42 protein-coding genes and 2 pseudogenes are annotated in these 57,671 nt (G+C 57.6%); 21 read left to right on the forward strand and 23 right to left on the reverse strand.

The window, feature by feature from the left end:
• From Q0816_RS21035 to Q0816_RS21050, 4 genes are all read left to right on the forward strand, one after another.
• Positions 1–510 (forward strand): hypothetical protein (locus Q0816_RS21035; protein ID WP_298854312.1); only part of this gene is annotated, 510 nt, incomplete at its 5' end.
• A 417-nt stretch (positions 511–927) separates the two neighbouring features.
• On the forward strand, positions 928–1,773 hold the full coding sequence (locus tag Q0816_RS21040; protein ID WP_298854314.1) for a class I SAM-dependent methyltransferase: 846 nt from the start codon (positions 928–930) through the stop codon (positions 1,771–1,773).
• Positions 1,774–1,821: 48 nt separating this feature from the next.
• On the forward strand, positions 1,822–3,648 hold the full coding sequence (locus tag Q0816_RS21045) for a glucosyltransferase domain-containing protein (RefSeq protein ID WP_298854315.1): 1,827 nt from the start codon (positions 1,822–1,824) through the stop codon (positions 3,646–3,648).
• Positions 3,649–3,851: 203 nt separating this feature from the next.
• Positions 3,852–4,850 (forward strand): glycosyltransferase family 2 protein, encoded by a 999-nt coding sequence (locus Q0816_RS21050; protein WP_298854316.1) that lies wholly within the window; start codon positions 3,852–3,854, stop codon positions 4,848–4,850.
• A gap of 31 nt (positions 4,851–4,881) precedes the next feature.
• Here the strand turns inward: Q0816_RS21050 and Q0816_RS21055 are convergent, their stop codons facing one another.
• The 3 genes and pseudogenes from Q0816_RS21055 to Q0816_RS21065 form a co-directional block, all read right to left on the reverse strand.
• Positions 4,882–6,345 carry a glycosyltransferase family 39 protein gene (locus Q0816_RS21055; protein ID WP_298854317.1) on the reverse strand — a complete coding sequence of 488 codons (1,464 nt, stop codon included), beginning with the start codon at positions 6,343–6,345 and terminating at the stop codon, positions 4,882–4,884.
• Positions 6,346–6,543: 198 nt separating this feature from the next.
• Entirely contained in the window at positions 6,544–7,743 is a 1,200-nt protein-coding gene (locus Q0816_RS21060; protein ID WP_298854319.1) for a glycosyltransferase family 4 protein, read from the reverse strand.
• 778 nt (positions 7,744–8,521) lie between these two features.
• Positions 8,522–9,175 (reverse strand): annotated as a pseudogene (locus Q0816_RS21065) (mannose-1-phosphate guanylyltransferase); the annotation flags it as partial.
• A 450-nt stretch (positions 9,176–9,625) separates the two neighbouring features.
• Between Q0816_RS21065 and Q0816_RS21070 the strand changes: the two are divergent.
• Together Q0816_RS21070 and Q0816_RS21075 are read left to right on the forward strand one after the other, a co-directional pair.
• Positions 9,626–11,155, forward strand: coding sequence for a glycosyltransferase family 39 protein (locus Q0816_RS21070; protein ID WP_298854321.1), 1,530 nt, complete (start codon positions 9,626–9,628; stop codon positions 11,153–11,155).
• Between the two features lie 1,117 nt (positions 11,156–12,272).
• On the forward strand, positions 12,273–13,418 hold the full coding sequence (locus Q0816_RS21075) for an acyltransferase (protein WP_298854322.1): 1,146 nt from the start codon (positions 12,273–12,275) through the stop codon (positions 13,416–13,418).
• A 358-nt stretch (positions 13,419–13,776) separates the two neighbouring features.
• Here Q0816_RS21075 and Q0816_RS21080 read toward each other — a convergent pair.
• Positions 13,777–13,878 (reverse strand): annotated as a pseudogene (locus Q0816_RS21080) (IS110 family transposase); the annotation flags it as partial.
• 222 nt (positions 13,879–14,100) lie between these two features.
• Here Q0816_RS21080 and Q0816_RS21085 point away from each other — a divergent pair.
• Entirely contained in the window at positions 14,101–15,153 is a 1,053-nt protein-coding gene (locus Q0816_RS21085; protein WP_298854324.1) for a tyrosine-type recombinase/integrase, read from the forward strand.
• Between the two features lie 469 nt (positions 15,154–15,622).
• On the forward strand, positions 15,623–15,826 hold the full coding sequence (locus tag Q0816_RS21090) for a hypothetical protein (RefSeq protein WP_298854326.1): 204 nt from the start codon (positions 15,623–15,625) through the stop codon (positions 15,824–15,826).
• A 4-nt stretch (positions 15,827–15,830) separates the two neighbouring features.
• On the opposite strand, the gene Q0816_RS21095 is transcribed toward Q0816_RS21090, so the two are convergent.
• Positions 15,831–16,838, reverse strand: a complete 1,008-nt coding sequence (locus Q0816_RS21095) for a replication initiator protein A (protein ID WP_298854328.1) — start codon at positions 16,836–16,838, stop codon at positions 15,831–15,833.
• Between the two features lie 400 nt (positions 16,839–17,238).
• Between Q0816_RS21095 and Q0816_RS21100 the strand changes: the two genes are divergently transcribed.
• From Q0816_RS21100 to Q0816_RS21110, 3 genes are all read left to right on the forward strand, one after another.
• On the forward strand, positions 17,239–18,651 hold the full coding sequence (locus tag Q0816_RS21100; RefSeq protein ID WP_298854330.1) for an AAA family ATPase: 1,413 nt from the start codon (positions 17,239–17,241) through the stop codon (positions 18,649–18,651).
• Between the two features lie 77 nt (positions 18,652–18,728).
• The gene (locus Q0816_RS21105; RefSeq protein WP_298854332.1) at positions 18,729–19,745 is read left to right on the forward strand and encodes a ParB N-terminal domain-containing protein; all 1,017 of its coding nucleotides are present in this window, start codon (positions 18,729–18,731) and stop codon (positions 19,743–19,745) included.
• A gap of 730 nt (positions 19,746–20,475) precedes the next feature.
• Positions 20,476–21,939, forward strand: a complete 1,464-nt coding sequence (locus Q0816_RS21110; protein ID WP_298854335.1) for a hypothetical protein — start codon at positions 20,476–20,478, stop codon at positions 21,937–21,939.
• Between the two features lie 104 nt (positions 21,940–22,043).
• Here the strand turns inward: Q0816_RS21110 and Q0816_RS21115 are convergent, their stop codons facing one another.
• Both Q0816_RS21115 and Q0816_RS21120 read right to left on the reverse strand, forming a co-directional pair.
• Entirely contained in the window at positions 22,044–23,414 is a 1,371-nt protein-coding gene (locus tag Q0816_RS21115; RefSeq protein WP_298854337.1) for a nucleotide sugar dehydrogenase, read from the reverse strand.
• 168 nt (positions 23,415–23,582) lie between these two features.
• Positions 23,583–24,668 carry an NAD(P)-dependent oxidoreductase gene (locus tag Q0816_RS21120; protein WP_298854339.1) on the reverse strand — a complete coding sequence of 362 codons (1,086 nt, stop codon included), beginning with the start codon at positions 24,666–24,668 and terminating at the stop codon, positions 23,583–23,585.
• A 171-nt stretch (positions 24,669–24,839) separates the two neighbouring features.
• Here Q0816_RS21120 and Q0816_RS21125 point away from each other — a divergent pair, with 171 nt between their 5' ends.
• The 3 genes from Q0816_RS21125 to Q0816_RS21135 are packed head-to-tail and all read left to right on the forward strand — an operon-like array spanning position 24,840 to position 28,142.
• A complete protein-coding gene (locus Q0816_RS21125) occupies positions 24,840–25,811 on the forward strand; it encodes an NAD(P)-dependent oxidoreductase (protein ID WP_298854341.1) in 972 nt (323 codons plus the stop codon).
• Positions 25,812–25,824: 13 nt separating this feature from the next.
• Positions 25,825–26,604 (forward strand): methyltransferase domain-containing protein, encoded by a 780-nt coding sequence (locus Q0816_RS21130; protein WP_298854342.1) that lies wholly within the window; start codon positions 25,825–25,827, stop codon positions 26,602–26,604.
• A complete protein-coding gene (locus Q0816_RS21135; RefSeq protein WP_298854345.1) occupies positions 26,601–28,142 on the forward strand; it encodes a GMC oxidoreductase in 1,542 nt (513 codons plus the stop codon). Before Q0816_RS21130 ends, Q0816_RS21135 begins: the two co-directional genes overlap by 4 nt.
• 3 nt (positions 28,143–28,145) lie before the next feature.
• Here Q0816_RS21135 and Q0816_RS21140 read toward each other — a convergent pair whose 3' ends face one another.
• Genes Q0816_RS21140 through Q0816_RS21155 form a run of 4 tightly spaced genes read right to left on the reverse strand, consistent with a single transcriptional unit; the run spans position 28,146 to position 32,234 of the window.
• Positions 28,146–28,895 carry a polysaccharide deacetylase family protein gene (locus tag Q0816_RS21140; protein ID WP_298854347.1) on the reverse strand — a complete coding sequence of 250 codons (750 nt, stop codon included), beginning with the start codon at positions 28,893–28,895 and terminating at the stop codon, positions 28,146–28,148.
• Positions 28,896–28,898: 3 nt separating this feature from the next.
• Positions 28,899–30,338: an FAD-dependent oxidoreductase gene (locus tag Q0816_RS21145; protein ID WP_298854349.1), complete on the reverse strand. Its 1,440-nt coding sequence runs from the start codon at positions 30,336–30,338 to the stop codon at positions 28,899–28,901.
• Positions 30,335–31,297, reverse strand: a complete 963-nt coding sequence (locus tag Q0816_RS21150) for a lysylphosphatidylglycerol synthase transmembrane domain-containing protein (RefSeq protein WP_298854351.1) — start codon at positions 31,295–31,297, stop codon at positions 30,335–30,337. Before Q0816_RS21150 ends, Q0816_RS21145 begins: the two co-directional genes overlap by 4 nt.
• A gap of 10 nt (positions 31,298–31,307) precedes the next feature.
• Entirely contained in the window at positions 31,308–32,234 is a 927-nt protein-coding gene (locus Q0816_RS21155; protein WP_171120566.1) for a glycosyltransferase family 2 protein, read from the reverse strand.
• 307 nt (positions 32,235–32,541) lie between these two features.
• On the opposite strand from Q0816_RS21155, the gene Q0816_RS21160 reads away from it, so the two are divergent.
• On the forward strand, positions 32,542–33,978 hold the full coding sequence (locus tag Q0816_RS21160; RefSeq protein ID WP_298854357.1) for a lipopolysaccharide biosynthesis protein: 1,437 nt from the start codon (positions 32,542–32,544) through the stop codon (positions 33,976–33,978).
• A complete protein-coding gene (locus Q0816_RS21165; protein WP_298854359.1) occupies positions 33,979–35,247 on the forward strand; it encodes a glycosyltransferase in 1,269 nt (422 codons plus the stop codon).
• A gap of 7 nt (positions 35,248–35,254) precedes the next feature.
• Here the strand turns inward: Q0816_RS21165 and Q0816_RS21170 are convergent, their stop codons facing one another.
• Entirely contained in the window at positions 35,255–36,439 is a 1,185-nt protein-coding gene (locus Q0816_RS21170) for a glycosyltransferase family 4 protein (RefSeq protein WP_298854361.1), read from the reverse strand.
• Positions 36,433–37,938 carry a PepSY domain-containing protein gene (locus tag Q0816_RS21175; protein ID WP_298854363.1) on the reverse strand — a complete coding sequence of 502 codons (1,506 nt, stop codon included), beginning with the start codon at positions 37,936–37,938 and terminating at the stop codon, positions 36,433–36,435. The genes Q0816_RS21170 and Q0816_RS21175 overlap by 7 nt, the downstream gene beginning before the upstream one ends.
• Positions 37,939–38,159: 221 nt before the next feature.
• On the opposite strand from Q0816_RS21175, the gene Q0816_RS21180 reads away from it, so the two are divergent.
• Both Q0816_RS21180 and Q0816_RS21185 read left to right on the forward strand, forming a co-directional pair.
• Positions 38,160–39,167, forward strand: a complete 1,008-nt coding sequence (locus Q0816_RS21180; protein WP_298854365.1) for a glycosyltransferase family 2 protein — start codon at positions 38,160–38,162, stop codon at positions 39,165–39,167.
• The gene (locus Q0816_RS21185) at positions 39,164–41,206 is read left to right on the forward strand and encodes a hypothetical protein (RefSeq protein WP_298854367.1); all 2,043 of its coding nucleotides are present in this window, start codon (positions 39,164–39,166) and stop codon (positions 41,204–41,206) included. Before Q0816_RS21180 ends, Q0816_RS21185 begins: the two co-directional genes overlap by 4 nt.
• Positions 41,207–41,215: 9 nt before the next feature.
• Here the strand turns inward: Q0816_RS21185 and Q0816_RS21190 are convergent, their stop codons facing one another.
• The 6 genes from Q0816_RS21190 to rfbF all read right to left on the reverse strand — a co-directional run bounded on the left by Q0816_RS21190 (position 41,216) and on the right by rfbF (position 47,714).
• Positions 41,216–43,252: a B12-binding domain-containing radical SAM protein gene (locus Q0816_RS21190; protein WP_298854369.1), complete on the reverse strand. Its 2,037-nt coding sequence runs from the start codon at positions 43,250–43,252 to the stop codon at positions 41,216–41,218.
• Between the two features lie 116 nt (positions 43,253–43,368).
• A complete protein-coding gene (locus Q0816_RS21195; RefSeq protein ID WP_298854371.1) occupies positions 43,369–43,770 on the reverse strand; it encodes a GtrA family protein in 402 nt (133 codons plus the stop codon).
• The gene (locus Q0816_RS21200; protein WP_298854373.1) at positions 43,767–44,645 is read right to left on the reverse strand and encodes an NAD(P)-dependent oxidoreductase; all 879 of its coding nucleotides are present in this window, start codon (positions 44,643–44,645) and stop codon (positions 43,767–43,769) included. Before Q0816_RS21200 ends, Q0816_RS21195 begins: the two co-directional genes overlap by 4 nt.
• A complete protein-coding gene (locus tag Q0816_RS21205; RefSeq protein WP_298854375.1) occupies positions 44,645–45,877 on the reverse strand; it encodes a class I SAM-dependent methyltransferase in 1,233 nt (410 codons plus the stop codon). Before Q0816_RS21205 ends, Q0816_RS21200 begins: the two co-directional genes overlap by 1 nt.
• Complete coding sequence (locus tag Q0816_RS21210; protein ID WP_298854377.1) at positions 45,874–46,959, reverse strand: NAD(P)-dependent oxidoreductase; 1,086 nt, start codon at positions 46,957–46,959, stop codon at positions 45,874–45,876. The genes Q0816_RS21205 and Q0816_RS21210 overlap by 4 nt, the downstream gene beginning before the upstream one ends.
• The gene (gene rfbF, locus Q0816_RS21215; RefSeq protein WP_298854380.1) at positions 46,941–47,714 is read right to left on the reverse strand and encodes a glucose-1-phosphate cytidylyltransferase; all 774 of its coding nucleotides are present in this window, start codon (positions 47,712–47,714) and stop codon (positions 46,941–46,943) included. Before rfbF ends, Q0816_RS21210 begins: the two co-directional genes overlap by 19 nt.
• Before the next feature lie 673 nt (positions 47,715–48,387).
• Between rfbF and Q0816_RS21220 the strand changes: the two genes are divergently transcribed.
• Entirely contained in the window at positions 48,388–49,872 is a 1,485-nt protein-coding gene (locus Q0816_RS21220; RefSeq protein ID WP_298854382.1) for an NAD(P)/FAD-dependent oxidoreductase, read from the forward strand.
• Between the two features lie 13 nt (positions 49,873–49,885).
• Here the strand turns inward: Q0816_RS21220 and asnB are convergent, their stop codons facing one another.
• Positions 49,886–51,832, reverse strand: coding sequence for an asparagine synthase (glutamine-hydrolyzing) (gene asnB / locus Q0816_RS21225; protein WP_298854384.1), 1,947 nt, complete (start codon positions 51,830–51,832; stop codon positions 49,886–49,888).
• Between the two features lie 157 nt (positions 51,833–51,989).
• Between asnB and Q0816_RS21230 the strand changes: the two genes are divergently transcribed.
• Both Q0816_RS21230 and Q0816_RS21235 read left to right on the forward strand, forming a co-directional pair.
• The gene (locus Q0816_RS21230; protein WP_298854386.1) at positions 51,990–52,655 is read left to right on the forward strand and encodes a response regulator transcription factor; all 666 of its coding nucleotides are present in this window, start codon (positions 51,990–51,992) and stop codon (positions 52,653–52,655) included.
• Positions 52,645–54,030, forward strand: a complete 1,386-nt coding sequence (locus Q0816_RS21235; RefSeq protein ID WP_298854388.1) for a sensor histidine kinase — start codon at positions 52,645–52,647, stop codon at positions 54,028–54,030. The genes Q0816_RS21230 and Q0816_RS21235 overlap by 11 nt, the downstream gene beginning before the upstream one ends.
• A gap of 38 nt (positions 54,031–54,068) precedes the next feature.
• Here the strand turns inward: Q0816_RS21235 and Q0816_RS21240 are convergent, their stop codons facing one another.
• The 3 genes from Q0816_RS21240 to Q0816_RS21250 form a co-directional block, all read right to left on the reverse strand.
• Positions 54,069–55,091: a glycosyltransferase gene (locus Q0816_RS21240; protein WP_298854390.1), complete on the reverse strand. Its 1,023-nt coding sequence runs from the start codon at positions 55,089–55,091 to the stop codon at positions 54,069–54,071.
• Positions 55,091–56,584: a hypothetical protein gene (locus Q0816_RS21245; RefSeq protein ID WP_298854392.1), complete on the reverse strand. Its 1,494-nt coding sequence runs from the start codon at positions 56,582–56,584 to the stop codon at positions 55,091–55,093. The genes Q0816_RS21240 and Q0816_RS21245 overlap by 1 nt, the downstream gene beginning before the upstream one ends.
• 184 nt (positions 56,585–56,768) lie before the next feature.
• The gene (locus Q0816_RS21250; RefSeq protein ID WP_298854394.1) at positions 56,769–57,479 is read right to left on the reverse strand and encodes a methyltransferase domain-containing protein; all 711 of its coding nucleotides are present in this window, start codon (positions 57,477–57,479) and stop codon (positions 56,769–56,771) included.
• Positions 57,480–57,671 lie beyond the last annotated feature (192 nt).

Here is a 57,671-nt window from a genome sequence, read left to right on the forward strand (position 1 = left end):
GCCGGGGATGACCAGCCCACAGCCGGGGACGACCAGCCCACAGCCGGGGATGACCAGCCCACAGCCGGGGACGACCAACCCACAGCCGGGGATGACCAGCCCACAACAGAGGCCGAAGTCGAAACCCCCATCCACATTCCCGAACCTCAGGGCGTGTTGATGATCGACATAACCAATCAGGGCAGCCAGAGCGGCATCACACAGTCGCCTGTTTCAGAGGTCGAGGACGCAGGCACTGATCGGTTTGTATGGAACAAACCGGATTCCGGCCTGAATATATTCAAAAAAGGAAATCCGGCTGCAAAAATCGATAACGATGACGGTGGGTTCGACAGCAGTTTCATTCAGGTCTTTCTGAACCGTGCAGATACCTCAAATGAGACCGGAACGTTTTTCGATTCTGTAGGCCGCGGTTTCTTTGCCGACGGCACTGACTCTCTGACAATCGGAGGTGATGCGGAATTCTTCGACTCTTGGGCGACGAATCTATACGCGGATTTGTTTGCTTAATGGCGACAACCGCCTCCAGCTAGAGAAACTGTCAATCAAAACGCGGGAGGGCCTCAGATTTGGGGCCCGCCCCTGCCTTTTCCGGGCCGGCGCACTTCGGAACATGCAAAACTGTGCTCATACGCCCTTTATGAAGCACCTCTGTTGACTTAAAGCTGATTACCAGCAGCCCCAATTCATTGCGACACATGCGAAAAGGGTTTTGACCGCACCTAGGAGTTTTACGCCCCCATATTGCAACACGCCTTCAAGACAGGGCTGTCCGAATGGGTCTGTTCCACGATGAATTTGCGCAGTTTGGCATTTCAAAGTGAGAAAGTATTTGTCTCGACACATGATCCTGCATCGGCATCATATATGACAGACGGGCCATGACCTTGCTTACGAGTGAACTTTATTCAATTACAGGACCACGAAATGAAACCTGAGAAAATGCCGGAGACCGCAGCAAGCTATCAAGCTTACCTGAACAGCCCGTACAAAAGCAGCAAGCATTCGACCTATTTCGATGTGTATGACAAGCTTTTCTCACCTTACATCGGCAAGCAAATTACCTTCGTCGAAATCGGGGTTCTGAGTGGCGGCTCTTTGTTCATGTGGCGCGAGTTCTTCGGGCCGCAAGCCCGCATCATCGGTGTTGAACTGAACCCCGACGCAAAGCGTTGGGAGCAGGATGGCTTTGAAATTTTCATCGGCAGCCAGAGCGATCCGGCCTTTCTGGAGAAAATTGCAAAAGAGGTCGGTGAAATCGACATCCTCCTGGACGATGGCGGCCATACCTATGAACAACAGATCATCACAACTGAATGCCTGCTGCCGCATATCCGCGATGGGGGTATGCTGGTCGTGGAGGACACGCATACATCCTACATGGAGGGGTTCGGGCTTCGGAACCGATCCTTCGTCAAATATGCCATGAACATGGTTGATCGTATCAACCACCGTTTCTGGAAACTGGCACCAAATGCTGCGGAAAAACGAACCTGGGGGATCAGTTTTTTTGAATCCTTTGTCGTGTTTGAAGTTAACCGCAAAGCGACCTCGGTTGTGTCTGCGCCGACCGAGAACGATGGTGAAGATTTGCATGCCAAGGATTTCAGGCATGCTGACAATCAGGTCTATGAAAACCTGCTGAACACGTCCAAGAAGCTGTCCGCACTCAAAACGATTCCAGGCATGCGCGCGGTAGCGAGACTGGTTCGGGCGGCGGTGTCCCTACCGTCCGACATGAAGCGCGCCCGCAAGTTGAAAGAGTATTTCTGAGCGGGTGATCGGCACTCATGCGCCACGTATCTGCAGAAAACACATAACATGAGCATTGCACTACCAGTCAAATTCCGCTGGCCATACGCGATTTCCGCCAGCCTTCTCGTTTACGCATTCACAACCGCACCGGGCCTGATCAGGGATGGCAGAAACCCGGATGACTGGCGTCAGGTCCATGGCGCACCCGAAGGTGGGATGCCTCTTAACTGGACGACCGAGGAAGGTCGCTGGGCGATGGAGGTTCTCTATGTTCATGTCTTTCAGGAACGCTTCCTGCCTGTATTGCAGACTGGTCTGGCGGCAGGCGTCTTCCTTCTGCTGTCATGGATTCTGGCCCGGCAATCCAGTGATCGTGACACCCGGCCCTTCGCAACCTTTCTGATCTTCACGCTTGGCGTTCATCACGTCTACATGATCAACGCCCTTACTTTTTCGAGCCACGTTTTTGCTTTCCCGCTGGCGCTGCTGCTTTCCGTTGCCGGTTTCAAATGTTTTGAACGGGGTATTTTGCAAGGCTTTGGCGCTCGGGTGATCTGGCTTTTGATCGGCGCGCAATGCATCGCGCTTTGTGCAGCGCTCTATCAGCCTTTTGTCCCTTTTGGCGCCGTGATCCTGTTTCTCTCGATGATCCGAACCCATCGGTACAAAACCCGAGATGTGGGCATATTCATCCTGCTATCGGCAATCGGATCATGCCTTGGCCTTCTGGTCTATTTTGCGCAGGCTCATCTGGCTGCCCAGCTGCATGACCATGTCCCCACGACCAACCGTATCGCGATGCCCTCTCTCCACGAGTTGCAAGGCAAGCTTGAGACGGCTCTTCAATTGCTTGGCCAAATCTGGCGGGGGTCGCTACAAAGAATACCCTGGGCCATCAAGACCCTGAACACCGCCTATATCGGAATTGGGTTTTTGCTGGGCGTTGCGTTGAGCATTTCTGTCCTTATACGGAACCCGCATAATTGGGTGAATGCCCTGCGTATCCTGATGGGCATAACCGGTATTCTCTTGCTGCCCTTGCTGATCTGGTTTTCCTTTGACGGGCAGTGGATACCGTCACGGGCCGTCGCCTATGTCGGCTTACTGGCGGCGGTTTTCTATCTGGCTGTTGATGCAGAAATACGAGCGCGGGGTTTCAGGTCACCCGTCATTCTGGGCCTGCCCCTGATCGTTGCGCTCACATACGCGTCCATGGCGCCTTTCATCTGGGGCGATCAGTCCGAAATGGGAGACCGTGATGAGGCGCTTGCTGAAAAAATCATGGCGCGGCTCGCGGAGCTGGAAGGGTATGACGGTGCGCCATTCCGCATCGTCGGCCATATAGACTATCCCGATCTGGCCTGGGGGGACATGATCGGCTGGACCGTATTTCACGCCGGAAACTCTCGTCCGGGCATCTTCAAGGACATGTATGACCTGGACTGGTATGCTGACGGCGGGCTGTATGAAGGGCCTAAAGCCTGCGAGGCCTTCCCGGCCGAGACTTCCGTCTATCTGCATCATGGTGCCGCCTATGTCTGCCTGTCGCAAAGCCCCGGCTTTTCCGGAAACCTCATGTGCGCCGACAGTGACAGGCCCGAAATCGGCCGTATCTGCGTCACGCCAAAAGCAGTTCTGCGGTTCTCGGAAATCTGTGCGTCTTCCCTTCGAGGGGACAGAATTGACGTTATAAGTACCGCGATGCCAACTGCTCGTAGCGTAATCCAAGGCCACGGCCACACCATACATGGCGGGTGTTTCTATACCGCAGGTTGGAACGGAGAGGTGCCAGATGTGATCGAAGTATCAATGGTGAGCGGCGATGGTACAGTCACTTGGTCCGAAAAGCTGACACTCGACGCGATATGGAATCCATCCGGCAACACAGAATAAGGCACGCGCCTGGCTGATCGCGTGGCCCCGCACAGAAAACGCTATCATCACCGCTGCACGGCATGAGACATTGAGTGACTATGAAAAGACACTGAAAATCGAAAAATTACGCACACACGCAGAACTTTTTGAGCCAAAGGCAAAACCATGGTCACTTATCCCCGGACGCACGGGAAAGGCTACGCGTTATGGTAAATTTAAACATGAGCACCCCCACATTTCTGTCTCGGGGAAAAGCCCCGGACGAAAGCGTCCCGACGCTCAGCATCATTGTACCGATGTTCAATGAAGAAGATGTTCTGCCGGCTCTGCTCGAACGCTTGGGGCAGTTCCTCGATCGGCTTGGGGAAAGCTACGAGATCATCTGCGTGAACGACGGCAGTACAGACGCGACCGCCAGGATTCTGGCCGCCGCGCATGAACACGACAATCGCATCAAGGTGCTGAACTTTTCACGTAATTTCGGCAAGGAAATCGCATTGACGGCGGGGCTAGATGCAGCTGCGGGTGAAGCCGTTGTTCCGATAGACGCGGATTTGCAGGATCCGCCCGAACTGATCGAAAAATTCCTTGAAAAGTGGCGCGAAGGGTTCGACGTCGTCTATGCCGTCCGGCGTCACCGCGACAGCGATACCGCGATGAAACGCTGGACAGCGCTGAAGTTCTATCAGGTCATCAACCGGCTCTCAGGCGTGCCGATACCCGCCAATACCGGCGATTTTCGCCTCATGGACCGGCGCGTGGTCCAAGCTGTCGTTCAGCTGCGCGAGCACAACCGCTTTATGAAGGGCCTTTTTGCCTGGGTCGGGTTTCGGCACACCAAAGTAGCGTATGACCGCCCCGAGCGTGCAGCGGGGCAGACCAAGTTCAACTACTGGCGCCTTTGGAACTTTGCGCTGGACGGTATTACCGGGTTCAGCACCGTACCGCTCAGGATTGCAGGTTATGTCGGTATGCTGACTGCGTTGGCGGCGATCATCTATGGTGCTTTCCTGATCTCACGCACCCTTATTTACGGGGTGGATGTACCCGGCTACGCCTCATTGATGGTTGCAGTGCTGCTGATCGGCGGCCTGCAGCTTGTTGTGCTGGGCGTTATCGGGGAATATCTGGGGCGGCTTTATGCAGAGGCTCAGAAACGCCCGCTTTATATTGTCGAAAGCAGCCTGGGGCTTGAGCCCCGGGACGGTCATTCACGCTGATCTCTCGACCGTCCTGCGAAATCGCTGCGTCTCATCTGCGCCGATAGACAAGCACCTGCCCGTCCCCCAGTGTTCCGGCGAACGCATGTATGCGTTCCAATTGCCCCTCTGCATCACGTTTCAGATCCGGAATGGCGCGGAACATCCGGTCTGGGAACAGAACAACGAGCGCCACAGGGCCAGGCTGGGCCATCGCTTCGGAATAGTCCTGCGCATCCCCGATGGTTCCCCAGTCGGCGTTGAAGTGACCTTCGAAAAGCGGGCCGCCCGGATTGATCGCATATATCCGTTCTGACGGGCTGCGGATGTCTTCCACAAGCGCAAAAGCCCCGGCCAGATCCTGTTTCGGAGCAGAATAGTTTCGCTGCACCAGGAGCACGGACACCACGATCATCGCCAGAATACCCAACGCAAAGAGTGGCCGTCCGAACCGGGGCCGGCGAACCCACCGTGCCACCACATCCGCACCATACCGACACCCAACAACGGCCAGAATAATGATGAGGCCGATATCGACGAAAAAGAACCTCGGCCAGATCCGCATTTCAAGCGACAGGAGAAGGATCAGCGTCACGGCGATATGCATGGCGATGGACGGGAAAAACAACGGCTGCGTCGCATGCGCCCCCACAGCGCCGAATACGATGACGACCAGCCCACCGATGGCGACAAACAACATCAGCGGACCAGTATTTCCAACCGCAGTCCGCAAGCCTTCGACAATTGTCCAAAGCGGGTTCTGATATTCCTGCATAGGGTCTACGGCGGATGTCGCCGAAACCTCGCTTACGGTGCCCGCTATGCTTGGCAAGATCGGCAGATATGCGAGCAGGATCAAAACCAGCGCAACCGCAACGCCCATCAGCGGGTGCAATACCCATTCACGGGTCAAGGTGCCCCGCCCGAACCCGGTCGCCAGGGAAAGCAACCAGATAAACCCCAGAGCGACAAAGAAAAATGCACCGGTAAGATGCGTGAAGACAGCGGCAGCGGCCGTAACGCCGAAGGCAACCCAGGTCCCGGTTGCCGGCTGGCGCATCCCTCGCAGAAAGAAAATGAAGCCAAGCGTGCTCCAGAACGCAAGCTCGGTATATCCGCGCGCGTTTTGAGAGAACCAGACCTGATGATAGGACAAAGCCACGAGCAAGGCTGAAACATGTGCAATCGTGCTGTCTGCGACCTCTTTTGCCAGCCACCAGATTGCCCCGACAAGACCGACACCAAACAGGACCGCCGGAAACCGGTATGCCCAGGCCTGATCCCCGAATATCTGGGAAACCAGCTTTGCCTTCATGCTGAAGAAATAATGATGGTTCATCGAATATTCGCGCATCATCTCCCCCCATGGAAGGTTGACATGCGTATCGACGGTCCGAATCTCGTCATACCACAGGGGCGCGTTCAACCCGGCGCTTCTGAGGATTGCCGCAAAAAGAAGGATGAACAGGAGTATTGCCAGATCATTGCGTCCAAGCACGGGGGAAGGCTGTTTCATGAGCTTCTCCAGTCAGCTCGGCTCAGGTCAGGTACCCAGAAAAACCGACAGCATGGGCGCGGCAAATGCCAATCCTTCTTTCGCATCCCACCGTATCCGGGACGGATACCGACACAAAGTTCCGATGCGGGCGGTTTCATCTCAAAAACACCCCAAAACAGTCACTAATGCACAAAATAATTCTCTATTGTTTCTCATTTACGCACTCTGCCAAGCCGCTTTATCCAGCATTTGACGGTAAATCTGTTCGATCCGTTCATGCACCCGGGTTGGGTCAAAGCGGTCCTCACGTGCCAGTGCACGAGCGTTGGACCCCAGTTCCCGGCGCAGTTCCTCGTTCCCCGCAAGCTCCAGCACAGCAGCAGTCAGCCCTTCGGCATCGCCAACCGGGCAAAGCCGCCCAACCTGTTCAGACACAAGTTCACTCACACCGCCGCAATCGGTCGCTATCACCGGCAAGCCGGCATGAAAGGCCTCTACGATTGAAATCGGCAGCGCCTCCCAACGGGACGTGAGCAGCATGCAATCGGCAGCGGCCATATGCAGGGGGACGGTATCGATCGGCCCCAGAACCCGGATATTTTCACTCACCCCCGCCGAAGCAATCCAACCCGAAATCACATCTTCCAAAGGACCATGACCTGCCAGCGCGAGCACGATATCGCGGCGCTCCTTCACCAGCCGGGCCAGCACATCGATCATCAGGTCGATACCCTTTTGCGGATCCAGCCGGGCCGGGCTGAAAATCAACACACCTTTCTCGTCGCGCAAAAGTTCCTGTCTCAGCGCCAGAACTGCAGCGGGATCCTGATCCGGGGGCGGTGGCACACCAAGCCCAAGCTGGGCTGTGCGCGCCCGCGGCAGGCCACGATCGATCAATGCATCAAGGGTTTTATGGCTGGGGCAAGCAGTGACATGAGCCGCGAACTGAGCACTGCGCGCCACCCCGCCATACCGTTCGGGCGTTGAACCATGAAAGGTGAAAAGGCGGCGGGTCGGCTGACCGGCAAGCGCCAGCCGGGCGACAAGCGCAGGGGCGGTTTCGTGAGAGTGAACAAGGTCGAAACGGCCGCGGGCTACGATCTTTCGCAGTTTTTGCGCACAGCCCACGGCGGCTCCTAGCCGTCTCATCATACTGAGACCCTCGTCTTCCGATACACGTTTCAGGTCCAACGCATGAAACCCGACATCGCGCCCTTCCTGGCCCCATGGACCAGGCGGTCCACCCAGTTCGACATGATGCCCTCGATCCCGCAGATGATCTGTCAGGTCAAGAATATGGCGCTGAATTCCACCTCGTTCGAACGCTGGCCCCAATTGCAGAACGCGTAACGGCCGGGTGGAATGTCCGGTTGCAATATCCGGATCCTGCTCTGATCGCCCTGAAACATAGGCCATAGACGAAACCCCTTACCCCCCTTGTCCGGGGCGCATGTGGACGTCACACAAACCCACCACCCGGAAAGGTCTTACCAAATCGATTACAGCCTCAGCACCGTTGATCCGACATTGTACGGGGCCAAGACATTTGAAACACGGTCATCATATGGCAGGTGCGTAGCCCGTCAAAGGTATCCTTGACAATAGATACGTCGATAGAGGGGAGGAATGCACCAATAACCATGCTCACTCCGACTGAAGTGACCCACCACTCCGGTTGAGAACCTGACAGGGGTAGACTTGGCCAATTTCGACGAGAGCAGCTTTGAACTCCTCGATCGTCGAAGGAGAAATACGGCAGCGCCCGGATTTCCCACCTTTCAGAGGGTTTAGGTGCTGTGAGGTAAGCCAGACCACTTCAAGTGCCCTGCCTTGCGAGACGAGCCACTCAATGAGCTCGTCTTCGCTGGGCTGAGAACAGCAGCAAGATCAATCAGGAGCCTGCGTGGATTGGCATGAGCAGAAGGTCAGTATGTGGAGACCCGGCTTTTGGATTCACTCTGCCGCAAATCGTCCCGGGCCGGAGGCATCAAGATCGATGATCTGCACGTCGTCGCGTAACGCGAGCGCGTAATGCAGCGTTTTGTAGCCACCTGAACGCTCAAGACCATAGGCCAAAACTCTAGTACAACCGGACAACGCATTCTGGTCTGACTCTGTGCACAGCTCAGCACGTGACCTTCATGCCCCTGCGTGTCGACCCAGATCAGATCTGGCCCGTTTTCGGGCGGCAGACCATCAGCGCTGGCGCGTGGGTTTCAAAGGCGGCGATGATATCGCTGGCCCGGAAAAGGAAGATACCGCCATTCCACAGATGTTTGCCATCGGCCACCATCGCCGTGGCAGTATGCACATCGGGTTTCTCTACAAAGCTGTCGAGCTTGACGGGTGTGATGCCTTCAGGCGCTGTGGCCAGCTTGAGATACCCATAGCCGGTCTCAGGTCGATTCGGTGTAATTCCAAAGGTCACCAATTGCCCGGCCTGGGCCGCTGGCATGCCCGCATCCACAGCGGCGCGGAATGCGTTTGCATCTGGCACAACATGATCGGACGGTGCGACCAGCAGCAAGGCCTCAGGGTCGGACGCAGCCACATGCAAGGCTGCAGCCAGAACCGCGGGCGCGGTATTGCGCCCTTCGGGCTCAATCAGAATCGCACCTGGATCAATGCCCGCTGCCTGCAACTGTTCGGTCACGATAAACCGGAAATCAAACCCGGTTACCACCACGGGCGCGGCATAACTCTCGCCGGACAGACACCTGGCCGAAGCCTGAAACAGGGTCTCTTCCCCGGCAATGGCGGCAAACTGCTTTGGATAGGATTTCCGAGACAGCGGCCAAAGACGAGTGCCGGAACCGCCGCAGAGAAGAACAGGAGTGATGGACACGATCAAACAACCTTTGTCAGTTAATTGAGGTTTCTACTCTCAACTTAACACCGGTTTTTCGAGACGCTTCTTTTGTTACGGGATCGGTTTTCGGCTGTTTGCAGAAATCGCAGGATAAGTGTGTCCGGTAAGTCGCTAGCTCTGGTCGTTCAAAAAGTTTGCGACACATCCTTAGAAACTCATTGTTCGAATATTCTGTGGGGCCGCACTCCGCTGCGGTCGCCCCTGACCGAAACTGCCGATCAAAAGATCACATGTTTCGACGCACTCCTCCCCTGGCGTTGCGCTGATATAGCAGCGTGACAACACCCGCTACGGATCAAAAGGCCGGGTTCAGCGGACGGGAAACATTGTTCCGCAATGTTATTTGATTGACGTGTCGTAAGAATAATTCAAGCTACAGACATAAGTATGTATTTTCGAAAGTATGTTTCTGGTTAAAAGGTGTGATTGGTGAAAGCAAAATCAGAGTGCCGCTTTTGGATACTGTTTAGTGGCTTGGTGGTGATCGCGGCATTGCTCCGTGTTTATTTGGCGCTCAATTCTGGCTACCTCTGGGATGAAGAACGAGACTGGTTGGTAACAGCCTCGCAGATATCCTTTGACAGTGAAGATCCTTATCTTCCTATACGTGCCCGTGTTCACGGGGCCATTACAGCTTACCTCGCATATTTCGGATCTGAAATTTTCGGGGAAACCCACTTTGGTTATCGGTTTTTCAGCATTGTATCGGGCGTCGCCTTCGTTGCCTTCATCGGTTTGTTTGCAAAATATCTTTTTGGCAATCTTGCTGCGCTCTTCTCAACTCTTTTCGTAGCTCTGAATGAGTTCCACATTGTAGTGTCCGCAACGGCCATTCAGATGAGTCACTATCTTCTGCTACAATGTGCAGCCATCTACTTTCTCGTGCGAGCCATCCTGGAAAACAGGCCAAAATTCTTTTACCTCGTGGCAGCGTTCAGCGCCTTAGGTTTCCTGTTATACGAACTGGGTGCACTGATGCTGCCCTTTGCGCTGGGTGCTGTCGCCCTCTCGGGGGCATGGGGCATGTTAAGACCTAAGTATCTGGCGGGGCCCATCTTGTTAGGGCTTGTTATTGCCTCACCCGATATTGCAGCCAATCTCTCTGAGCGGGACGCCGACCAACTCGGCTGGGGACACTTCGCGCAAGGCCTGGGTGGACTGGACTTCACCGCTGCGTTTCTATCGTTCTTCGGACGTGAACCTTTCGACTTTCTGTTTCAGGCAGTTCTGGGCCGTAATTTCCATCTTGAAGGTCGGGAATATGCGGCAATGAACGGCGCATTCGGGCTGGCGGTATTCCTTTCAATACTGGCAGCGCTGCGGGTGGGAACCTCAACAGTCGAAGACAGAAAAATACCTGTTCTTTTCGTCTGTATTATCTTGGTCCTGCTGGTCGGGTTCAGTTTTGTCGGCCCCCGCGAGGGGAATTTCTACAGGTTTTTTGGATGGATGGCCGTCGCGCTCATACCATCTGCGCTGCTGGTGGGTTACGCGTCCGAAAAGCGGCTTTTGGGCCCTGCAGTTGCAGTATGCATGACCATTGCCACGGTCATGAGCCTGTCAAGTCTCGTATTCAGAAATTACGGGATGCAGTCCTATAGGCTCGTGATCACTCCAAGGGCCGCCTACCCGGACCCGTCTGGGTGCCGCTTGTTCAGAGCCAACTTCGATTTTTGCGACATCTGCGACAAGTGGATCGAAGTAACGGATATTCGAGTTACAACTCGCGCAGTCCAAAGCGACAGCAATACCTCACCCTATTGCACATCTTCAGATCCGGGCCTGTTTCTAAAGGTCCCGCACTCTGACGCGGCTGCGGCCAGGGATGACACCGGGGGATATAACGTTGAGATCATAGTTCAGACTGACAAAGGGCGCGAAATTTCACTGACTAGGGCCATCCCTGTTTCAACAAGTGACGCACCCAAAGTTCCGACCCCATTTTGGGTGCATGAATGATGGCGAACCGGTATTCTGATCCGGGTCTGTGGAAGATAGGAGCGGTTCCCGTTTTCTTTCTTTTGATCGGCTTTTGGTCAAAATCAAAAAGATCGGAGCTATTCTAAATCGGCCCGTCACCCTGATTGAATCCAGAAAACTCTGCTTGTCGCTGATCCAAAGACGGGTATCGCCTCAAGTTGGGCGAACTCTAAACAAAACTGGAGGAGATTTCAGACTTAGATCACCCAAGTCAGATTTGTGCTTTCACAATGCCGCAACAAGCCTGCCGTTACGAAGTTCCTTGCATAGGTGCTGGATGTCAAAGCCTTCGCATCATCCTTGGTAACATCGACGGGCCTCGAACAGAGTCGCAGCAACCTCCGGATGCTCCAACGCATCTACTCACGAGCGAAAGGAAAAGGTGGTGTTTCGACGGTGCGGCTCATTGACGGGCTTACAACATCCCATAGTAAATCGAATTTGTAACACAACCACCTTATCCTGTCACACTCTCCAAGAGGAAACCGGGGGTGATTTTAGAAATCTGTATTTTCTCAAATTACTCCCGGAACAGTTTTTCTCTTGGAGGTAATTTCCACGCCGGGAAAAAAAGAGAGGTGGCCCGACAAATCTGAACAGGTGAGTTAGTTGGATTTTCCGCCCCCTTTTCCAGCCAGCAGGCGTCGGTGCCGGTGGACCGGCGCAGGGCAATCATGCACCGCATGGGCTGCCCGACCAGCGCCCGTCACAAACCGGCACGTTCAAGTTCATAATGGCAATTTCTGCACGCTTCCCGCAGAGGCGTGGCTCCGATGATACCGTGGTCAGGACAGTCGCTGACTTCAATCAAGCACGCCAATGAGATGGGCACATCTGATTTACATCGAACCAGCATCATGTTGGCAGCCACCGCGCTGACCTCGAACCGAAGCATGCACCGGAAGGATCTCAACCGTAGGCCGTGACAGAAAGCAGGCGGACACGAACGAGGTGAAGCTACACCACCTTGGCGGATCAGTTATTCTGCGCAAACCAGCTTGGCTGAGACGGCCCCGTTACCGAAGTCCTGAGCTTAGGCCGCCAGCTTCGCAAACTGCTTGACGAAAGTTACCACGCTCTAATAGGTTGTCTAAAGTTGCAGTCTCAGGATTTGCCATTGCTTCATTCGATTCAGGCGCTTCGGGCGATTGCCGCCTCTATCGTTACCCTTTTCCACTGCGTATTTTGGCTGCATCAGAGCTTCGGCGTCTCTTTCCCAAACACAACATATATCGCCGGCCTGGGAGCATCCGGCGTCCATATCTTTTTTGTCATCAGTGGCTTTATTATGATGTGGACGAACCAAGACAACAGCGGAAACTGGAGGAAATTTCTCCGGAAACGTTTTTCTCGTATCTACCCATCCTATTGGTTGGTTGCCCTTATCGGCATCCTTCTGGCTATCCTGACCGGCCGAATGCTTCCTGACCAACTCACAATTTGGATCGGGTTTGTTCTACTCTTACCCAAAGGTGCAAGCGCTATAATCGATGTCGGTTGGACTCTGGCTTACGAAGTCTATTTTTACATCATTTTTGCTGTACTGATCGCGCTTCGTGTCTCGTTGCAGCAACGAGTAATCTGGCTGGGTGCCATTTTTCTTGTCAGCACAACAATTGGTGTTTTCTGGAAACCGCCTAGCGGTATCGCATTTGGATTACCAAAACTAATAACCAGTGGTCTACTATTGGAGTTCGCAGCTGGGGCAGTTATTGGCCTGTTTGCTATTCGCTCTTCCCCCGTCCCTGCCTGGCAAGGCGCTGTCATGGTTTTGGCTGCAATACTTGGATTTGCAGTAAGTGTCGCAGTTGACTACCACGCCTACCCTGCAATCGTTCTTTGGGGTGCGCCAAGTATTCTTCTGGTTGCCGGATTAGTCATGCTTGAACGCAGCGGATGGGGGTTAAAGCTGTTTCGAAAATTAAGTCCCCTAGGCGATTCATCATACGCACTTTATCTTATTCATGCGATTTTGATTCCAGTTCTAGTTCATTTTTTGCCTACATACAGCAGCCTCAACTATTTAATTTTTCTAGCTTTTGTAGCATTACTGTATTTAGTCAATATTGCCGTTGCACATCTTTATTACTTAAAAATTGAAACGCTTCTAATCCGAAACACAAACAACATTTTAAACCGTGCGGTAGAGCAGCATCAAAAGCGCTCTAAATTTACTAGAAGAAACCGTGCAAAAAGAGAAACGCGGCGAGATCCACAAAAGGTTTGGCCACAGAAGAAGTGAATAACGAAGGGCTCTCGATCGGCACTGTCGATTTAACAAGACAATGTCGCAAGCCTGCACCAAAATCAGATCTCACGCAGCTCTGCCATCACATATTCGAATTAGACAGGAGTAGAGTGTGATGATCGGTTATATTTTTTCAGTATTGTCACTGACCTGCTCCCCGATGTTCCCTCACTCATAAGGAGAGTTGGTTCTACCGCAAACTGTGTTCCTCCTGTCAGGTCGAGTGCAATTCTGATAGCGAGCGCCCCAATAAGACAGGTGTCACTGTGCCCTCAATTTCTGGACACAGATACATTCTAGTTCATTTGCCCCGATCTTGTGCCCTCAATGGTTGGCTATCCACAAGTCACCAACCAGCTAAGGCATTGATCGGCTGTGTGCGTTGGCGAACCAGAAGCTCCCGAGCTCGAAAAACCATTGCTGCGCCTTGGGATTCCTCACTTTTAACAGGAACAACCGCCCGATCTTGAGCGTGAAACAGTGGGGTCTGAGCCTAAGAGAGCTCTGGTCGAGATCGTCTTTAAGGTAATGATTTCAATCTGAATTTCGAACAATACTCATTTCTCTGGTGTTGTGCATTCTATATTGCCAATTTTGATTTTTCGTTTCTATTTCTGATAAGTATCTCTTATCATGTTTATTGAATTCACCGCAAAACGCGCGCAGAATAGCAGCCATGAAGCCACCAGCCGCATATCTCCCCGCCTCCCCTGCCCTGTCCCAGGCAGACCAGGACGCCCTGACCGACCTCTATGTGCGTGGCACGCCCGCCAATACGCTGAGGGCTTATGAGCGCGACCTGCTCTACGTAACAGCGTGGAAAGAGGCGCGCTTTGGATCGGCGTTGGACTGGCCCGAGAGTGAAGCCAGGGCGCTCACCTTCATTCTCGATCACGCCCGCGATCTTGGCGACGCGCCAGAGGAAGACATCGCCCGTCAAACGGCAGAAGCGCTGATCGCACAAGGGCTGCGCAAATCGCTGGCCTGCCCTGCCCCGTCAACACTGGACCGGCGCATCGCGTCGTGGCTGGCCTTTCACCGGATGAAGAACCTTTCCAGCCCCTTCGGCGCGCCTCAGGTGAAACAGGCCCGCGCCAAGGCGCGCCGGGCGGCCGCCCGGCCCCCTGCCCCGAAATCCGCCCATCCGATCACCCGCGGCGTGCTGGAACAGTTGCTGGCCACCTGTCAGGGCACCCGCCGGGATTGCCGCGACCGGGCCATTCTGATGCTGGGCTGGGCCAGCGGCGGGCGGCGCCGGTCCGAGATCACCGGGCTGATGCGCGAGGATGTGTCATGCAAGGAGTTCGACAAATCAGGCGTGGTCTGGCTGTCCCTGCTGGAGACCAAGACCACAGCCAGGGGCGAGACGCCGCGGCTGGTGCTGAAGGGCCGCGCCGCGCAGGCGCTGGTGCATTGGATCGAGGTTGGGCAGATCACAGATGGTCCCCTGTTCCGCCCTGTCTCCAAGGCGGATCGGGTGCTGAAACGCCGCCTGTCGCCGGATGCGATCTATCAGATCGTGAAACATCGCCTCAGGCTGGCCGGATTGCCCGAAGATTTTGCCTCACCGCACGGGTTGCGGTCGGGCTTTCTGACCCAAGCCGCACTGGACGGTGCCCCGATCCAGGCCGCCATGCGCCTGTCGCTGCACCGCTCCATGGCCCAGGCGCAGAAATATTATGACGATGTCGATATAACAGAAAATCCCGCAACCGATCTGTTGGGATAGGTTTAAGACCCTTTCTCCCGGCATGGGTCGAAGCGATGCCTGCTTATCTCTCTCTTCAGCACCTTGATTGCGTGTCTTGAGCGTTTGTCTTCTTGCATATGAGGCAAGCAGAAGAACTGATTTCCCCTGCTAAAATGACTGTGGCCAATACCGGCCGCCTCTTGTGATCAAAGTAAGATAAGCGGACCTTTGCACGTTTTGGCGAACCTCCATTGCCATGCAGGACTGCCAGACATAAGTTACAAAGCAGAAATGCAAGACATGTTCATGTCTCAATAATAAAAACGCAGTGTCGCACGAGTAGTGGAGCAATGCTCCTTCCGGTAAAAATAACCAAATTTTAACCCTCGGTGGTTCAAAGTTTTGCCATGATTTCGTTGCGGAATCATTTTGGGCATCTGCTCAATGGCATGACGGCGCTCACCTAGGTCTGGCCAGACCAAGACCATAGCCGGAGGACTTGGAGAACATGATGGGAATTATCGGAATAGCCATTCTTGTTGGCCTGTGCGCCGCTGGGGTTGCTTTGTTCTCCGGTGCATCCATCCTTATGGCTCTGGGCAGCTATATCCTCTTCGGGTGGGTGTTCATCATTGCTGCTCTCATCATCATCGGCACTGTCAAAACCGTGAAGACACGCGTGCAGAAACAAAACCCCGCCTATTCCAGCTAAGCGCCTAATCCCGCCCGGCGACCCTTTTGGCCACATAGCCAAGAAATGCCCGTTGTGGATTTCTGATTTGTGGACGGCCCGATGCGGCCCAATAGGCCAGCCAGTCCGCTTCCAGCGCATAGACATCCCGACCCGGCGCCATCGCCCTGGCTTCTTCCAGTGCCCCTGATGGCAGGATCGGTTTATCCGGCCCTTCGACCAGCTGACCGCGGCGGGTAAAGCGGATCAGATCTCCGGGCTCTTCTGCCATCTCATAATCGGGAAGGTGATCGGCAGCGATCATGTCACGGATCATCTTGCGGAACACCCGCCGGGGTGAGGCCGAGCCGGATTTCTTCAACAGCACCTCGACCGAGATCCGCCATTCGGGCTGACGGCCACAATGTTTGCGCGCCAGCTCATAGATGCGCCGCTCCAGCGGTTTGCGCAGACGGAAGTAATCGCGGCTGAGGGTCAGCACGGATTTCGCCAGCACCGCGCGAAACAGCCAGTCCGACAATTTCACACTGACGCTGACCATCCGGCCCGCCCGGGTGTGACGCACGATTTCCCAACTTTCGATCAGGCCAAACCCGGTGGTGGTTTCCTTCTCGCCGGTGACAATGTTGGTGGTGATCCGGGTACCAGCCAGCCGTTCGAACGCTTCACGCAGACGCTTGTAGCCATCGCCGCTGGTTTCGCGGTTGGTGGCCACCATCAGATCATGCGCCGTCAGATGCAGCACGCGGCTGACCGTCCGGCCCGCATTGATCGCCGCCATCAACTGGCTGATGCAAAAGATCAGGATGTCCTTGTCGTGAATCGTCGCCAGCCCCCGCACCGAAGGCGTCACCGTGATCTCGACCCCATTATGTTCGTAATTGAGGATCCGACGATCTGGTCGGGTCGAGAGCGAAAACATCGGATGCTCCATCGAACCCATATCTGTCTTGGGCAGCGCATCGAAGATATCGCATACAAAAAAATCGCCCGTTGGGTGCCGGTCGGGCAACAACGCCCCTGACCCGCTCATACTGCCCCGCCCATATGTCCTGCCCGAATCTTTGTTCGTGGTTTTATTGACGCTCACCGTAGAGTTATCCACAGGACGCGTAAAGCCGCCGGAACGTGGGACCAGAGTCACTGCAACGTGGGATCAGAGTCACCTTATCGTGGGATTAGATTCATTCTGAACTTCGAAGAACGCAAAAATCTCTTTTTTTTCTTATAGTTATAAAGGAGTACGATCTGCCGTAACTATAAGATAACAATATTCTAACTGAATATTTTTTTGCTACACGCTCAAAACCAGCGTTTCGAATGGCTTCTACCCCTTAATTTTGCTTAGAGAATTCGGTTTTGTGCTCATAATGCTTTCACATGCCTTCTTTTGTGGTATATTGTTCAAAACATAGCACATGGGCAGTATTTCAATGCGAGCAACACCGTCCGAAGGCCTTCCCCCATATTTCAATATCGATCCGGATCTAGCCTATGCCGAGTTGGGCGATCCAACTGGAACACATGATTTTTCGCAGATCGCGGACGCCTGTGCACGGGGTCGTAGCGACCTGGCGAACCGGGGACTGGAAGAAAACGGCCAGAAAAAGCTGCGCCTGTTTTCAACCTGGGAAATCACCAAATATCTGATCCCCGTCGCGCCAGCCCATTTTCGCCGGGTCCTGAAAGGCAATCCGGATTTACCGCAGGGGCAGTCCGAAACCGAAGGCGGCGCCAAGTGGTTTACGCTGGATGAGGTTCTGCGGCTGCGCGCGCATTTTGCCTCGGAAGGTTCCAAGGCCAAAGAATATCGCCCCTACCGGCCCAAAGGGTTGCCCGCCAAGATCGTCTCGGTGGCCAATTTCAAGGGCGGCGTTGGCAAGACCTCGACCTGCGCTCATCTGGCCATGTCGGCAGCTTTGGATGGTTACAAGGTGCTGGTCATTGATCTGGACAGCCAGGGCTCGATGACCTCGATCTTTGGCGGCAAGGTAGGCGATGAATGGCAGACGGTGTTTCCACTGCTGGCACGTCATTACGCCACCCATCTGCGCCGCGACAATCAGGGACGTCTTGACCGGGGTGAAGCCCCGCATCCGATCGACGACACCCTGTCCGAGGCGCTGAAGGTCCGTAGCAGCGATCTGATTCAAACCACACACTGGCCGAATATCGACTTGATTGGCGCACAGCTGAACCTCTACTGGGCCGAGTTCCAGATCCCCGTCTGGCGGATGCAGGGCCGCAGCTGGAAGCTGTGGGATGCGCTGACCGATACGCTGGATGAGGATGGGGTGCTGGACGAGTATGACATCATCTTCATCGATACCCCCCCTGCCCTGGGCTATCTGACGATCAACGGGCTGGCCGCATCCGACATCCTGCTGGTGCCCATGGGCGCATCGTTTCTGGAGTTTGACTCCACGGGGCGGTTCTTTGACATGCTGCATTCCACCTTCCAGTCCATCGAGGATGGAGAGAACATGGCCGCCCGTGCGCTGGGGCGGCCCGAGATGGCGTTTCAATGGGATGCGGTGCGCACCGTTATCACCCGCTATGACGGCAGCCAGCAGGCAGAGCTGGCCGGGCTGATGCAGGCCTATCTGGGCCGGACCCTGTCGCCGCACTGGCAAGGTTACACGGCGCTGATCGGTCAGGCCGGGGAACAGGTCAATGGCATCTACGAGGCCGATTACCGCGATTTCAACCGCGAGACCTATGTGCGTGGGCGGGAGACCTTTGATGCCACCTATGCCTCGTTCAAGAAGCTGCTGATCGGGGTTTGGCGGGGCGAAGAGCTGACCCAGCAGGCCGAAGAGGCGGGAACACCGGAACTGCCTCTCTGAGTGCGATGTTTCGCGCGCGAAACACACCTATTGTGTGTCGAAACAGAGTCTGATCCGCGCAGGAAAAGGAGAACGTGATGGCAAAACGCAAACGACTGACCCCAGCCCGGCCAGATTATCTGGAGGACAATCGCCCTGTCCCCGGCCCGACATCCATGTTCTCTGCGGATACACCCCGCGCCGCGCCACCGGTTGCACAGGTGGCCGGGGCCACGGCGGCTCAGGCGGCGCTGGAAGAGCTGTCCGGAGAGTTGCGCGCCGCCCGGGCCGAAGGGCGGCTGGTGCAGGACCTGCCGCTGGAGTCCATCGAGGAAACCTATCTGGTGCGCGACCGCCTGGCGGCCGATGACGCAGATATGGAGGCGCTGAAAGAAAGCCTGAAGGCGCGGGGCCAGCAAACCCCGATCGAAGTCGTGGAACTGGCCGAAGGGCGGTATGGGTTGATTTCCGGCTGGCGGCGTATGAGTGCGTTGCGGGCGCTGGCTGCGGAAACGGGCGAGGCACGGTTTGATACTGTGCGTGCATTCCTCAGACAGCCGCAGAGCGCGTCAGACGCTTACGTGGCCATGGTCGAGGAAAACGAGATCCGCGTCGGGCTAAGCTATTATGAACGCGCCCGGATCGTGGCACGGGCAGCAGAGCAGGGGGTTTATCCGGATGAAGCTGCCGCCCTGCGCGGGCTTTTTGCGTCAGCCAGCCGGGCCAAGCGATCCAAGATCGGCTCGTTCATCTCGATCTATCACGCGCTGGATGACCATCTGCGTTTTGCCTCGGCCATCCCCGAACGGCTGGGCCTGTCGATTGCAAAGGTTCTGAAAGAGCAGGCTCAAGCAGCTTCTTTGATCGCCAAGGCGCTGCAGAAGGCCGAGCCCCAGAGCGGAGAATCTGAAATTTCAGCTCTGACCCGTGTCTTAAACAGCCTGGGATCGAACGGGGTAAAACCACCCGCTGCCGAGGTGCCCGGGAAAGAAACATTCGGCAGCATTCAGTTGAAACAGAGTCGAAACGGTGCACAGGTCACCCTGTCCGGCGAGGGGCTGTCTGAGGCATTTCTTGCAGAGCTGAAAGCCTGGCTACACGCGCGCGGCACATGATGTTTCGCGCGCGAAACAGAGGCCGAGAGATCCGGGTGCATTGATCTGCGGGCTTGGACCTGATCTGGCTTTGTCGTTTCAGTGCCTGGTGGGATTTGGGAAAATGGGCCTCAAGACCCGCCATACGCGTGGCCGTTAGCCAGAAGAAATCGCCTATGTAACCGCTTCATTTTCAAAGCCGTGCCTCATGCTGTAACCTTGAAATCAATGGGCTCTGAGCCTGCCGTCACGAACGTCAACGATCAAAAAAACTGCAGCAGAACCGGTTGTATGGGTATGCTCACTGTGCCTGATGAGATCGTTTGTGGTATCCCTATGGTCATTCGAACGTTGATTTTCAGTATGATCTAACAGGATATGTTTCGCCCATGACGGTAAAATTGTTAATTATTGGACTGCAACCCGTAGTTTTTTTGGGGGGTGAACAAGAGAATATCTAGAGCAGCATTATGAGGAAGTGCGCAGACATCCAGCTTACATCGTTGAAGGCCGCTTAGGTTTGACGCTCAGCGATAGCCGCCTTTCATTCTGCTGCGGTTTCCTTATCGCGCACGTGTTGGGCCATATATGTCAGAGGTAATTTGGCGTTAATGGTCGGCAATGCGCTCGAAGGAGGAGCAAGAGTGCAAGACTTAAAGCAAACAAAGCTATGAAGAAGTCATATGTTCTCATTCGTTTGGCTTCACCCCTGCTGATTTTCTCGGGGGTTCTCATATTTCGGGATGCTCTCGTGGATTTTCTGGAAACTACGACGGGTAGTCTGGGGTTCATGACGCGCCTAATCGGGGTCATTTCAACGGTTTGGGAAAGAGCTCTGCTGTTTGTATTGATTGTCCTGGCTTTGGGGGCTGTGATCTTCCTGTTTTCCCGCTTCTTACCAAAACGCATCCGGTCACTTGCGTTGTTTGTCCTTGTCGTGGGGGGCGTCAGCTGGGCGTTGTACCCATGGACGGGACGTGACGCAGTTGTGCTTGGCGTTGTCAGCGGTGGGGTTTTGATTGCGAATTCCGGGGCGTTCTGGGCGCAATATCTTCGTAAGCCGGTGTCCGGCAGATTAATTGATGCAGTGATGATCTGCGCGGTTGGTCTGGCCGAAATATTGTTGCCGCGCCCCTACTATCTTTGGATAAGATGCAAGCTAGGTTCAGATGCACCACGCAAAGAGCCCGGTTTTGGGCGCTACATTCCTGGTGTTGTTGTCGCATCTGCTCTCATCGTTGCTTTTTTCCCTTTTCCTAGGTTAGCAGAAATTGGGCAAAACCTGTTTATGTCCCCTCAGGCCAAGGTGATTTTCGGGCCGCGCTTCGGAATTTACACAAAGTACGACATAGCTTCGATGGTGTTTGATCCTGTTTCGGGTCAGCTTTTTTTATGCGGAAACGGGACAAATACGTTGCTGGTGCTGCTCCCCGAAACCCAAGAGGTGAGCGACACGGGGATCATAACCGACAAAACTCAATTCTGCGTTTTTGACCCTGACCGCAGGCAAATATCTTTCGCCAACCGGGCAGCTGGGAAATTGATTTTGGTGGATGTTGAAAGCCGCAAAGTCGTGTCAGAGCGTGCTTTGGGATCTGTGCCCTCTGGTGAAATTATTATGGGTTATAATCCTTCGGCGGATGTTCTTATTGCAGCATCCGAAGCTGCAGAACGAGTCGAAGATGTCGACTCGGTGCAAATATTCGATGCCAATAGCTTGGCGCGCAAGTTGACACTGGACGTAGATCCCGGAAATCTCATCACCCATCCTCTTAAACCAATTATGTACGTAAACTTTTTCTTCCGTGATGAAGGTGTACATGCTTTCGATCTGAGTAGCGGAGAGTTGCTCGCCAGCACCCCTTCGGACGATCGCAGCGATCGATCTACAGTCGACGTTACACGAGAAGAATTGCTGGTGACCTCCCCGGTGCATGCTCGCATCCAGGTCTTTGATACGACCACTTTGACACCAAAGAACAGCTTCCCCACGGTATTTGGCGCGCGTGGGTTGGCGTTGGATGCAGAGCGTGATCTGCTTTTGGTCGGAAGTATACTAACGAACCAGGTTGACGTGATTGATCTGAAGACTCGAAAATCTCTACGGCGCTACAGGCTGGGGCCCTGGCTGCGTGATATCGTCATCGATCCCAAGAGCGGGATGGCCTATGTTTCCTCGCGCTTTGGGGTCTATCAATTGAAATATCTAGAGTGATTTGTCGCCGGATTTTAGCTGTCTCAACAGAGGGTTACGAAGGTATAGACGCTCCCACACACCTTCTTGGGGCCGACGGGGGTGCGCCATCGACGACAAGGCGGTTACATCTTGACCAGTCGTCCGTCCGTCACCCTGAGCCCCTGTTTTTCAAAGACATTGCGCGTGTCGAAGATCAACGTGGCCTCGCGCGCAATCAGACCATAATCCGGCGCGCTGTGATCGGTGATTACGGCCACCGCCGCATAACGTTTCAGGTTTTTTGCTGTCAGCGGCTGGGATGTCCGGCCCGCAAGCTGCGGGTATTCGCCACCTTCGGGCAGGCGGGGGAAATACGGGTCGTGATATTCGACCTCGGCGCCCAGCTTTTCCAGCTCGTCCAGCAACACCAGCGCCGGGCTGCGCCGGGTGTCCTCGACATCGCGCTTATAGGCGATGCCCATCAACAGGATGCGCTGCCCGGTCAGGGGCTGTCCGGTTTCCGCCAGCGCAGACCCGTTGCGCGCGGCCAGTTCCGCCGCCATCCGTGCCGCCAGCATTTCCGGCACCGCGTCATTGCTGGAGCGGGCCAGATTGATCAGCGGTGTATCAGATCCTGCATCCGCGGCGCGCCAGGCCAGATAGGCCGGAGACACCGGGATGCAGGCCCCACCAATTCCGGGACCGGGATAGAAGGGCATGAAGCCGAACGGCTTGGTCGCAGCCGCCTCGATCACCTCCCAGACATCCACGTCCATTGCTTCAAGCGCGGTCTTCAATTCGTTGACCAGCGCGATATTGACGGTGCGAAAGCTGTTTTCGACCAGCTTCACCGCTTCGGCTGTGGCGGCCGAGCTGACCGGAACAGCGCTGGTGACGATGGCGCGGTAGAAATCCTCGACCAGTTGCCGCGACAGCGGATCATCGGCGCCGACCACTTTGGGAATGCTGTGCGTGTCGAATGTGTCATTGCCGGGATCTTCGCGCTCGGGCGAGAAGGCCAGGAAGAAATCGGAACCTGCCCGCAGTCCGCCCGCTTCGAGGATCGGCTGAACCAGCGTGGTCGTGGCTCCGGGCCAGACGCTGCTTTCCAGCACCACCATCTGACCGGGGCGCAGATGCTGCGCGATGGTCTGCGCGGCGGCGGCGACAAAGCACATGTCCGGGTCTTGTGCGTCAGTCAGCGGGGTCGGCACGCAGATCAGGATGATATCGGCCCCGGCCAGTGCTGCGGCATCCTGCGTTGCGCGAAAGTGCCCACTATCCACCGCCTGCGCGATCCGGTCTGACGCCAGATACGATATGACCTGATCACCCTGGTTGATCCGCGCCACCCGGTCGGAGTTGAGATCAACGCCGGTGGTATCGAACCCTTCGTCATAGGCGGTCAGCGCCAGCGGCAGGCCGACATAGCCCAGCCCAACCACGGCAACCCGCGCATCGCGCGCCGCGATAAGCTGCTTGAGGGACTGATGGTGCGAGGTTTCGTAGTTCATAATCTATCCTGATCGTACAAAGTCACACTGAATTAAAATTAGCTTAGCAGATTGGAAACCTTCTCTCTTCATCGGATAGGACAGATTGGAAACGAAGCCAACTAATTTGTCGTTCCCGGCAAAGACCCGGAATGGGCGTTTCCGAAAAAGAGGTAATCTCGATTCAAGTCATCGATTGTTTTGCATGCTCTCGACCCATTCATCGAAGAAAACACAAGGTTCATAGCCGATCTGAGCCTGTGCATGTTGGATTGAAACCTCTGGCTGACCGGCAAAAAGCCTGCGCCCGGCCAGGTCAGGCATCACGGGTCGGGGTGGTGTCAGCCGGGCCTGAACGGACCGTATCCGCTCTGCGGCGGCCTCGACCCGGCGGCGCCCGACAAGGTGGCGCAGGCGCGCGCTGATCTGACCAGCCAGAGAAGGGCCTGCGGACGTGCTGCCATCGGGCGGCGGGGGCGGGGTCGGGTTCGCCGCCGGATCGCATCGGACCTCTCCGCATCCGGCAAGCCGGGCATAGCCTTCGAAAAATGTCTTCCATCCCAACTTGTCCGGCCCGCTGATCAGGTATCGCTCGACCCCGGTCTGGGGCGATGAGGCCGCGCGCAGGGCCGCCTGTACCACGTCATCGACATGGACGGCCGGGCACTGTCCGGGCGGGTCGGGCAGGATGATGCCGCCCCGGCGCATCATGGCCAATGGCCCGTTGGTCCAAAGCGCACTGCCAGGTCCGTAGACGATGGTCGGCTGCAAGATGGCGGCGTCGCATTTCCCCTGTAACAGTCTCTGTTCCATCGCAACTTTGGCACCGCGATAGCTTTGCACATCTTCCGGAGTGATCGGGCTGTGTTCGGTGATCGGCCCGTTGGGCCAGCTGTCATAGACCACAGCGGAACTCAGATGCACGATGCGTTTGCAGGACCCGTCTTTGGCGGCTTTGATGAGCGCGTCGAAGGCTGCAAGGTTGTCCGCGCCGGAGGCCCGGAAATCATAAGCCAGATGAAACAGAGCCGCCGCACCGTCCAGCGCCTGCGTCAGGGTCGGGCCGGGATGCAGGGGGCAAACCAGTGTCTTTGCCCCGGCCTGTTCCAACGCGGCAGCCCCGTGGCGCGTGCGCAGCAAGGCGGTCACGTCACATCCCGACTTCAGCAGCGCAGCGATCAGACGCTGGCCGATAAAGCCGGTTGCGCCGGTCACGATCACGCGCTGGCCTGCAAGGCCGTCGCCGGGGCGGGTGTCCATGTGTTTTTCGGTCATCTTCGCAAGTTCAACATTCTTAATGCGTTGTGCAACAATTCAGCCCTTTTTCCAAAACTGTGCAGGCCCGGCCTGTCAGTGCACCATAGTGGTATCTACCATTTGGTGGCCACAGATCCCTATGCTAAGCCTGTGGCATTAGAGTGGATTCTGTTGGTACGAGGGTTTTTCATGCAAATATTGATCACAGGCGGGGCCGGTTTTATCGGGTCGCATCTGGCCGAGCGTCTGATTGGCAATGGGCATGAGGTGACGGTGCTGGATGACCTGTCCACCGGATCGCTGCAAAACCTGTCTTCTGTTCAGGATCATTCCGCCTTTCATTTTGTCGAAGGCAGCGTCTTGGATTCCGGGCTGGTCGAACAGCTGGTTGGGGCCGCCGACGCGGTGTTTCATCTGGCTGCCGCCGTCGGGGTAAAGCTGATCATGGATCAGCCCAGCCAGTCGATTGCGACCAATGTTGACGGCACGCAGAACGTGTTGCGCGCGGCTCTGCGTCATAAACCACTGGTCTTCATTGCCTCCAGTTCCGAGGTTTACGGGAAGGCATCAAAATTCCCGTTCAATGAAGATGACGATCTGACGATCGGCGCCACAAGCATTCTGCGCTGGTCCTATGCCTGCGCCAAGACGTTGGATGAGTTCATGGCGCTGGCCTATGCGCGCGAGGTGGATCTGCCGGTGGTCGTGCTGCGCTTTTTCAACACGACCGGCCCACGCCAGACTGGGCGTTATGGCATGGTTGTTCCGAACTTCATCGAAGCGGCCCTGGCCGGCCAGCCGATTCAGGTTCATGGCACCGGTGAGCAATCGCGCTGTTTCAGCCATGTGGCCGATGTGGTAGAGGCGCTTATGCGTCTGCTCGATGTTCCCGAAGCCCGGGGGCAGGTCTTCAATATCGGTGGTGAGCAGGAAGTGACGATCCGGGGGCTGGCCGAAAAGGTGATTGCCGCAACGGGGTCCGCATCCGAGATCCGCCTGGTGCCCTATGAAGAGGTCTATCCCGAAGGGTTCGAAGACATGGCCCGCCGTCTGCCGGATGTCTCGAAGCTGCGGCGCTTTACCGGGTTCAGCCCGGCGCGCACGTTGGACGACATCATCGCTGACATCATGGCCGAGAAACGCGCCAAAGCTTACGCATGAAGAGCCAAACACGATGACACCGGGACAAAGAGTTGAAAAGCTGGTGCGCGACACCGCGACCGTGCTGCTGCCGGACCGGCTGCGCAAATGGATCCGTAAGCAACAGCGATTGCACAATCTTCAGTCGGTGCCGGTTGGGTCGGTCGATTTCGGCGGGCTGCGGCGGTTGTCGCCGATCAGCGCCGTGTTCGGGCAGGATCGCGATCTGCTGACCATCGAACGCCATTACATGGAAGAGTTCCTGCAAAACCACAGTGACGACATCCGTGGCCGGGTTCTGGAATTCGGCGATCCGGCCTATACGAAGAAATTTGGCGGCGACCGGGTCACGCAGGCGGATGTGCTGAGCTATGTTGAAGGCAATCCGCAAGCGACTATCGTGGCGGATATCACCGATGCGCCGCATATTCCCGACAACAGTTTTGACTGCATCATCATCACGCAGACCCTGCAGATGATCTTTGAAGTGGGCAAAGCGATCGCAACGCTCGAACGTATTTTGAAACCCGGTGGTGTGGTGCTGTGCACCTCGCACGGGATGACCCGGGTGGCGCGGCGCGAAGGGGTGGATGACTGGGGCGAATACTGGCATTTCACCAGCCAGTCCAAGCGCCATTTGTTCCGGGCGGTCTTTCCGGCAGAGAATGTCAAGGTGTCGACCGTTGGCAATGTCTTTACCTGCATCTGCAACCTGCATGGCCTTGGGGCCAGCGAAATTGCGCCCGAAGAACTGTCCACCCATGATCCCAACTATGAAATGCTGGTTCTGGTCCGGGCAGTAAAGGCGCAGTGAGCGATCTTGTCATAGGGTCCGGGCCAGCCGGGGTTTCCGTTGCCCGGGCCTTGCTGGCGCGGGGACGAACAGTCACGATGCTGGATGCCGGGGCGGAACCAGGGCCCGGGGTCACGGACCGGGTGCAGCAGATGTCCCGAACCCGCGCCGAAGACTGGAACACCGAGGCGCGTGCGGCCTGGATGGAGCCTCAGTTTCAGGCCCCGGACGGCGAGGTGTGGCGCTATGGATCCGGTTATGCGCTGGCCTCACCTGCGCACACACTGGCGGAAGGGGCGGATTGGTTTGCCCTGCGCGCCTCGCGGGCGGCGGGCGGGCTGTCCAATGTCTGGGGCGCTGCGGTCTTGCCGTATCGGCAGGCAGATATCGATGATTGGCCCATAACGACCGATGATCTTGCCCCACATTACAAAGCGGTGGCGGAGATAATGCCTGTGTCCGGGCAAAAGGACGGGCTGCAGGATCTCTTTCCCGCCTGCGATATGACAGGCCGAACACCCGTTCCGCCAACCGCGCAGGCCGGGATGCTGCTGGCCCGTTCCAGGCAGAAGGCGAAGGCATTGCAGGGGGCTGGGATGCATGTCGGTCTGGCGCGGCAGGCGGTTGGATCGGGTTGCCAGACCTGTGGGCTGTGTCTGCACGGGTGCCCGTGGTCGCTGATCTGGTCTGCAAGACAGGCCCGTGCGGAGTTGCAGGCAGAGCCGGGCTTTACCTACCGTGCGGATCACGTGGTGCGGCAGGTCCGCGAGGAAGGCGACGATGTTGTCGTCACTCTGGCAGATGGCAGTGATGTCCGGGCAAGCCGGGTGTTTCTGGCCACCGGGGTGCTTGAAAGCGCGCGCATCCTGTTGGCGTCACCCGGTTTGCGGGGCAAGGAGCTGATGTTGAAAGACAGCCAACAGGCCTTTCTGCCGATGCTGCATCGCTGGCGGGCGCCCAGACGGCCCGACGTTTTGCCTTATCAGACGCTGCCGCAGCTTTTTGCGGAACTGGACGATGCGGCGGTGTCGCAGCGGCTGGTTCATGCCCAGATCTATACCTGGAACGAATATTACGCCCGGGATCTGAAACAGAACTATGGCCGCCGGATACCCGGCAGCGGGCCGCTGCTTGAGGCCTTGGCCCGACGTCTGATCGTGGCGCAGGTTTTTCTGCATTCCGATCATTCGCATGAAATAGCCTTGCGTCTGGCAGGGGATGGGCGGTTGCGTCCCGAACTGAACGAAAATCCCGCAACCGCCGGGACACTGCGCGCAGTGCTTGCGCGCTATGGTCAGGCCTTGCGGGGGCTTGGTCTGACCAGCCTGTCTTTTGCAGCGCGGTTCGGGGCGCCGGGGGCCAGTTTCCATGTCGGAGGTGATCTGCCGATGTCAGATGCCCCGGGCCCAGGTGAAAGCGATGTGTTGGGGCGCCCGCATGGCGCGACGCGCATTCATGTGGTGGATGCCTCTGTCCTGCCAACCATCCCGGCGACGACAATTACCTTCAGTGTGATGGCGAATGCCCACCGGATCGGAACGCTTGCACCCGAAGCCTGACACTCAGTTGATGGGCAGCACCTTGCTCAACCCGCTCCGCACGCCGCGCATCAGTTTGCGGGCCGCCAGATAGGGCCCGCCGCGCCCGGCCAGATGTGCCTGCCAGCGGGCGATGTCGGAGAAATAGAACATCTCGAGCCGGGGCAGATCGTGGATGTCATCCTTTGGTCCGGCCACGCCCAGCCTTGTTCCGACCGAGGTGTCGTAATGCCGGGCGATCTGTGCGCGTACATTCGGATTCGACGCGCCATATGGTGGTGCGAAATGCCGGACAGGCTGACCAAGCCGGGCGGCGATGTCCTGACCGGAACCGGTGACTTCTTCTTCCAGCATGAGCGCATCCAATGTGGAAAGATCGGGATGGTTGACACTATGCGCGCCAAAGCTAACCCCTTCACTGGCCAGCGTCTCGACCTTGTCCCAATCCATCAGGGGGCGGGGCGGGATATTGCCCCCGGCCCAGCTGTCGGTGTCGCCCATCAGGCCCGAAGGCAGATAGACGATCGGGCAAAAGCCGTGATCGCGCAGGATCGGCCAGGCGGTATCGGCGAAGTCCTGGAATCCGTCATCGAAACTGATGATGACCACGCGGGGGCCGGGCGGGTTGGCCAGCGCGTCCGGTGTCACCACCGGCAGGCCGGATGCCGCCAGCGCCTGCATCTGTGCGGCAAAGATGTCTGGCGCAATCGAGGTTGGCCCCGGCGCATCCGAAATCGAATGATACATCAGGATATCGGCCTGCCAGGCGGGCATGGGTCAGTCTTCCACCACATGGGTGGCAAAGACCTCGCGATAGCGGTTCCATTTCGCGCGGTCGACATTGCCCTTGTCGTCGATGCAATCCGCCGCGCCATAGGCCATGGCAAAGGCGTGGTGCGTGTTGTCATGGGCAAACAGGCCCTGCCGACCGAATACGAGCAATCCGTCCAGATTTGAGAGCCACTGATCGACGGTATCGAACCGCTCTTCATAGCCCATGTCGTAAACCGGATAGGCATGGCTCAGCCGTCGGGTTTCGCAGCGGCGTACGGGAACCGTGACCGGCAGGCCCAACTGGCCCAGCCATTTGGTGAATTCCTGCCCCAGTTCCTCGTCGGACATGGACCACCATTTTTCGTCCGGGTCACAGGGCAGTTCGGCGCACAGCACGGTGACGCCCTCTGGCGTGCCGCTGGCGTTATAGTTCTTGGGCTCCGACATCCGGCTGATCGGGATCGACAGTTCCGGGAAGTAATGCGCGTCGAACTCGGTGAACTGGTCGGTTTCCAGCACCAGATACAGCAGGATCATGCCGCGGAAGCGGATGGCGCGGGCGGCCTCGACCACCTCTGCCGGAGGGTCGCCGATCAGGCGCGTCAGCCCGGTCAGCGGGATGGTCGACAGGATCAGATCGCCGGTCAGGTGCCGCTCGCCCTCTTCGTCGCGGATCGTCAACCCGGTGATGCGATTGCCGTCCCGCTCGATGGCGGTGATTTCGGTGTTGAACAGGAAGCTGGCGCCGTTGGCCTCGGCACTGTTGCGCATCGCGTCCGAGATCTGCCCGAACCCCTTGCGCGGATAAAAGAACCGCCCGGCGGTTTCACTGCGCAGCCCCGGCAACAGGCGCAGCATCTTCATCAGGATCTTGCCGACCGAGCCACTGCCGACGCGGCGCTCGGCCAGTTTCACCGCTAGCTTGTCCGGATCCAGCCCCCACAGCTTGCGCACATACGGGAAATAGAAATTGTCCGAAATCGTCGGACCCAGCCCGTCATAAAGCACGGTCGAGAATGTCTCGGGTCCGGTGCTTTTCTTGCGGAAGGGCTTCAGCACCATGTCCCCGATCAGCGACGCGGCAAAGGGTTTGGGCAGGCGCAGCAGCGCATCGGTCAGTTTCAGCGGGAAGTGAATCCACTTGCCGCCCAGTCGAATGCGCCCATGGCGCGGACGCAGCAGCAGATCGTCCCCCAGCAGGGCTTTTACATCGGCCAGTACCTCGGGCTCTGCGGCCGGGTGAAACCGGTGCGAGCCATAATCGCAGATCACGCCCTCAATCGGGAACGAGGCCGAATTTCCGCCCGCAATAGGCGCGCGTTCGATCACGGTCACTTTCGCCTGCCCGGTCAGGGCATGGGCCGCGGCCAGACCGGCAGGCCCGGCCCCGAGGATAATGATTTCAGGCTTGTCGCCGCCTGTTGGTCGGGAAACATCCGTCACTTGCACTCTTCCTTTTGGGAATTTGTCGGGGCGCTGAACCGCATCCCGGACATGGTCAGAACCAGCGCGCCAAACCCGCCCGCTGTAAACAACACAACCTGCCAGACCAGCCCGGCGGCCACGACCGCGGGCGCGCTGGCGCCGAAGGGGACCAGAAAACTGGCCAATGTGGCTTCGCGCAAGCCAAGCCCGTTCAGCGATACCGGCAGCACGGCGATGATCTTGGCCAGTGGCCAGGCGAAAATCCATGGCCCGGCGGCCACATCGACACCCGCCGAGATGGCCAGCCACCAGGCCAGCAGAACCAGCAACAGCTGGATCAGCACCGATGCGATGAAAGCGATCGCCAGTGTGCCGGGTTTGCGGCCCATCCCGGCCAGCGCATCGGCCAGACGATGAGCAAAGCCTTTGCCGGGCAGCGACGGGAGATAGCGCCAGGGCAGGGGCAGCAGGCGCGGTAATGCAACCATACCCGCCAGTGCGGTCAGCAGGATCAGCGCCACTGGCCAGATCATATGCCCGCCCGCAGCGCTTTCCCATGTCAGCACCAGACCCAAACAGGACAAGGTTAACAGCGCCACCATGTCAATCAGCCGGTCCACAGTCGCGCCCGCAACAACCTGCGCGCCGTCTTTCATTGCGGCTTGCGCCAGACCGGCCCGCACCGTATCGCCGCCGATTGCGCCGGGCAGGCACAGGTTGGCCGCCAGCCCGGCAAAATGGGCCCGGATGGCCAGCGGGGCGGCAAACCCGCGTCCCAGCAGCAGCCACCATTTCAATGCAGCGGCGACATGGGCCAGCAGGAACAGGACGAGCACGCAGGCAAAAACCCAGATTGGGATCGCCTTTAGCGCGGCCACGATGGCCTCGGCGGGCAGAATCCAGAACAGGACCGCCAGTACCAGAACTGATCCGGCCACCCGGATCAGCCAGCGCCGTTGGCTTGGATCGGAAAGCATACCGCTCACCTCACGGTCTGAGATGCAGCCGCGAGATCATGTCGGCGATCAGCCCCAGCGACCAGATCATGATCGCCGCCAGGAACGAGAACACCGCCGTTTCGCTGAGATTCCAGTAGAACATGTCGATAATGAACTTCACCGTGCCCAGCGTGAAGAACGCCAGACCCAGCGGGATGAACACCCGCAGCGGATTAAACAGCGTGCTGATGCGCAGGATCAGGATGATGAAGTTCAGAAAATCAATCGGCCGGATCTTCGATTTGCCCACCCGCTTGCCGTATTCAATCGGCGTATAGATCATCCGCTTGCCGTTCGAGGTCATGCACAGCGTGATCGTGGTGGTGAACGAGAAGTTCTGCGGCAGCAGCGGCAGGAACGGGATCAGCTCGGATTTGCGGAACACCCGCAGGCCCGAGTTCAGATCGTTGATCTTGCGCTCGGCCAGGAACGAGGCAAAGGCGAACAGGAATTTCTTGGCCGGTCTGCGCAGCAGCGGCACGTTTTTCATCGCCGCGCCCCGGTCGCCCACGACCATGTCCTGATCGCGGCACATGGCCAGCATTCCGGGCAGATAGCGCGCGGGGTAGGTGCTGTCGGCATCCAGAATGGCCACATATTCATGCTGCGCCATCCGAACACCGCGCTTGAGGCTGGCCCCATAGCCGGAATTGACATCGTTGAAAGTGACGGTTGCCCCGCTGGCCTCGGCCTCGGCGCGGGTGTTGTCCTGACTGGCATCGTCCACCACGATGATCTCGTAGGGAATGCCCAGCGGTTCGAGATGGGTGCGAACATCCTCGACCGTGTGGCGCACGGCGTTTTCCTCGTTATAGGCGGGGATAACCACGCTCAGGCTCATGCCGGCGGTTTCCGATGCGATCAGCTCTTCGGGTGTGGTGCTGTTCGTCTCCATCGGCTCTGCGACTTTGTTCATGAAAATGAAAACCTTTTATTCACTTAATAGTCCCTGCCCTAGACCCTGCTGCATGGTTTGCATGGTGCATAGAGCGCGACGGGCTTAATTCCCTGTATTGCGTATAGTATTCGAACACGTACAGACTGAACATAGACAATAAATTTGACCAAATTCGACCGTTAAGGCGTCAAGTTTGTAATTACGTATACTGTGCGCAACAGGTGTGAGTGATTGAGCCATGTGTCCATCGGCACTTGGCGGGGTTCGGGCAACAGGAAGGAAACGGGTGTCAGGGCGGCAGAGTTTCAGCAGCGGAGTTGCCTGGATGTCGGCTGGGATCTGGGTCGAGCAGGCGTTCAATTTCATCATTTTTGCCATTCTTGCCCGTATTTTAGGGGTCGAAGCCTTTGGTCTTCTGGCGATGGTGGCAGCCTTTGTGCTGTTTTCCGAATTCCTGGTACGCGAAACGATTTCCGACATTCTGCTGACCCGTGAGGCGCTGTCGCCAGAGCGGTTGAACTCGGTTTTCTGGCTGTTGGCGCTGCTGGGCGGCGTGTTGACGATTGGGTTGTATCTGGGCGCGGGACCGGTCTCGGATTTCTACAATGAGCCGGTTGCGAGTGAATTGTTGATTGGATTATCCCCAACGGTGCTGATGATTTCACTGACGGCGGTGCCGGTGGCGATCCTGCGTCGGGAAATGCAGTTCCGTGTTCTGGCCATCCGCGCAGCGCTTGGTGCGGCGGTTGGGGGGGGCGTGGGCATCACCATGGCACTGACCGGATACGGGGTCTGGGCCCTGGTCGGTCAGCGGCTGGCGATGACGGCCACCAATATCGTGATGGCCTGGGGGGCGGTCTCCTGGCGCCCGGCTTTCCACGCGTCGCGGGATCACATGCGCACGATCCTGCATTTCGGTCACCGGATTCTGGGTTTGCGCGCGGCAGAACTGGCTGCGGTGCAGTCGCCTGCGGTCATCATCGGGGCAATGCTGGGGCCGGTGCAGGCGGGGTATTATGCAATTGCCTGGCGGGTGATCGAGACCGCCTCGTTTCTCATGATCACACCGCTGCGCACCGTGGCGCAACCCGCTTTTGGCGCGGCAGCGCGCGATGGTGGTCAGGCGGCGGATCTGCTGATGGACGTCATGCGCCTGACCGGGTTTCTGGCCTTTCCGGCCTTTGCCGGGCTGGCGGTTCTGTCGGAACCGGCGCTGGTGCTGCTGTTCGGCCAGAAATGGGCGCCCGCCGCTCCGGTGCTGAGCCTGATGTCGGTGTTTGGCATGTATCTGTGCGCCGAAAAGGTGCAGCAGACTTTTTGCCTGGCGGCGGGTCAGGCCGGGCGTCTGGCGATTCTGTCCTGGGTCGAAGTGGCGCTGGCGGCGGCAGTGATCGCGGCGCTCGCCCCTTATGGCTTGCCGGTCGTCACAGCCGGTTTTGTGGCTGTCTTTCTGCTGATCTGGCCGCTTAAATTTGCCAATCTGGGACATATTGCGAAGCTGTCCGGCCTGACTTTGATGCGGCAGCATCTTGCGCCGCTTCTGCTGTCGGGGGGGATGGTGGTCGCAGTGCAGGGGGTCGTGTGGCAACTGGACGGCCTGCCCCCGGCATTGCTCTTACTTGTTGGCACGGCGGTGGGCATCCTGATCTATGGTTTTCTGGCTTTTCTGCTCCAGCGGGACAGGCTGCGCCTGCTGGTCTCAATGCTCTGGCCACAAGAAGAGCATCTGCCCGCAACTGATACTCAGGGGATTGAGAGATAGATGAAATCTTTGCGTATTTTGATGTTCACCACATTTTATCCCCCCTATTCCTTTGGTGGCGACGCCATTGGCATTCAGCGCATGGCCCGGGCGCTGGCGGCGCGGGGCCACGATGTGACGGTGGTGCATGACGAAGACAGCTATCTGATCCTCGGTGGTAAACCGCAACCCGAAGGTGCCCCTGACGGGGTCCGGCGGATCGGGCTGCGCAGCCGCAACGGCATGATGTCGAACCTGTTGACCCAACAGTTGGGCCGCCCGGTGGTTCATGGGGGCCGCATTCGCGAGATATTGGCCGCGCGGCAACCGGATATCATCTGGCACAACAACACATCCCTGATCGGCGGGCCGGGCCTGTTGCCGATGGGTGAGGGGCTGAAGGTCTATGAGGCGCATGAGCACTGGCTGGTCTGTCCCACCCATGTTCTGTGGCGGCACGGGCGCGAGCTGTGCGATGATCGCCAGTGCCTGCGCTGTGTGCTGAAACACAAACGCCCGCCGCAGCTGTGGCGTTATACCGGCGCGTTGGACCGGGCGCTGGATCACATGGATCTGATCATCGCCAAAAGCGAATTCAGCCGTGCCAAGCATCGCGAATTCGGCCTGCGACAGGACATGCAGGTGCTGCCCTATTTCCTGCCCGATCTGGATCAGAGCGCTTTGCCGGAACCGGCAGCACATGACCGCCCTTATTTCCTGTTTGTCGGGCGATTGGAAAAGATCAAAGGGTTGCAGGATGTCTTCCCCGCCTTTGATCGTTACCCGGATGCCGATCTGCTGATCCTTGGTGATGGCGATTACGCGGATGAGCTGAAGAAACAGGCGGCGGGCAATGACCGGATCAAATTCCTGGGCCGCAAGACACCTGACGAGTTGAACGCTTACTATCGTGGTGCACTGGGGCTGATCGTGCCGTCGGTCTGTTATGAAACTTTCGGCATCATCCTGATCGAAAGCTTCCGGCTGGGCACACCGGTGATCGCCCGGCGACTGGGCCCGTTCCCCGAGATTGTCGAGCGGGCAGGGGGCGGAGAGCTGTTCGAAACCGAGGATGAGCTGATTGCGGCGATGCGCCGTTTTCAGGACGGAGGTGCCGCGCGGGATCAGATGGCCGCAGCGGCACGGCAGGGGTTTGAGACACTCTGGCGCGAAGATCAGGTATTGGGCCGGTTTGGCGCGGCTTTTGCGCAGGCAGCGCATGGTGCAGGCCGGACCGATCTGGCCCGCGCGTTAGAAGCTGGCGCTTTTGAGAACGGCGCGGCGGAATAATCGGGAGTTATCCCTGCCCGGCCAGCTGCCGATACAGCTTTTCAAACCCGCTATGCACATGGGTTGGCGAAAACCGGTCTTCCTCACCACGGGCCGTGGCATTGGTACTCAGCCGGTCATATTCGGCGCGGTCGCGGCAAAGATCGCGCAACGCCTGAGACAGGCCGTCCAGATCATCGACCGCACACAGGCGTCCGACATCGTTATCCACCAGCTCGCGCACACCGCCGCAATCGGTGGCAATCACCGGCAGCCCGGCGCGGAACGCCTCGACAATTGAAATCGGCAGAGCCTCCCACCGGGATGTCAGCAGATAAAGATCCGAAGCCGCAAGATAGGTGGCGACATCCGAGATCACACCGGGGAAACGGATGATGTCTGAAACCCCGGCCTCTTCGGCCCAGGCCTCGACCTGACCGCGCAGCACGCCTTCGCCCCCGACAACGATCCGCAGACCGGGAAGATCCTGCCGCACACGCCGGGCCACCTCGATCATCGCGTCGAGGCCTTTTTGGTGATCCAGCCGGGACAGTGACAGAACCAGATGTGTGCCATCTTCGCCCAGCAGGTCCCGCCGTAGGGCGGCAGCGGCGGCAGGGTCGGCTGGTGGGTTGGGGTGAACACCCAAAAGCATTACCCGTGCCTTGTCGGGATCGACCTGGCGCTCCAGCAGGGATTGCATGACCGTTTTGCTGGGGCAGAGCGCCAGATCAGCTCGCTTCCGGCACGCGCGGGCCACCGCGTTGAGGCGGTCGGGCGACGAGCCGTGATAGGTCATCACAATGGGAATCCCCATCCCCAGACTGGCCAGGCGGGCTGTCAGAAGCGGCGCGGTTTCATGCGCATGGATGATATCGACCTTATGTGCCTTGAGCGCCCGGCGCAGGGTCAAAGCCGAGCGCGCCAGCCAGTACATTCTAAGGGCCGGGTTGAGCTTGCCATTCGCGCTGTGGTCGCTGACCCGGTCAAGCCGCAAAGGTACAAAGACACTGCCATCCGCGGTATCGCCAAGTTCGCCGGGGGCACCAGCCTTGATCACCTTGTGTCCATGCGCCATCAGGGACCCGCCCAGATCGGTAATGTGACGCTGAATGCCCCCGCCGAACGAGAAATACGAACACATCTGCAGGATGCTCAGCTGTTCCTTAAGAGTTCTCTCATTTGTCAGGGGGAGTGTTGTTTCACTTACCATATCGGCTGTCCCAGTCGGAACGTGATGATTTTGTCCGCACCATCCGGTTTTGTCAGGCGAGCTGTGATCTGATTGGCTGTATCATTGGGCGTGATGCGAAAAAATGCCTGGGCCTTTTCGCCGTTCTGTATCAGCTCAACGGGCTGCGCGGCCTCTCTATCTGTTGTTATAGATGCCGCGGTGATACCGGCTTCCCCAATATGCATTTCGATATCAAGCGGGGTATCGCGGCGCAGAGGTGCAGACAGGATCAGATAGGCTGCCGCGCCAGGTGCATCGATTGGAAAGACCCCAACTCTCTGGTGGCTGCCCGGCCCAAAGCGCTGATACGCGGTCAGCAGAATGCCCAGAAGGATCAGCAGATAGATCCAGCGGGACATCCCCAACCCACGCCAGATGCGTCGGAGCGGGCCGTATTGTGCCGCCTCAGGGGCCAGCCGTGCCGCAAAGATCAAGGCGCCTGTCAGGGCAACGCCGGCGGCCAAAAGGCCTGACAGAACCCAGAGACCCAGTGAAACTGCGCCGCCCCAGGTGCCGAAATGCAATGTGTTCATCAGTGCCTTCCAGCGTGCGAAGCCGCGGGTATCATCCGGGGTGAACGCGCCGAGCACCTCAAGGGTCACCGGATCGACCGACACGCTGCCCCATCCGCTCGTTTTCGCAAAACCGGCCACTGGGCCTTCAAAGCCAAAAGTACCGGACGGATCGCCGGGCAGCACCATGACAAGCGGCTCCAGGCCAGGCAAGGCGGCAACAGCGCTTGCCTCGGCCTGTTCAAGGGTGTCGGAACTGAAACCGATAGGCAGGGTGGTGTCACGGGCGGAAGTGGGCTGAGGTTTTGGGGTTGTACCTTCGAACCCCAGGCCGCCGAGCATGAAATAGAAGCTGGTGATTGCAATCAGGATCAGAAGGGGCGCGGCCCAGAGGGCCGTCAGCCGGTGCGTGGCACCGGACCAGGATCTGAACCCCCCGGCGCGTTTGGGCCAGCGGAAAAATCCTTTCCAGAAACGCCGGTAGGTAATCAGCCCGCTGACGATCTGATACAGAAGCAGAACAGATGTTGCCGAGATCAGGATGAAGATGGGGCGTTTGGTGGTCAGAAACGTATCATGCAGATCGCGCAGGATATCGCGAAACCCGCCATCCCTCGTTTCGTAAACGACTGCTCCGGTCGCCGGGTCGGTCCAGAAGCTGATGTTTTCGCCCCAGCCGGTTCGCCCGAAGGTGCGATCTGCAAACCAGGGGGCGGGGTATTTCTCGATGACGAACACAGTGCTTTCGGGATGGGTGGTTTTAATGCCGTCATAGATTTCCGCAAAACTGGCGGTTCGGTCTTCTTTGGCAATGGTGGTCCAGATTTCCGGTCGGGCAATGGATTCAACCTCGATACCGACGACAAGCACCGTCCCCGTCAGGAACATAAAGGTAAAGAAGATCGACAGGTGTAACCCCAACCAGGTGTGCAGGGAAAATAGCCAGTTGCGAAAGGTTCGGTTCATTTGAAACGCTGACAGCTGATAAATTTACCGGCACACTAAATGAAACTGATGTTTAAGAAACAAGGGGTCGGAGAGAACTGACTGTTTTAGACGCGTGAATCCGGCAGAAGATGTGGCGGTGAGCGCACGTTATTGCAAAATATTCCTGTACTTTGGGCGATGGGCGAATCCGATACTGCCCCGGATGATACAATCGTTCCAACTTGGAGGTTGGGTAATTGGTGTCTTCAAATTTAGAACAAAGTCGTAAAACCATTTCTATTGTTTCGCCGTGCTTCAACGAAGAAGACAATGTGGCGAATTGCTATGAAACTGTAAAAGCGATTTTTGAGGAAAATCTGCCGGGCTATAGGTGCGAGCATATCTTTGTCGATAATGCATCCTCCGACCGGACTGTCGAGATCCTGCGTGAGATCGCTGAAAAAGATCAGAATGTGAAGGTTGTCGTAAACGCCCGCAACTTTGGTGTGTTCCGATCTGCCTTCAACGGGTTGCGTTATGCCGAAGGGGATGCCGTGGTCGTCATCCTGCCCGTCGACCTTCAGGACCCGCCGGACATGATCCCGGAGTTCGTGCAGTTATGGGAAAGCGGTTATGATGTGGTGGCGGGTGCCCGCACCACCCGCGAAGAGGGGATCGTGATGCGCGTGGCACGCGGCATCTTCTACACGATCGTCAATCGGCTGTCCGATGTCTGGCTGGAGCCGTCAGTGGGCGAGTTCCAACTTGTCGATCGCAAAGTGCTAAATGCGGTGTTGTCGCATAACGATCACTACCCCTATATCCGCGGCATCATCGCCAGCTGTGGATTTCGCCGCATCATCGTCCCATATGTCTGGCGGGCCCGCAAAAGAGGTGTTTCCAAGCACAATCTGATGGCGCTGACCGATCAGGCGCTGAATGCGATCTTCTCTTTCACACGCGCCCCAATGCGGTTCTGTACGCTCAGCGGGCTGGTGATCGCCACCAGCTGTATTCTGTTCTCTCTCATTTCAGTGGTGTTTTATTTATTCAACCCGGACCTGGCTCCGCGAGGGACCACGACAATCATCGTCGCGCTGTTCTTCCTGTCGGGCATCCAGATGCTGTTTATCGGCATGTTGGGGGAATACATAACCTCGATCCATAATCAGGTGCGGGGCGGCCCGATCGTTACCGAACAGGAGCGCATCAATATCGAAGGTCCCGCACGGGATCCGGCGATTGTCAAAGACGAGCATATGGCATGAACATGCGCTCGGGTCGGGCGATGTGGCTCTGTGCCGGGGGGATGGCCTTATGCGGCAGTTCGGCTTGGGCCGCAGATATTCCGAACAGCAATGCCACACTGACTGAACTGCGCCTTTGGTTTGCAGCCATGGCGATCGCTGCGCTGCTTGTGGTGGGTGTTTTCCGGCAGCGCGGCCAGCTTCTTTTTGGCCTGCTTGGCGCGGCGCTGCTTTTGGGCAGTGCGGCCCGGTTGTGGTTGACCCAGCCCCTTTGGTTCCCACGGCTCGAAATTTCCGCAACCCCCCCGGAGAACCTGATCATGCTGGCGATACTGGCGGGGCAGACGGTGCTGACGGGCTTTGTACTTGTGCGCCCGCAGGGAAGGGCGGCCATAACGGGCCTGATGGCAGAAGCAGGACGGTGGCGGCTGATCCTCTTGCTGGGGCTGGTTGCGGCCTTTTGCGTTTCGGCAACGCCTTATGTGGCTTACGGGTATTATCTGGCCTTCGGTCTGCAGATCGGGATCGGCGGTGCGCTGAACCTTGTGCAGATGGCGACGCTGGTCGCGGCTTTCACCGTTTCCGGGCCTGACCGGGCACCCCGCATTCCGGTTCCGGCCCTGGCGGTCTTTGCGACGCTGGCCAGCGCGGTTCTGGCCTGGGCCGCATTCGACCGCGTGCCTCATGTCGAGGATGAGGTGGCCTATCTGTTTCAGGCGCGCACCTTTGCCGCCGGCGTCCTCGGAAGCCCGGCCCCACCCGAAGCGGCTCAGCCCGCATTGGAATACTACCTTTTCGATATTCGCGGCGATCAGTGGATCGGCGTGCCGGCGCAGGGTTGGGCCATCGTGCTGAGCCTTGGCGTGCTGGCCGGGGTGCCCTGGCTGGTCAACCCTGTGTTGACCGGGGTTTCTGTCTGGCTGGCGCATGGCATCGTGTGCCGGGCTGTCAGTCGCGAACGTGCCGATCTGGTCGCATTGCTGATGGCCACGTCGCCCTGGGTGCTTGCCGTTGGGGGCACGCTGATGGCGCATTCCACAACATTGGTGATGGTGCTGCTGGGATGGTGGTGCCTGCTCAGAGCCGGAGAGGGGTCAACGCGCAGGGACGTCATGCTCGCGCTTGTTGCGGGTTTGGCTTTGGGCTGGGCCTTTGTCACCCGACAGCTTGATGGGTTGATCATAAGCGTTTTGACCGGCCTGTGGTTGCTGCGGCGCCTGCCGGGGGGGATCGGACAGGTGGTCGCCTGTGCATTGGGCGGTGTTCTGTCGGGTGGGGTCTTTTTACTGCTCAACCTGACGATCACCGGAGATGCGCTGCTGACCCCGCAAGCGGATTACCTGAGCCGGTTATGGCCCGACACGCAGAATGCCTATGGGTTTGGTCCCCATGTAGGGCCACCGGCCGAGAGCTGGGGCGCGCTCGATATCTGGGTCGGGCACAGCCCTGCCGAGGGTCTGTTGAATCTGATCAATGGTTTTACCGCGCTCAATTACGAACTTCTGGGCTGGACATTCGGGTCCCTGGTTCCGGTGTGGATTGTGTTCATATGGGGCAAAAAGCTGACCGGGTTCGACCGGGCCATGCTGGTGGTGTTCGCGATTCTTGTGGGGGCACTGTTTTTTTACTGGTTTACGGGCACGTTCTATCTTGGGCCGCGCTACTGGCATACGGCATTGTTGCCGGCGCTGGCCTTGGCGGCGGCCGGGATCGAGACCATCCGGGACCGGTTGCCTGAACAGCATCGCGGCCGTCTGCATTGCGTCATCCTATTGCTGTGCGCGGTGTCTGTTGTCAGTTTCACCCCGTGGCGCGGGGTGTCGAAATACAATGGGTATGGTGGCTATACCGGCGACATAAGACGGCAGGCCGCCGGGCTTGGAAACGCTTTGGTCTTTGTCTCGACACAGGGCGATATCGGGTCTGCGCTTTATCTCAACGACCCGTTCCTGCCCGAGGGCAAACCGATTTTCCTGCGTGATATGGGCCCCGAGCAGAACGCAGCCATCATCGCGGCCTTCCCGGGACGCGAAGCTGTCTATCTGAAGGATAGCGAATAGGCCCGGGGCCTATTCTGCCGCATGCTGATTTTCGCCCGACACGAAGTGGCGCCGGAAATCATTGGCGAACATCGTTCGGGTAAACCGGCCGAGCCCCGAGGCATGTTCGCCAAAGGTTTCGATCCGTGACAGCAGGGTGGTTTTCACCCGTTGATCGACCTGGGTCTGGAATTTGCGGGGCGCGTCGAACTGGTAATCCTGCAGCACGCCTTCATATCCCGAATTCCGCCAGGCCTCGACATCGAAGGACGAGCTCCAGACGGGTTCATGTTCCAGGGTTTCCGAGAAGGGCACATGCAACATCACGGCGCTGTAGTAATTGATGATCGTATCGAGCATCGCGTGCGCTTCGTGGTCGTCCTTGTCCAGAAGGTCGCTGATGGCCCGTTTCAGGAAATCAAGCGCCTCGTCCAGCACGATGAAGCGGCCAATCATCGAGTATTTGCTGAGCAGATTACCCCCCAACTCACCGCTGATCAGGTCATCATAATTGTCCTGCGCCCAGGCGACGCAATCGGCGCGGGATTCAAACAGTTCCTGCTGGTTTTCTTCCAGATACCCGGCCACCGCGTCCCGGAAGGGCTCGGGGGCCTGATCAAGGATCTCCTGCATATGTTTGACGATCAGGAAAGGCCGGATGCCACGGGACCGCGCCAGCCGGAAGGCTTCTTCGAAATTGTCTTCGTAATAGAAGATCGTCAGCAGCAGGTGGAAAACGCGGGTGTCCAGGTAATCCTGGAACGAGAAATTCTCAGACTGCACCACCATTTCCTCGGTTTCGACGACGGTTGGACCGTTATATTGGCCCAGGCATCGGGCAACGACCCGGTGCAGGGTTTTGAACCCGAATTTTTCGCGGCTGTCGGGATTGGCCAGCGGTGCGCCGTGCAGCAGCATCAACTGGTGCGCAGCCACCCGGCTGACACCGGTTTCGATCAGCTGATCGACGGCATCCATGAAGGATTCCCTGGTTTCACCGGGCATGCACAGGATCAGCTCTCCATAGGATTGCATACCCTTTGAATGCAGCTCCTGCTGTACTTCGGCATAGGTATCCAGGCTGATATTGTCGCGTTTGATATTTTTCAGGACTTCCGGATTCAGAGACTGAACCGACGAGGTCATCGGTAACCGGCCCTTGGCCTTGCGCATCACCTTGATGATCCGGTCGCCCCGGTTCTTGCCCGTGGTTGTCCGGATGTATTTGGGCCAGTCGTACCGATCCATCAGATGGCCCAGATAATCGGCCACCTCTTCATCCTGCACGTACATGCCGAAATTGTCGTCAGCAAAACACAGCGGGCTGGCATGGTTGATGCGGGCCACGATGTAATCCAGATCGGCCTTGGTGCGTTCGAACGAGTGGCGGAACACTTTCGAGTTCGATTTCACTGCCGAATTGCAGAAGGCACAGGTGAACGGGCAGCCCCGCGCCAGCTGCATCAGTGCAAACAGGCCGGTGTCAAAGAACTTGTCCATCAGCCCGGCCAGATAGGGCGAGGGGATCTCGTCCAGATCGCGGATACGGGGCGGTTCGTCCCCACGCAGGATCTCTCCGGTTTTGGGGTGGACGTAAAGCGCACCCTCGACCGCTTCTTCCCACATGCCTTCGCGGCGGGCGCCGACATCAATGAAGCGCTGTAGCGTGCTCAGAAAAGCGCGCTCGCCCTCATAGGTGGGGCCGCGTACATGCATGTCGATCTGCGGCATGGTCCGGATCCAGCTGTCCTGTTCGTCTTCGGTCAGTGGAAAGTTGGGGCCACCCATCAGGGTCAGGCTGTCGGGGTTAACTGCCTTGGCATAGTCAGCAAAAGACAGGGCCAGATGGTGGTTCCAGGAATAGCTGGAAAAGCCGATCACATCCGGGGCGGCCGTGTCGATGGCCGTCTTGAGCTCTTTCGGATCACGAAAGATCGCGACTTCGATCGGTGTGGGGCTTTTTGCATGGGCCTGGGCATAGGTCGCAAGATTTCCAACGCCCAATGGGTAAGTGTCCGACGTGGCGGTAACAAGGTTATGTCCAAGATCAGCAAGATAAAGACGCATTGACGATTATCCTTCCAGCACTGGTACCAAATACATTTAACGGTCCATATTCCATTATATCAGATGGACCGGTTGCGGATCGAAATTGTTTTAGTCTGTCGTTTTGAGGCATTATATCAGACCTCCGACTGCCACGGGAAGCGATCGGTCAGCGCCCGGGAAACAAGGATGAAGGCCAGAACGGCAGCAGGTAGAACCAGCAGACCTTGTGCAACGATCGGATGCAGCCCTGCGATCAGAAGAGCTTCGAGCGAAAAGGCGTTGAAACCGTAAACCATGACATAGGCCAGCAGGTAGAAGGGCAATTTCCTGAACCCTTTGGTGTCGAACACAATCCGGGCGTGGGTCATGAAATTCCACGCCACGCCGATGACGAACGAGATCGCAAGAGCCGCCTGTGCCGGCAATCCCGACAGGCTCAGAACAGAAAAAACCGCATACCCAAAGGCCGTATTCACAATACCGACCAGAGCAAAAAGCATGAAGGATTGCTTGCGTAGAAAAGATGAAGATTTCATACGGCCTCCTCCTTTAACCGAAGACACCGGGCGACTCCGGACGGAATGTCATATTGTGGCATAAAACCGGTCTTGTCCCGCAACCGGGTCACGTCCGCTGCCAGCCGGGGCGGGTCATCGGGGGCGCGGGCGATGGCCCCCAGCCGGATCAGATCGGGGTGGTGCATCTGGTTTGCGACCTCTTCAATCAAATCCCGCACCGGGATTGCGACACCGCTGGCAACATTGACCGGACCGGTCAGATCGCTTTCCAGCACGCGCAACAAGGCACGGGCCAGATCATCGACATGCAGGAAATCCCGTTCCTGCCGCCCATCGGTACAATCAACCGGTCGTCCTGCCCCGAGGTTTGAAATCAGATCGCCAAACAGTCGGCCCTGCGGCTCATCCGGCCCGTAGACAAAAAAGATGCGCGCCCATGCCAAGGACAGGCCAAGCGTCTGCTGGCCCGCGCACAGTGCCAGACCGGCCCCGGCCTTGGCCGCCCCATAAAGGGTGCGGGGGCGCAGGGGGCTGGTTTCGGCCAGGTCCGGCACAGACCAATCATATTCGGCACAGCTTCCGGCGCAGACTGCGCGCTGGCCGCCTGTGCGCGCGAATTCCCGCACCAGATGCAGCGTGGCGGCCATCCAGTCCAGATTGGCCGGGGAAGCCCAGCGGTCGCGCGGCCCGTCATGCCAGGCCAGATGAACCAGATGGCTGGCGCGGGCTGTTTCAAGGGCTGTCGTGGTGGCGCTGGGGTCCAGCAGATCGCAGGTGATGTCGTTTGCCGGGTCGCGACCCAGCGTCACCACCTCATGGCCCGCCTCTGTCAGAGCCGGGACTGTCGCGCGCCCGATCAATCCGGTTGCGCCGGTCAGCAGAACCTGTGCCATCAGCTGATCCTGACCTCCGGCACGGCGGTTACGAACCGGGTACCGTGCGCCTTCAGGTCGGACAGTTGATCCGTGACCTCATCCCGGATGTTCCAGGGCAGGATCAGCACGTAATCGGGCGGGGCCTCGCGCAGGGCTTCGACCCCATGCACAGGGATATGGCTGCCAGGCAGCAGCGTGTTCTGCTTGGCCGGGTTGCGGTCAACACAGTAGGAAATCAGATCGGGGCCGATCCCGGCATAGTTCAGCAGCGTGTTGCCCTTGGCAGCCGCCCCATAAGCGGCAACCGTGTCGCCCCGGGCCTTTGTCGCACGCAGGAAGGCGAGCAACCCGTCGCGCAGCGCTTCGACCTGCGTGGTGAAATTCATGTAGCCTTCTGGCTGGTCGAACCGGGCTGCCGCCTCATCGGCGCGGACCTTGGCCAGACCGGGCCCTTCGGGGTGGCTGGCATCCTCAAGGCAGGCGAACACCCGCAGCGAACCGCCATGGGTGGGCAGTTCTTCGACGTCGAAGACGCGCAGGCCCGCTTTGGCAAAGACCTTCTCGACCGCCAGCAGCGACAGATAGGAATAATGTTCGTGATAGATCGTGTCGAACTGCACTTCGTTGATCAGGTTCAGAAGGTGCGGGAATTCGACCGTATAGACCGCATCACCCGTCAGCAGGGTGGCGATTCCGGTGACGAAATCGTTGATATCGGGCACATGTGCCAGCACATTGGCCGATGCGATCAGGGACGGAGGTTTCTCGGTCTCGGCCACCTTCCGGGCCAGTGCCTCGCCAAAGTAATCGACCAGCGTGCGCACGCCTTTTTCTTCGGCCGCTGCCGCCACGCTGCCCGAAGGCTCGATCCCCAGAACCGGGATGCCTTTCTCGACGAAATACTGCAGCAGATATCCGTCATTCGAGGCGATCTCGATCACCAGATCATCTGGTCCCAGATCAAGCCGGTCGACCATCTTTTCGACATAGGCCTTGGCATGGGCCAGCCAGCTGTCCGAATAGCTGGAGAAATAGGCGTAATCGGCATTGAAAATCTCGTCCGCCGGTACCGCATCTTCGACCTGCACCAGATAGCAGTCGTTGCAGACCCAGGCATGCAGCGGATATCGCGGACAGGCCGTGCCCGCGCGCTCGGGCGGGACATAGGAATTGGCTAGCGGTGAAAGCCCCAGATCGACCAGCGTCTGGGTCAGGGCTGCGCCACAGCTCCGGCAAGCGGGGTGTGTCATTGCGGCATCCTCCAGCGCAGATCCTCGCTCAGCGTGCCAGTGCGGATATGCTCTTCGAGCGCTTTCAACCGCATCAGCGGGGATGACCTGAAATCGGCGTCGCCAAAGTTGATATCGTTCAGCAATTGCAACAGATCCCGGATGGTGCCTTCAAGCGTCTGAACCGGCTGATGTTCGGGTGCCAGTTGTTTGTAGAGCGAAAAGTCGACCTTGTACGACCGGTTGTCGGGTGAGGCATCGGGATTGATCGAATAGCTGGCCCCGGGGACCGCTTCGGCCACGGCCTGCGCCAGATCGCGGATCTGGTAATTCCACACATCCGACCCGGCATTTACCGCCAGCCACTGGCCCCCGGCATCCTCGGTCCGGGTGATCGCCCAGTCGATGGCCCGCGCCATGTCGCGGACATCGATCAGTGGCCGCCACGGGCTGCCATCGCTGAGCACGGTGATCTTGCCTGCGGTGGTGGCGCAGGCGGCAAAGTCGTTCAGCACCAGGTCCAGCCGCAGCCGGGGCGACGGCCCGCAGGCGGTGGCAAAACGCAACGCGGTGCGCAGCATCCCGGGCGTATCCATGGCCTCAAGCGCGCGCTCGGTCCCGATTTTGCTGCGGGCATAAGCGGTCAGCGGGTTCAGGGGCGCATCCTCGGATCGCGCATCGCCTTCGGCGAAGCCATAGACCGAGCAGCTGGAGGCAAACACAAAGCGTGATACTCCGGCTTCGGCGGCCAGATGTGCCGCCTGGACGATGGCGACCTGATTGATCTCGGTGGTGACGGTTTCGAACCGCGCGCCCATCGGATCGTTCGAGATGGCGGCCAACGCAACAACCGCATCGGCCCCCTGAAACAGCGAGGCGTCAATGTCACGAATATCCGCGATGATCTGCTGGTTCAGAACCCGTTCGGGCCACGCATCATGTGTGGTCAGCCGGTCCGAGAAAAATCCGGGGTCAAGGCCGATCAGATTGGCGTTGGGGTAAGATTTCCGCAAGGCCGCCGCCACGACCGGGCCAATATAGCCCAGATTGCCAAGCAGGATAATTTTCGGAGCCGAACCCAGCGTCATTCCCAGACCTTCCATGGAGCATTGCCTTCCTGCCAGCGCGCTTCAAGCTGCCGCCGGTCGCGGAGCGTATCCATCGGCTGCCAGAAGCCTTTATGGCGGAACGCCATCAGATCGCCGTCTGCGGCCAGGGTTTCAAGCGGGGCGCGTTCCCAGATCGCGCCGTCCTCGTCCAGCAGTTCAGCAACCGAAGGATGCAGCACGAAGAACCCGCCATTGATAAAACCACCATCCCCGCCCGGCTTTTCGGCAAAGCGTTCGATCTGGTCGCCAGCCAGCTCCAGCGCGCCAAAACGCCCCGGCGGTACGACTGCCGTCAGAGTGGCGCGTTTGCCGTGGCTCTTGTGGAAGGCAACCAGCGAACTGACATCAATATTCCCGACCCCGTCGCCATAGGTCATGCAAAAGGCCTCTTCATCCTTGAGCAGATGCATGACACGGCGCAGCCGCCCTCCGGTCTGGCTGTCCTCGCCGGTGTCGACCAGTGTCACGCGCCAGGGTTCCGATTTGCTGTTTGCAATCTCAAGCCCGCCATTGGCCAGATCGATCGTGACGTCCGAGCTGTGCAGAAAGAAATTCGCGAAGTATTCCTTGATCACGTAGCCCTTGTAGCCGAGGCAGACGATGAAATCCGTGATGCCGTGGGTCGCGTAGATTTTCATGATATGCCAGATGATCGGTTTGCCGCCGATCTCGACCATGGGCTTTGGAATCTTGACGGTTTCTTCGCTGAGCCGGGTTCCTAAGCCACCGGCCAGAATAACGCATTTCATCAAATTGCTCCCTCGTTAACAACGAGACTGGCTACCAATTCACTCGTTTTAACCCAGACCCGATATATCTGAGCTTTTCTAAACATTCGCATGCATTAGGACGGCAGCACTGCCATCGTGTCAAGATTCACAGGACGACGAGTCATGAGGCGCTGAATTTCCTGATGCTCTGGCGCTCAACCATGCACAATGCGAGAAAAGTCACAGCATTGTTGATGCGCCCTTTCGGCCCGCCAATACAGTGAAGGACATCACAGAGGCAGCGTAAAAAAACGGTCATGCTTCAAGTGAAGCCCGTCGTATCAGAGATGTGCGGGTCTGAAGTATGTTTTATTTCCGGGGAGGTATTTTGACAGGGCTGTGCTGGTCAGAAATCATCGTTATGATTCAGGGTATTGAGGAAAGCGTAAACTGTTTTCGGCCGTGTGTAAGACCAACGGTTCCGCAAAGTCGGAACCGGCTTTCGGGACAGGCGATCCGGTTCGGGTCTGTCATCAATTTGCACAAAGAGGCGCGGGTGCGGTTCGTCAAACCGGATGGCTGGTTCTTCTGCGCAGAGGGAATGGACCTCAAAGCGCAGAAGCCCTGTTTCAGGAAGTGACAGGATTTTGTTGTGAATCCCAGAGAACCTCTTGTAGCCTTAGGTCAGTGTTTTGGTATGGGTGTTAGTCATTTGAAAAAAGATATTGTTCCCGTTGTCGTCATTGGTGGTGGCCCCGCAGGGCTGACAGCAGCCTATGAACTTCAGAAACTGAGCGATACACATGTTCCCCGGGTCTTTGAGGCCTCGGACATGGTTGGTGGCATCTCGCGTACCGAAACGCATAAGGGCTACCGCTTTGACATTGGCGGCCACCGGTTTTTTACCAAGGTGCGCGAAGTCGAGGATATGTGGCACGAGGTGATGGGGGATGATTTCATCACCGTACAACGTCTGAGCCGCATCTTCTATCGCAACAAGTTCTACGATTACCCGCTGCGTATCTTCAACGCTCTTGGCAATATTGGCCCTTACGAGACGTATAAGATTGTCGGCAGCTTCATCAAATGGAAGCTGCGGCCGAAGCCGCAGGAAGACACGTTCGAAGAATGGGTAATCAACCGTTTCGGCGGACGGCTCTACATGCATTTCTTCCACAGCTATACAAAGAAGGTCTGGGGTATTCCGCCGTCGGAAATCCGCGCCGACTGGGCCGCGCAGCGGATCAAGAACCTGTCCTTGCCCAAGGCGGTCTGGAACGCGATTTCCGGGGCCAATGACACGGCCAGCCTGATCGAGGAATTCCAATATCCCCGTCTGGGGCCCGGTATGATGTGGGAAAAGACCCGCGATCTGATCGGGGAAAAGGGCGGTTCGGTCGAAACCCATTCCGAAGTGATCCAGGTGAACCGCGATGGCAATCGCGTCACCTCGATCGATGTGCGCCACTGGACCGAGGATGGCGAAAAGCACACCGAGCGGGTGGAGGGCGCAGAGTTCATCAACTCGATGGCGGTGCGCGATCTGATCCACGCTTTTGATCCGCCGCCGCCGCCCGAAGTTGTCGAGGCGGCAGACCGTCTGCGGTATCGTGACTTCCTGATCGTGACCCTGATCCTGGATCACGCAGACCCGTTCCCGGACAACTGGATTTACATCCACAGCCCGCAGGTGAAGGTTGGCCGTATCCAGAATTTCCGGGCTTGGTCCGCAGAAATGCTGCCCGATCAGAACACCGCCTCGATCGGGATGGAGTATTTCTGCCAGAAGGGTGACGGGTTGTGGTCGTCAAGCGACGAAGACCTCAGGCATCTTGCCAGTGAAGAGCTTGAAAAGCTTGGTCTGGCCAAGGCCAGCGATGTCATCGATCACGCAGTTATCCGGCAGCCCAAGGCTTATCCGGTCTATGACAGCGAATACAAGGACGCCCTGGACACGGTCAGCGACTGGCTGAAGACGTTGGAAAACTTCCAGACTGTGGGTCGCAATGGTTTGCACCGCTACAACAACCAAGATCATTCAATGCTGTCGGCGATGTACGCGGCGCGCAATATCCTGGGCGAAAATCATGACGTCTGGGATGTCAATGTTGAGCGCTCTTATCACGAAGAGTTTGAATCCAAGCCCAAGAAGAAGGCTGCCCCGCAAACAGCCGTCCGCAAAAGCACGGCTCTCTGAGGAGGGGCGGCCTTCAATTGCGGACCGCCGCGCCTACAGGTTTTTTGACCGGGGCGGGTTTGGGGCGGAATCTGTCCGGCCGGATGCTGACATGATCGCGTAATCTGCTGATTTCGCGATCTTCGTCCTGGTGATCCAGCCGGCATCGCAGCCACACCTCGGTCAACAGAAGCCGTAACCGAAGGTCCGGGCTGGCCTCTTCAATTGTCTCTGCTACCTGTGCTCGGGTCAGGCTGAAAAGATCCCCCAGATGGGCATTTCTGAAGTAATCCGGTCGGATATCAAGTCGCTGAAACACCGTCGTCCAGAAGCCGATCTTGATGCGCTGGCTCAGGTTGTTGGGGATATAGCGGTTGGCAACTTCCCGGACCACCCATTTATCGCGGATAAAGGGATGGGCCTTTTCAAAAACGAACGGAGATCTTCTGAGTTTGTAGCGCGTTGGCAGATTGACCCCAAAACGGGCAACCTGGGTGTCCAGAAACGGGAACCGCGCTTCGATTCCGGCAGCCATGCCCATTGTATCGTTGCGATGTAAAAGCGTCCGCAGATGGTGGTGCATGTAATCCAGCGACCATTGTCTGCCATTTTCCTGAAATTTGCGAGGCAGCTGTGCCAGGCTATTGGTCACAGCCAGCTTATCACTCGCCATCTCGCGACCATTCAGGATGTTGCGGACGCTTTCCATGTTTCCGATCCGGTCAGGCGCCAGGATCGGACCAATCCCCGGCAGGGCCCGTATCGCCGAGGCCAGCCCTCCGATCATCCGGTCATACCCATCTGTCAGGCGCTTTCGGCCAAGCCACGGGTAGCCCAGAAACAGCTCATCCGACCCTTCGCCGGACAACAGTCCCTTGATCCCCGAATCCGCCGCGAGCTGGGCGATCATCATCAGCGGCGCGCAATTGGGATGATAGGAAAACGGGTATTCGTAGTGGCGCATCACACGCGGTATCATGTCGACGAAATCCTGCTCTTCGGCTTCCACGACATGCAGATCAAGTTTCAGGCTTTTGGCCAGTTCCGAGGCCGCGTTCACCTCGCTCCAGGCCCCTTTCACATTGGCGTGGAACAGGGCGATGTTCTGATGCTGGGCCGCTGCGATGGCGACGATCAGGGATGAATCCACCCCACCTGAACAAAACGCGCCAACCGGTGCATCCGCGAATAAATGCGAGGCCACGGATTTATGCATGAGATCCGCATATTCATCGACGATATCCGCAGCCGACAGGCCATCAAGACGGGCCATTTCATCGGGGTCGAGAAAATCGGTCAAGTGGAAGAAAGACGAGATGTCGATATTGCCTGATCCGTCATGCCACAGATAGGTGCCGGGTGTCAGACTGCGGATCCCCTGATAGAAGGTCGGGCCGCTGGTCGGGCCACCGAATTTCATCAGGTAAGCCGCGATCGAGTCGACATTGGGCTGCAGGGTTATCCAGGGCTCGAAGGCCTTGATTTCTGAACCGAACAGAAAGGCGGGGCCTTGCTCGGTCATACCTTGCATCCAATAGAGAGGCTTCATGCCGAACCGGTCCCGGGCCAGCAGAACCCGGTGTGTCTGTCGGTCGATAAAGGCAAGCCCGAACATGCCATCGAACCGGGCAAGCGCGTCTTCGCCCCATTGGATCAGGCTGTGCAGCACCACTTCGGTGTCCGAGGTTGTGCGGAACGGAACACCCAATGCCTCAAGCTCGGAACGCAGGGTTCTGAAATTGTAGACTTCACCATTGTAGACAAGGATGTAACGCCCGGTCGGATCCGCAAATGGCTGGTCCGACCGGGTGTCGGTATCAACCAGAGACAGACGCTGGTGGGCTAGGCCAAGGCCGGGCTCGCTCAGAATTTTGCTGGCATCGGGGCCGCGGTGCCGAATGGCGAAGCCACTTTGACGAAGCCGTGTGACATCAGGAGACGAGCTTGTATTCTCTGGGAAGATTCCAAACAGACCGCACATCCGGCACCTCAAATCGTTAAAACTAAATTTCCATTCCGGAAACGGATCGCTTTCGACAACCGATCAGGTGAAATATATAAAAGCGGGGGTGAACGGTGCATGTCGGGTCTTGTCATGCTGTGTTCATGTTTGGGCCGTTTGTCCCGTATGAGGGTTTATGAAGGTACTGGTTGCGGAAGATGACGATACACTGGGCGGTGATCTTGAACGTTTGCTGCGTGCCCGGGGTGATATCGTAAGACTGTCAGGAAACGGCAATGACGTGCTGTTTCTGGGAGAGACCGAGGATTGGGATGCAATCGTGCTGGATCTGGGGCTGCCGGGGCTGGACGGGTTGTCGATCCTGCGGGAATGGCGCAGCCGAAATGTGGCCGCGCCGGTTCTGATCCTGTCGGCGCGTGACAGCTGGAACGATATCGTTTCCGGATTGCGCAGCGGGGCTGATGATTACCTGTCAAAGCCGTTTCATTCGGAAGAGCTTCTGGCGCGGCTTGAAGCTCTGGTGCGCCGTGCAAGCGGGCGCGGTACACCCTCGATCAATGTCGGAGATCTCTCGGTTCTGCCGGATGAAAAAGCCGCCTTTTTCAAGGGGCGCGGCGTGTCGCTGACCGCTTTCGAGTTTCGGGCGCTGGAGCATCTCGCCCGGCATGCGGGATCTGTCGTCAGCCGGGCAGATCTGATCGAACATATCTATGCCGAGGATATGGATCTGCAATCAAACGTCATTGATGTCCTTGTCTCACGTTTGCGGCGGAAAACTTCGGCGGGGATGGTGGAAACCGTGCGGGGGCATGGGTATCGGATTCCGGTAGATGACGCATAATTGGGCCACGATCCCCCGTCGCGTTTCGATTGCCACGATCGCGATCTGCTGCGCCATATTGGGTATCGGGGCCATGATCTGCATTCAGGTCTATCGAGCTCATGAAATCGGCGAAATGGACTTACTGCTTGGGCAGGACCTGTTGATCGAAGCCAGACGGATCGCCTATGACGGGGCACGGGCTGAAATACTCCAGAGCGTCGGGCAAAGCCCTTACGATCTGACCAGTGAGCAATGGTTCTGGCAACTGACGCGCGACGGGTCTGACGAAATCCTGATTCAATCCCCGTCTCTTGGTCCTGTTACCGCAGAAAGCCGGGTTCTGGCTGTCCCGGAAGCCGGAGGGAATTTTGTCATCCCGGGCGGAGATGTTCTGCGCGGAAAGCGGGCTGCGTTCCCCGGGGCGGAACCGGATGAGGCATTGACCTTCCGGATTGCGGCTCCGCTGATGCATGTCACGGAAGAGATCCGCCGGGCGGGAAAACTGATTGCATTGATTTTCTTTGGCCTTGCCATGTTGGTTTCGGTTTCGGTTTACATCACCGTGAACAGGGGGCTGGTGCCGCTCAAGCGGCTCAGCAAATCTGTAAAGGCCATGCGCAAAAGCGACACCATCATAGACGATCAGAAATGGCCCCCCGATCTGGTTCCCGTGGTTGAGGAATTGCGCGAGCTGCACTGGCGCAACGGTACGATCATCGAGAAACACCGTCGAAAAAATGCAGAACTGGCTCATGGCCTGAAAACGCCGCTGGCGGCATTGGCGCGCGTCGCCGAAGAGCTTGAGGGAGACAGAGGAGAACAGATAACGGATCTTGTGGGGCGTATGACCGGTGTGATCAAACGCAACCTCAGCCGTGCCCGTACCGAACGCCCCTATGGAAAATCCTCTCCGGTGCACGCCAGCGCCGAAGATGTGACGTTTGCGCTTGGCATCACATTTCGAAACAGAATGCCGGGTATCGAAAACAGTATAGACGCCGGAACCATCTTTTGGGGTGAAGAGGCCGATATTCAGGAGATTTTGGGCAATCTGCTTGAAAACGCCTGTCTCTGGGCCAAAAGCCGTGTGCGCATATCCGTCGCAACACCCGAACCGGGCATGTTCACTCTGAGTGTCGAGGATGACGGCCCCGGCATGGGGACGGGTAAATCAGAGGTTCCGGCCCGGAAAGACGGCAATGATGAGCCCGAAGGGCATGGGCTGGGGCTTTTGATTGTGCAGGATATCGCGGAGCTTTACGGCGGATCCGTCAATATCGGGACATCCTCTCTGGGTGGTGCGCGCGTTTCGGTAACGCTGCCCGGGCAAATCGAAGCTTACAGAAAATCCGGAACGCGGCCCCTCAAAGGAAACTTACGCAGGACAAATTGATCGGTTTACCCGGTTTTCGGCAGGTGAAACCGGACAGGCTAACTGCGCCTGACCGATAAGTTCTGTCGTCTTCCCAGCATGTGATATTCGAACAGGCACCAGACATAGATGGTGGCCGAGTAGACGTAATAGACCTGATGGTAGAGCAGACATTTGAACGCAAACCACGGCCCGTCATGCCCGGACATGGCGCGGACCAGATCGAGATTGGCGACAAAGGCCGCAGCCAGTAACACAAAAGGCAAAGGCCAGCTTCCGGGCCAGAACGGCAGGGCCAGAAGCGACAGCAACAGCAGCCCGGCAATTGCGGCCCGTGCGCGTTCAGCCATTGAGGTGTTCAGGTCATCCGTCAGCCCCTCGCGCGAGATCATCAGCCGGGCCCAGGGCAGGGCGCGACAGAAGATATCCGTGCTCAGGCTGTTGCGGATGGTCCAGACTTTCAGATGCTTGCCCTGCAAAAGCGGCTCGACCAGGATGCGGCGACCGGTGCCCGCGATCCGATAGCCCAGTTCGATATCCTCGATCGAGGGGACCTCATAGGTTTTCACGTCGAACCCGCCAACCTCAAGAAACACATCGCGCCGGATGGCGCCGCACCCGGCCCAGAAGGTGCGCGCCTCGCGGCGGGCGCGCTGATGGTGATAGCGATGCAGAAGGTTCTTGTAGCGTGAAAACCAGGCCTGCCCGTCCGGAGCATCGTCATAAGATCCGAACACGGCGCCTACATTGTCTTCGGACATCGCCCGGCGAATATGGTCCGGCCCGTCCGGCCAGGCGATGACATCGGAATCCACAAACCACAGAATATCGCCCGTGGCCTGCTGCGCCGCCAGATTGCGGGCGGCACCTGGGCCGCCATTGACCGGGGTGGTCAGAACGGTCGCGCCCATTTCCCGGGCCAGCGCCGCGGTGCCGTCCGGGGACTGGTCATCCACCACCAGAACCTGCTGTACCTGCCCGGTATTCAGCATTTCAATCAATGGCGGCAAAACGCGCGGCAGCAGATGTTCGGCGTTATAGGCGGGCATGACCACGCTGATGGAAGGGGATTGATCTGACATCACGGGGCTTCTCCGGCCGTATCTTGCGGCGCTGATGAACGTTGAACAAGAAAAAGAAAGGCGGCCGTAAAGGGCAATAACCACATCACGCGGGCGCCATATCGGTCTGCGGGTTGCGAGACCCCGCCACAGACCAGTGCGTTGACTGCGATTCCGATCAGGATGAACAGCGCAAACAGCTTCATGTCCCGCGATACACGACCCGGCCGGAGCAAAACAAAGACGATAAAGGCAAAAGACACGGCATAGATCACGCCATGCACGATATCGATGGTTTCGATCCAGGCCCTGTCCCGAGATAACAAACCGCCCTGCAACATATCGGGCCGCGTGTCTTCCATTCTGGCCAGCCAGCGGGCGTTTTCCAGCTCCACATCTGTCGGGATCGTCATGGTGATGCTATGGCGCAATACCTGATGATAGCCGTTTCTGGCCAATGCGAAAGACGTCGCAATCGGTCTGGACAGGAAGACCGCCTTGGCAAAGTCCTGCTGCGCCAGCGCCACCTGTTTTTGCTCTTCCGGCGACAGCAGCCGGAATGATCCCAACCGGGAGGAGCGCTCGAAAATGATATGGGATGGGGTCAGTCTGTAAGGGTCATCCGACCATGAAAGCGCCTCATACAGCGCGCAGGTCGGTATATCTGCATCCGGGCAGACATCACTCAGATAATCCATCCCCGGCCCGTCAACGATGAGCCGGGCGGTGATATGCGGCGTATAGACGACCTCTTTGTTGGTAGCGATTTCCACGGTGACCTGAAACGCCTTACGCTCGGCCAGTGCCAGTGCCAGAACCATCATCATCAGGATCGTTGCACGCCAGCGCCGCGATCGTTTCTCGCTGAGCGCTGCCAAAGCCACAAAGGGGATCATCAACGCTGCAACCGCCAGATGAGACGGGTGCAGAAGTGCGCTGAACAGGGCCAGAGCGGATATCAGCAAAAGCTCCCAGGTCTGCATTATCCGCCCAAAAGCCGTCAGTGAGGCAATCACGATCAGCAACACCGGGGCAAAAATATCCGGCATCATATAGGCGATGTAAAACGGCAAAGAGGTGCTGGCCGCCGCCAGAAGGGGGATTGCGGTCATCAGCATTGTGTTCTGGGTGCCGTCCAGAGATTGGCCGGCCGTCCGGGCCAGCAACCAGACCGCAAAAAACGTGGCAGCCAGATGGATGATCGGAACAGCGTAAAGGGCGTCGGCGCGAAAAAACGCAGCTATGATGAGGCCATAGATCAGCGAGCGGGAGCCGGTTGCAGTCCCGTCATCATCTGCGGTGTACGTGCCGCCCGTCGTGGTGGTCTCGTTCACCGGCGGCAGCAGGCTGTTCAGGGCCACGCTGCCCTGTCGAATGTAACTGCCTGTGTCAAAGTAATAGAGCGGACCGCCGTTGATCAGAAACACGGACAGACAGGCAAGACCCGCCAGTACGACCAGCAGGACCGACCGGGTCTGCCAGGACAGCTTGTCTGAGGGCATCGATACGCTCATGTCGTTTCCGCAGCATTTGGTCCGGTCACGCAGGATGCGGTCGTGCCCGGACTGCGCCCGATGCTTGGGCGCATGTTATCGAGATTCGAAACAGACATGTTCATCAGCGTTTCTGGCTGCCTCCGTACAGCGGGCTGTGGGGCCGAGTTCTACTATGGCCATCGCCCGAAATCGCGCTAAGCAATCATTTGATCGCAAGAAAACCTTCAAAACAAATATATTTCTGAATGCTCATCACATCCTTGAAGCCGGCCCGGCCCAGCAGATCCAGATTGCCCTGGGTGGAAAACGGCTCCAGCACGCTTTTCAGACTGCGCGCCTTTTCGACAATTTCTTCGCTTGAGAACCCGTGGCCGATTTTGAACTCGTTATAGAGTTGGGTCACAAGATCCTGAAACCGCGCATCCGGCCCCCGGACCTTTTCGAACATGACAAACGCACCACCCCAGTTCAGGGTGTTGTAGATCTTGGTGAACAGTTCTTGCCGGTACCGGGGCGGGATGAACTGCATTGTATAATAGCTGACGATCATGTCCGCCTTTTCCATCTCCATATGACGGGCATCGTCATGAAGAATGGAAATGTTCGGGACATCCGCACAATGAGCTTCGGCGACTTTCACCATTTCGGGTTCGACATCGATGCCGATCCAGCGCGCATCCGGCTTTCCGGCATTATGTTCTGCCAGCTTGCGGATCAATTCACCTGTCGATGTGCCGATTTCATAACAAAGGCTGTCATTGCGGACGAAAAAATCCGAAACCTGACAGATCAGGCCGTGGCCCATTTCGTAAAGAGGAACAGATAATTTGATGTGGTCTACAAACGTATCGGGAACATCGCCCCCAAAGGTCCAGTTCGCATTCTCAGCGGCTATGTTCTGGCCAACACCCATGCGTAACGTCTCCTCGCTAATAGGCAGGCACAAGGAACAAACGGCTAAAAACAACTTCCGATTGAGGATGCGTGCCTGAACTTGGTACAATAACAGTCCAAGGCTACACGAAACTTTCGGGTCGTCGAAGGAGAAATATGGCCGCCCCCGGGTTTCTGGTCTTTTTCTCTTCTGGCGTGGTCTGCTGGTCCT

This window comes from uncultured Ruegeria sp., assembly GCF_947497005.1.
Taxonomy (GTDB): domain Bacteria; phylum Pseudomonadota; class Alphaproteobacteria; order Rhodobacterales; family Rhodobacteraceae; genus Ruegeria.

Coding starts and splice junctions, on each gene's coding strand:
- Q0816_RS21040 (WP_298854314.1), top strand. CDS start 928: ATGAAACCTGAGAAAATGCCGGAGACCGCAGCAAGCTATCAAGCTTAC.
- Q0816_RS21045 (WP_298854315.1), top strand. CDS start 1,822: ATGAGCATTGCACTACCAGTCAAATTCCGCTGGCCATACGCGATTTCC.
- Q0816_RS21050 (WP_298854316.1), top strand. CDS start 3,852: ATGAGCACCCCCACATTTCTGTCTCGGGGAAAAGCCCCGGACGAAAGC.
- Q0816_RS21055 (WP_298854317.1), bottom strand. CDS start 6,345: ATGAAACAGCCTTCCCCCGTGCTTGGACGCAATGATCTGGCAATACTC.
- Q0816_RS21060 (WP_298854319.1), bottom strand. CDS start 7,743: ATGGCCTATGTTTCAGGGCGATCAGAGCAGGATCCGGATATTGCAACC.
- Q0816_RS21085 (WP_298854324.1), top strand. CDS start 14,101: ATGAAGCCACCAGCCGCATATCTCCCCGCCTCCCCTGCCCTGTCCCAG.
- Q0816_RS21090 (WP_298854326.1), top strand. CDS start 15,623: ATGATGGGAATTATCGGAATAGCCATTCTTGTTGGCCTGTGCGCCGCT.
- Q0816_RS21095 (WP_298854328.1), bottom strand. CDS start 16,838: ATGAGCGGGTCAGGGGCGTTGTTGCCCGACCGGCACCCAACGGGCGAT.
- Q0816_RS21100 (WP_298854330.1), top strand. CDS start 17,239: ATGCGAGCAACACCGTCCGAAGGCCTTCCCCCATATTTCAATATCGAT.
- Q0816_RS21105 (WP_298854332.1), top strand. CDS start 18,729: ATGGCAAAACGCAAACGACTGACCCCAGCCCGGCCAGATTATCTGGAG.
- Q0816_RS21115 (WP_298854337.1), bottom strand. CDS start 23,414: ATGAACTACGAAACCTCGCACCATCAGTCCCTCAAGCAGCTTATCGCG.
- Q0816_RS21120 (WP_298854339.1), bottom strand. CDS start 24,668: ATGACCGAAAAACACATGGACACCCGCCCCGGCGACGGCCTTGCAGGC.
- Q0816_RS21125 (WP_298854341.1), top strand. CDS start 24,840: ATGCAAATATTGATCACAGGCGGGGCCGGTTTTATCGGGTCGCATCTG.
- Q0816_RS21130 (WP_298854342.1), top strand. CDS start 25,825: ATGACACCGGGACAAAGAGTTGAAAAGCTGGTGCGCGACACCGCGACC.
- Q0816_RS21140 (WP_298854347.1), bottom strand. CDS start 28,895: ATGCCCGCCTGGCAGGCCGATATCCTGATGTATCATTCGATTTCGGAT.
- Q0816_RS21150 (WP_298854351.1), bottom strand. CDS start 31,297: ATGCTTTCCGATCCAAGCCAACGGCGCTGGCTGATCCGGGTGGCCGGA.
- Q0816_RS21155 (WP_171120566.1), bottom strand. CDS start 32,234: ATGAACAAAGTCGCAGAGCCGATGGAGACGAACAGCACCACACCCGAA.
- Q0816_RS21160 (WP_298854357.1), top strand. CDS start 32,542: ATGTCGGCTGGGATCTGGGTCGAGCAGGCGTTCAATTTCATCATTTTT.
- Q0816_RS21165 (WP_298854359.1), top strand. CDS start 33,979: ATGAAATCTTTGCGTATTTTGATGTTCACCACATTTTATCCCCCCTAT.
- Q0816_RS21170 (WP_298854361.1), bottom strand. CDS start 36,439: ATGGTAAGTGAAACAACACTCCCCCTGACAAATGAGAGAACTCTTAAG.
- Q0816_RS21175 (WP_298854363.1), bottom strand. CDS start 37,938: ATGAACCGAACCTTTCGCAACTGGCTATTTTCCCTGCACACCTGGTTG.
- Q0816_RS21185 (WP_298854367.1), top strand. CDS start 39,164: ATGAACATGCGCTCGGGTCGGGCGATGTGGCTCTGTGCCGGGGGGATG.
- Q0816_RS21190 (WP_298854369.1), bottom strand. CDS start 43,252: ATGCGTCTTTATCTTGCTGATCTTGGACATAACCTTGTTACCGCCACG.
- Q0816_RS21195 (WP_298854371.1), bottom strand. CDS start 43,770: ATGAAATCTTCATCTTTTCTACGCAAGCAATCCTTCATGCTTTTTGCT.
- Q0816_RS21200 (WP_298854373.1), bottom strand. CDS start 44,645: ATGGCACAGGTTCTGCTGACCGGCGCAACCGGATTGATCGGGCGCGCG.
- Q0816_RS21205 (WP_298854375.1), bottom strand. CDS start 45,877: ATGACACACCCCGCTTGCCGGAGCTGTGGCGCAGCCCTGACCCAGACG.
- Q0816_RS21210 (WP_298854377.1), bottom strand. CDS start 46,959: ATGGAAGGTCTGGGAATGACGCTGGGTTCGGCTCCGAAAATTATCCTG.
- rfbF (WP_298854380.1), bottom strand. CDS start 47,714: ATGAAATGCGTTATTCTGGCCGGTGGCTTAGGAACCCGGCTCAGCGAA.
- asnB (WP_298854384.1), bottom strand. CDS start 51,832: ATGTGCGGTCTGTTTGGAATCTTCCCAGAGAATACAAGCTCGTCTCCT.
- Q0816_RS21230 (WP_298854386.1), top strand. CDS start 51,990: ATGAAGGTACTGGTTGCGGAAGATGACGATACACTGGGCGGTGATCTT.
- Q0816_RS21235 (WP_298854388.1), top strand. CDS start 52,645: ATGACGCATAATTGGGCCACGATCCCCCGTCGCGTTTCGATTGCCACG.
- Q0816_RS21240 (WP_298854390.1), bottom strand. CDS start 55,091: ATGTCAGATCAATCCCCTTCCATCAGCGTGGTCATGCCCGCCTATAAC.
- Q0816_RS21245 (WP_298854392.1), bottom strand. CDS start 56,584: ATGAGCGTATCGATGCCCTCAGACAAGCTGTCCTGGCAGACCCGGTCG.
- Q0816_RS21250 (WP_298854394.1), bottom strand. CDS start 57,479: ATGGGTGTTGGCCAGAACATAGCCGCTGAGAATGCGAACTGGACCTTT.